At 57.4% G+C, this 57,671-nt stretch carries 53 protein-coding genes (2 of these 53 cut by a window edge); 23 read left to right on the plus strand and 30 right to left on the minus strand.

The window, feature by feature from the left end; translation table 11 throughout:
• Both ACQUTI_RS16045 and ACQUTI_RS16050 read left to right on the plus strand, forming a co-directional pair.
• Window positions 1-142: the 3' portion of a glycoside-pentoside-hexuronide (GPH):cation symporter gene (locus ACQUTI_RS16045; protein ID WP_017901173.1), read on the plus strand. It extends 1,265 nt beyond the left edge of the window; the window shows 142 of its 1,407 coding nt (coding positions 1,266-1,407); the start codon falls outside the window, past its left edge; it ends in the stop codon at window positions 140-142.
• Window positions 142-1,092: a glycoside hydrolase family 43 protein gene (locus tag ACQUTI_RS16050; protein ID WP_004204362.1), complete on the plus strand. Its 951-nt coding sequence runs from the start codon at window positions 142-144 to the stop codon at window positions 1,090-1,092. The genes ACQUTI_RS16045 and ACQUTI_RS16050 overlap by 1 nt, the downstream gene beginning before the upstream one ends.
• A gap of 223 nt (window positions 1,093-1,315) precedes the next feature.
• Here the strand turns inward: ACQUTI_RS16050 and ampE are convergent, their stop codons facing one another.
• The gene (gene ampE / locus ACQUTI_RS16055) at window positions 1,316-2,170 is read right to left on the minus strand and encodes a beta-lactamase regulator AmpE (protein ID WP_004204361.1); all 855 of its coding nucleotides are present in this window, start codon (window positions 2,168-2,170) and stop codon (window positions 1,316-1,318) included.
• The gene (ampD, locus tag ACQUTI_RS16060) at window positions 2,167-2,730 is read right to left on the minus strand and encodes a 1,6-anhydro-N-acetylmuramyl-L-alanine amidase AmpD (RefSeq protein WP_069734364.1); all 564 of its coding nucleotides are present in this window, start codon (window positions 2,728-2,730) and stop codon (window positions 2,167-2,169) included. Before ampD ends, ampE begins: the two co-directional genes overlap by 4 nt.
• A gap of 133 nt (window positions 2,731-2,863) precedes the next feature.
• Between ampD and nadC the strand changes: the two genes are divergently transcribed.
• From nadC to hofC, 4 genes are all read left to right on the plus strand, one after another.
• A complete protein-coding gene (gene nadC / locus ACQUTI_RS16065) occupies window positions 2,864-3,757 on the plus strand; it encodes a carboxylating nicotinate-nucleotide diphosphorylase (RefSeq protein WP_017901176.1) in 894 nt (297 codons plus the stop codon).
• A 180-nt stretch (window positions 3,758-3,937) separates the two neighbouring features.
• The gene (ppdD, locus tag ACQUTI_RS16070; RefSeq protein WP_004204358.1) at window positions 3,938-4,369 is read left to right on the plus strand and encodes a prepilin peptidase-dependent pilin; all 432 of its coding nucleotides are present in this window, start codon (window positions 3,938-3,940) and stop codon (window positions 4,367-4,369) included.
• Between the two features lie 10 nt (window positions 4,370-4,379).
• Window positions 4,380-5,765, plus strand: coding sequence for a type II secretion system protein GspE (gene gspE, locus ACQUTI_RS16075; RefSeq protein ID WP_017901178.1), 1,386 nt, complete (start codon window positions 4,380-4,382; stop codon window positions 5,763-5,765).
• The gene (gene hofC, locus ACQUTI_RS16080) at window positions 5,755-6,960 is read left to right on the plus strand and encodes a protein transport protein HofC (RefSeq protein ID WP_043522211.1); all 1,206 of its coding nucleotides are present in this window, start codon (window positions 5,755-5,757) and stop codon (window positions 6,958-6,960) included. Before gspE ends, hofC begins: the two co-directional genes overlap by 11 nt.
• Window positions 6,961-6,996: 36 nt before the next feature.
• Here the strand turns inward: hofC and ACQUTI_RS16085 are convergent, their stop codons facing one another.
• Window positions 6,997-8,040, minus strand: a complete 1,044-nt coding sequence (locus ACQUTI_RS16085) for a GMP reductase (protein WP_004204353.1) — start codon at window positions 8,038-8,040, stop codon at window positions 6,997-6,999.
• A 343-nt stretch (window positions 8,041-8,383) separates the two neighbouring features.
• Here ACQUTI_RS16085 and coaE point away from each other — a divergent pair, with 343 nt between their 5' ends.
• Genes coaE through yacG form a run of 3 tightly spaced genes read left to right on the plus strand, consistent with a single transcriptional unit; the run spans window position 8,384 to window position 9,951 of the window.
• The gene (gene coaE / locus ACQUTI_RS16090; RefSeq protein ID WP_023319728.1) at window positions 8,384-9,004 is read left to right on the plus strand and encodes a dephospho-CoA kinase; all 621 of its coding nucleotides are present in this window, start codon (window positions 8,384-8,386) and stop codon (window positions 9,002-9,004) included.
• On the plus strand, window positions 9,004-9,747 hold the full coding sequence (gene zapD, locus ACQUTI_RS16095) for a cell division protein ZapD (protein ID WP_017901182.1): 744 nt from the start codon (window positions 9,004-9,006) through the stop codon (window positions 9,745-9,747). Before coaE ends, zapD begins: the two co-directional genes overlap by 1 nt.
• Before the next feature lie 9 nt (window positions 9,748-9,756).
• Entirely contained in the window at window positions 9,757-9,951 is a 195-nt protein-coding gene (gene yacG / locus ACQUTI_RS16100; protein ID WP_004204348.1) for a DNA gyrase inhibitor YacG, read from the plus strand.
• Window positions 9,952-10,003: 52 nt separating this feature from the next.
• On the opposite strand, the gene mutT is transcribed toward yacG, so the two are convergent.
• From mutT to leuO, 23 genes are all read right to left on the minus strand, one after another.
• Window positions 10,004-10,396 carry an 8-oxo-dGTP diphosphatase MutT gene (gene mutT, locus ACQUTI_RS16105; protein WP_064151067.1) on the minus strand — a complete coding sequence of 131 codons (393 nt, stop codon included), beginning with the start codon at window positions 10,394-10,396 and terminating at the stop codon, window positions 10,004-10,006.
• Window positions 10,397-10,453: 57 nt separating this feature from the next.
• Window positions 10,454-13,159: a preprotein translocase subunit SecA gene (gene secA, locus ACQUTI_RS16110; protein ID WP_004204346.1), complete on the minus strand. Its 2,706-nt coding sequence runs from the start codon at window positions 13,157-13,159 to the stop codon at window positions 10,454-10,456.
• 62 nt (window positions 13,160-13,221) lie between these two features.
• Window positions 13,222-13,719: a secA translation cis-regulator SecM gene (secM, locus tag ACQUTI_RS16115; RefSeq protein WP_219713974.1), complete on the minus strand. Its 498-nt coding sequence runs from the start codon at window positions 13,717-13,719 to the stop codon at window positions 13,222-13,224.
• Between the two features lie 323 nt (window positions 13,720-14,042).
• Window positions 14,043-14,960, minus strand: a complete 918-nt coding sequence (lpxC, locus tag ACQUTI_RS16120) for a UDP-3-O-acyl-N-acetylglucosamine deacetylase (RefSeq protein WP_002888632.1) — start codon at window positions 14,958-14,960, stop codon at window positions 14,043-14,045.
• Window positions 14,961-15,060: 100 nt separating this feature from the next.
• The gene (ftsZ, locus tag ACQUTI_RS16125; RefSeq protein WP_002888628.1) at window positions 15,061-16,212 is read right to left on the minus strand and encodes a cell division protein FtsZ; all 1,152 of its coding nucleotides are present in this window, start codon (window positions 16,210-16,212) and stop codon (window positions 15,061-15,063) included.
• Window positions 16,213-16,274: 62 nt separating this feature from the next.
• Window positions 16,275-17,537, minus strand: coding sequence for a cell division protein FtsA (ftsA, locus tag ACQUTI_RS16130; RefSeq protein WP_004204343.1), 1,263 nt, complete (start codon window positions 17,535-17,537; stop codon window positions 16,275-16,277).
• Window positions 17,534-18,364 carry a cell division protein FtsQ gene (ftsQ, locus tag ACQUTI_RS16135; RefSeq protein WP_004204342.1) on the minus strand — a complete coding sequence of 277 codons (831 nt, stop codon included), beginning with the start codon at window positions 18,362-18,364 and terminating at the stop codon, window positions 17,534-17,536. Before ftsQ ends, ftsA begins: the two co-directional genes overlap by 4 nt.
• A 1-nt stretch (window position 18,365) precedes the next feature.
• Window positions 18,366-19,286, minus strand: a complete 921-nt coding sequence (locus ACQUTI_RS16140; RefSeq protein ID WP_049092072.1) for a D-alanine--D-alanine ligase — start codon at window positions 19,284-19,286, stop codon at window positions 18,366-18,368.
• Window positions 19,279-20,754 carry a UDP-N-acetylmuramate--L-alanine ligase gene (gene murC, locus ACQUTI_RS16145; protein ID WP_065697316.1) on the minus strand — a complete coding sequence of 492 codons (1,476 nt, stop codon included), beginning with the start codon at window positions 20,752-20,754 and terminating at the stop codon, window positions 19,279-19,281. The genes ACQUTI_RS16140 and murC overlap by 8 nt, the downstream gene beginning before the upstream one ends.
• A 47-nt stretch (window positions 20,755-20,801) precedes the next feature.
• Entirely contained in the window at window positions 20,802-21,872 is a 1,071-nt protein-coding gene (gene murG, locus ACQUTI_RS16150) for an undecaprenyldiphospho-muramoylpentapeptide beta-N-acetylglucosaminyltransferase (protein WP_004204339.1), read from the minus strand.
• Window positions 21,869-23,143, minus strand: a complete 1,275-nt coding sequence (gene ftsW / locus ACQUTI_RS16155) for a cell division protein FtsW (RefSeq protein ID WP_004204337.1) — start codon at window positions 23,141-23,143, stop codon at window positions 21,869-21,871. The genes murG and ftsW overlap by 4 nt, the downstream gene beginning before the upstream one ends.
• Window positions 23,143-24,459 carry a UDP-N-acetylmuramoyl-L-alanine--D-glutamate ligase gene (gene murD / locus ACQUTI_RS16160; protein ID WP_057213408.1) on the minus strand — a complete coding sequence of 439 codons (1,317 nt, stop codon included), beginning with the start codon at window positions 24,457-24,459 and terminating at the stop codon, window positions 23,143-23,145. Before murD ends, ftsW begins: the two co-directional genes overlap by 1 nt.
• Window positions 24,460-24,461: 2 nt before the next feature.
• Entirely contained in the window at window positions 24,462-25,544 is a 1,083-nt protein-coding gene (gene mraY / locus ACQUTI_RS16165) for a phospho-N-acetylmuramoyl-pentapeptide-transferase (RefSeq protein ID WP_004204335.1), read from the minus strand.
• Complete coding sequence (murF, locus tag ACQUTI_RS16170) at window positions 25,538-26,896, minus strand: UDP-N-acetylmuramoyl-tripeptide--D-alanyl-D-alanine ligase (RefSeq protein ID WP_017901187.1); 1,359 nt, start codon at window positions 26,894-26,896, stop codon at window positions 25,538-25,540. The genes mraY and murF overlap by 7 nt, the downstream gene beginning before the upstream one ends.
• Entirely contained in the window at window positions 26,893-28,380 is a 1,488-nt protein-coding gene (murE, locus tag ACQUTI_RS16175; protein ID WP_017901188.1) for a UDP-N-acetylmuramoyl-L-alanyl-D-glutamate--2,6-diaminopimelate ligase, read from the minus strand. The genes murF and murE overlap by 4 nt, the downstream gene beginning before the upstream one ends.
• Window positions 28,367-30,133, minus strand: coding sequence for a peptidoglycan glycosyltransferase FtsI (locus ACQUTI_RS16180; RefSeq protein WP_004204330.1), 1,767 nt, complete (start codon window positions 30,131-30,133; stop codon window positions 28,367-28,369). Before ACQUTI_RS16180 ends, murE begins: the two co-directional genes overlap by 14 nt.
• 15 nt (window positions 30,134-30,148) lie before the next feature.
• On the minus strand, window positions 30,149-30,514 hold the full coding sequence (ftsL, locus tag ACQUTI_RS16185) for a cell division protein FtsL (protein WP_002888550.1): 366 nt from the start codon (window positions 30,512-30,514) through the stop codon (window positions 30,149-30,151).
• A complete protein-coding gene (gene rsmH, locus ACQUTI_RS16190) occupies window positions 30,511-31,452 on the minus strand; it encodes a 16S rRNA (cytosine(1402)-N(4))-methyltransferase RsmH (protein ID WP_017901189.1) in 942 nt (313 codons plus the stop codon). Before rsmH ends, ftsL begins: the two co-directional genes overlap by 4 nt.
• A gap of 2 nt (window positions 31,453-31,454) precedes the next feature.
• Complete coding sequence (mraZ, locus tag ACQUTI_RS16195) at window positions 31,455-31,913, minus strand: division/cell wall cluster transcriptional repressor MraZ (protein ID WP_004204327.1); 459 nt, start codon at window positions 31,911-31,913, stop codon at window positions 31,455-31,457.
• Window positions 31,914-32,553: 640 nt separating this feature from the next.
• The gene (cra, locus tag ACQUTI_RS16200) at window positions 32,554-33,558 is read right to left on the minus strand and encodes a catabolite repressor/activator (RefSeq protein ID WP_004145952.1); all 1,005 of its coding nucleotides are present in this window, start codon (window positions 33,556-33,558) and stop codon (window positions 32,554-32,556) included.
• 180 nt (window positions 33,559-33,738) lie between these two features.
• Window positions 33,739-34,230, minus strand: a complete 492-nt coding sequence (gene ilvN, locus ACQUTI_RS16205) for an acetolactate synthase small subunit (RefSeq protein ID WP_002888536.1) — start codon at window positions 34,228-34,230, stop codon at window positions 33,739-33,741.
• A gap of 2 nt (window positions 34,231-34,232) precedes the next feature.
• Window positions 34,233-35,957, minus strand: a complete 1,725-nt coding sequence (ilvI, locus tag ACQUTI_RS16210) for an acetolactate synthase 3 large subunit (RefSeq protein ID WP_428923319.1) — start codon at window positions 35,955-35,957, stop codon at window positions 34,233-34,235.
• A gap of 394 nt (window positions 35,958-36,351) precedes the next feature.
• Window positions 36,352-37,320 (minus strand): transcriptional regulator LeuO, encoded by a 969-nt coding sequence (leuO, locus tag ACQUTI_RS16215; protein WP_072140386.1) that lies wholly within the window; start codon window positions 37,318-37,320, stop codon window positions 36,352-36,354.
• A 614-nt stretch (window positions 37,321-37,934) separates the two neighbouring features.
• Between leuO and leuL the strand changes: the two genes are divergently transcribed.
• From leuL to aroD, 9 genes are all read left to right on the plus strand, one after another.
• Entirely contained in the window at window positions 37,935-38,021 is an 87-nt protein-coding gene (gene leuL, locus ACQUTI_RS16220) for a leu operon leader peptide (RefSeq protein WP_017901192.1), read from the plus strand.
• A 95-nt stretch (window positions 38,022-38,116) separates the two neighbouring features.
• Window positions 38,117-39,688 carry a 2-isopropylmalate synthase gene (gene leuA / locus ACQUTI_RS16225; RefSeq protein ID WP_004204323.1) on the plus strand — a complete coding sequence of 524 codons (1,572 nt, stop codon included), beginning with the start codon at window positions 38,117-38,119 and terminating at the stop codon, window positions 39,686-39,688.
• Window positions 39,688-40,779 carry a 3-isopropylmalate dehydrogenase gene (gene leuB, locus ACQUTI_RS16230; protein ID WP_017901193.1) on the plus strand — a complete coding sequence of 364 codons (1,092 nt, stop codon included), beginning with the start codon at window positions 39,688-39,690 and terminating at the stop codon, window positions 40,777-40,779. The genes leuA and leuB overlap by 1 nt, the downstream gene beginning before the upstream one ends.
• A 2-nt stretch (window positions 40,780-40,781) precedes the next feature.
• Window positions 40,782-42,182, plus strand: coding sequence for a 3-isopropylmalate dehydratase large subunit (gene leuC, locus ACQUTI_RS16235; protein WP_004177417.1), 1,401 nt, complete (start codon window positions 40,782-40,784; stop codon window positions 42,180-42,182).
• Window positions 42,183-42,192: 10 nt separating this feature from the next.
• A complete protein-coding gene (leuD, locus tag ACQUTI_RS16240) occupies window positions 42,193-42,798 on the plus strand; it encodes a 3-isopropylmalate dehydratase small subunit (RefSeq protein ID WP_004204321.1) in 606 nt (201 codons plus the stop codon).
• Between the two features lie 397 nt (window positions 42,799-43,195).
• Window positions 43,196-45,229 carry an FAD-dependent oxidoreductase gene (locus ACQUTI_RS16245; protein WP_004204320.1) on the plus strand — a complete coding sequence of 678 codons (2,034 nt, stop codon included), beginning with the start codon at window positions 43,196-43,198 and terminating at the stop codon, window positions 45,227-45,229.
• 11 nt (window positions 45,230-45,240) lie between these two features.
• The gene (locus ACQUTI_RS16250; RefSeq protein WP_017901194.1) at window positions 45,241-46,104 is read left to right on the plus strand and encodes a shikimate dehydrogenase; all 864 of its coding nucleotides are present in this window, start codon (window positions 45,241-45,243) and stop codon (window positions 46,102-46,104) included.
• 10 nt (window positions 46,105-46,114) lie between these two features.
• The gene (locus ACQUTI_RS16255; protein ID WP_043522250.1) at window positions 46,115-47,329 is read left to right on the plus strand and encodes an MFS transporter; all 1,215 of its coding nucleotides are present in this window, start codon (window positions 46,115-46,117) and stop codon (window positions 47,327-47,329) included.
• Between the two features lie 30 nt (window positions 47,330-47,359).
• Entirely contained in the window at window positions 47,360-48,115 is a 756-nt protein-coding gene (gene aroD / locus ACQUTI_RS16260; protein ID WP_004204316.1) for a type I 3-dehydroquinate dehydratase, read from the plus strand.
• A 37-nt stretch (window positions 48,116-48,152) separates the two neighbouring features.
• On the opposite strand, the gene ACQUTI_RS16265 is transcribed toward aroD, so the two are convergent.
• Window positions 48,153-49,049, minus strand: coding sequence for a LysR family transcriptional regulator (locus ACQUTI_RS16265; protein WP_428923320.1), 897 nt, complete (start codon window positions 49,047-49,049; stop codon window positions 48,153-48,155).
• A gap of 231 nt (window positions 49,050-49,280) precedes the next feature.
• On the opposite strand from ACQUTI_RS16265, the gene ACQUTI_RS16270 reads away from it, so the two are divergent.
• Window positions 49,281-50,591: an MFS transporter gene (locus tag ACQUTI_RS16270; RefSeq protein ID WP_004204313.1), complete on the plus strand. Its 1,311-nt coding sequence runs from the start codon at window positions 49,281-49,283 to the stop codon at window positions 50,589-50,591.
• A 44-nt stretch (window positions 50,592-50,635) separates the two neighbouring features.
• Here ACQUTI_RS16270 and ACQUTI_RS16275 read toward each other — a convergent pair whose 3' ends face one another.
• Window positions 50,636-51,820, minus strand: a complete 1,185-nt coding sequence (locus tag ACQUTI_RS16275) for a sugar efflux transporter (protein WP_004204311.1) — start codon at window positions 51,818-51,820, stop codon at window positions 50,636-50,638.
• Window positions 51,821-52,107: 287 nt separating this feature from the next.
• Window positions 52,108-52,260 carry a glucose uptake inhibitor SgrT gene (sgrT, locus tag ACQUTI_RS16280; protein ID WP_004204309.1) on the minus strand — a complete coding sequence of 51 codons (153 nt, stop codon included), beginning with the start codon at window positions 52,258-52,260 and terminating at the stop codon, window positions 52,108-52,110.
• Window positions 52,261-52,347: 87 nt separating this feature from the next.
• On the opposite strand from sgrT, the gene sgrR reads away from it, so the two are divergent.
• The 4 genes from sgrR to thiQ all read left to right on the plus strand — a co-directional run bounded on the left by sgrR (window position 52,348) and on the right by thiQ (window position 57,546).
• On the plus strand, window positions 52,348-54,003 hold the full coding sequence (gene sgrR / locus ACQUTI_RS16285) for an HTH-type transcriptional regulator SgrR (RefSeq protein WP_004204307.1): 1,656 nt from the start codon (window positions 52,348-52,350) through the stop codon (window positions 54,001-54,003).
• Between the two features lie 288 nt (window positions 54,004-54,291).
• On the plus strand, window positions 54,292-55,275 hold the full coding sequence (gene thiB / locus ACQUTI_RS16290) for a thiamine ABC transporter substrate binding subunit (RefSeq protein WP_004204306.1): 984 nt from the start codon (window positions 54,292-54,294) through the stop codon (window positions 55,273-55,275).
• The gene (gene thiP, locus ACQUTI_RS16295) at window positions 55,251-56,861 is read left to right on the plus strand and encodes a thiamine/thiamine pyrophosphate ABC transporter permease ThiP (protein ID WP_004204304.1); all 1,611 of its coding nucleotides are present in this window, start codon (window positions 55,251-55,253) and stop codon (window positions 56,859-56,861) included. The genes thiB and thiP overlap by 25 nt, the downstream gene beginning before the upstream one ends.
• Complete coding sequence (thiQ, locus tag ACQUTI_RS16300; protein WP_017901198.1) at window positions 56,845-57,546, plus strand: thiamine ABC transporter ATP-binding protein ThiQ; 702 nt, start codon at window positions 56,845-56,847, stop codon at window positions 57,544-57,546. The genes thiP and thiQ overlap by 17 nt, the downstream gene beginning before the upstream one ends.
• Here thiQ and ACQUTI_RS16305 read toward each other — a convergent pair.
• Window positions 57,533-57,671 carry the 3' end of a DedA family protein gene (locus ACQUTI_RS16305; RefSeq protein WP_087833114.1) on the minus strand. The gene runs 629 nt beyond the window's last position, so only the last 139 of its 768 coding nucleotides appear in the window; the start codon falls outside the window, past its right edge; the stop codon is at window positions 57,533-57,535. The genes thiQ and ACQUTI_RS16305 overlap by 14 nt on opposite strands.

The following is a 57,671-nucleotide window of genomic DNA, read 5'->3' on the forward strand; positions in this document are numbered from 1 at the left end:
CGCCGGCGTGGTGCGCCTGCTGAAAGTTGACCGCACCCTGATGCGCCAGATCCAGAGCGATTTAGAGAAGCGCCGCAGCAACTACAGCGAGCTGAATGAATACCAGGAACTGAAAACCAGTGAACACGTAAGGAAAGCCTGATGAATAACTGGCCCAACCCCTTTATTGAACAGCGCGCAGATCCCTTTATTCTGCGCCACCTTAATCACTACTACTTTATTGCCTCGGTGCCGGAATACGACCGGCTGGAGATCCGGCGCGCGGCGACCCTTGAAGGATTACGCGATGCGGAGCCGGTAGTGGTCTGGCGCGCACCGCAAAGCGGGCCGATGAGCCAGCTGATTTGGGCGCCGGAGCTACATGAGATAGACGGGAAGTGGTATATCTATTTTGCCGCCACCCATACCCACGATCTGGATGCGCTGGGCATGTTCCAGCATCGTATGTTCGTGATCGAGTGCGCCGACAACGATCCGCTGACCGGCCGCTGGCAGGAAAAAGGCCAGGTGATCACGCCTTTCGATACCTTCGCCCTCGATGCCACCACCTTTATCCATCAGGGCAAACGCTGGTACCTGTGGGCGCAAAAATCGCCGCATATCGAGGGCAACTCAAACCTGTATCTCGCTGAAATGGCCAACCCGTGGACGCTAAAAGGCGAGCCGGTCATGCTGAGCAAGCCGGAGTTCGACTGGGAGTGTCGGGGATTTAAGGTCAATGAAGGACCCGCGGTGCTGGTGCATGGCGATAAGCTGTTCATCAGCTATTCCGCCAGCGCCACCGACGAAAACTACTGCATGGGGTTGCTCTGGATTGACCGGCAGGCCGATCCGCTGCAGCCGGCAAACTGGCATAAAGCCCCGCAGCCGGTGTTCCGGACCAGCTATGAAAACCGCCAGTATGGCCCGGGCCATAATAGTTTTACCCAAACGCCGGCGGGGGAAGATGTGCTGGTCTACCACGCGCGGAATTACACCGAGATTGAAGGCGACCCGCTGTATGACCCCAATCGTCATACCCGGCTAAAACTCGTCAGCTGGAGAGAGGACGGCATGCCCGACTTCGGCATCCCGCCGGCGGATACGCTGTAGCGGTTCGGTATGCGGCCCGCTGGCGCGGGTTCTCCAGGCCGGGTCAGGCGAAACCGCCGCCCGGCAACATGCCAGGTACGGCGTCTGATATAGAACCCGGCGCCGCTGTTGCTTGCCGGGCCTGCGCAGTGTGGGTCTCCAGGCCGGATAAGCACAACGCCATCCGGCAAATAACGCCCCAGATGTGAGAGTATCGTGGCAGGTAGAGTACGAGCGCAGGCCGTTACACCAGGGTGCCGTAAATCGTCAGCAGCGCCATGATCACCACCACCACCAGCGAGGTTTTCTTGGCCATCGACACCGCGGCCTTCGGGGTCGCCACTTTATCCACGTGCGGTTCACGAGCCAGGGAATACTGCGCCAGGCGGGTCAATACCTGATACTGCGACGAATGGCGGTCGCCTAACGATGCAAACCACGCCGGGAGCGCTTTCTCTCCATGCCCCACCAGAGCATAGACAACCCCCACCAGACGCACCGGCAGCCAGTCCACAATATGCAGGATACCATCGATTCCGGACTGCAAACGATGATGCGGCGTCTGGTAACGCGCCAGCCACGTCTGCCAGGCACGCAGGACGCTATAGGCGATAAGCGTCAGCGGCCCCCACGCCCCACCGACCACAAACCAGAAGAGTGGCGCCAGGTAGTAACGATAGTTAATCCATAGCAGCGCATTTTGCAGTTCGCTAAGGTACTCGCGCTCATCACAGCCCGGGGGGACGCCGTGTATCAACGTCAGCTCGCTAGCCATCGCATCGCAGGCGCGGCTGTCATTGCGCGACGCCGCTTTCAGATAGGCATGATAGTGCAGCCGAACCTTACCGGCGCCGATGCACAGCAGGCCTAGCAAAATCCAGAACACCAGCAGCGGTACGTTGAACAGCTGCCCCTGCAGCAAGCGCTGAATAATGTAGACCACCGCGACGGCGACCAGGGTCATCAGCAGCGTTCCCGGCAACGAGAAATGTTTTATCCGGCGGAACGCCACCTCCAGCCGATGATCAAGCTGCCAGTGTTCGCCCAGTTTAAACAGGCGTTCAGCGATAAGCACCAGCAGCGTAGTAAACAGCGTCATGAGGTCTCCTTTTCGGACGGCGCGCTGAGCAGCGCACGAAATTTTTTCCAGTCAAAGGCCGGTCCCGGGTCCGTCTTGCGAACGGGCGCGATATCGCTATGGCCCGTGATGTTTGCGGCGATGGCAGGATAAATCGTGATAAGCAGATCCGTCACCGCCGCCAGCTGCTGGTACTGCGCTTCGGTATACGCCAGGGTATCCGTGCCTTCCAGCTCTATGCCGATGGAAAAGTCATTGCAGCGTTCACGCCCTTGATAGCTGGAGACACCCGCATGCCATGCACGCTTATCGAAAGGCACATACTGCACGATTTCACCATCACGGCGAATCAGACAATGCGCCGAAACGCGCAGATGAGCGATCTCGGCAAAGAAAGGATGCGCGTGAGGATCCAGGGTGCCGGTGAACAGCGCGTCAATCCATGGACCACCAAATTCACCTGGCGGCAGGCTGATATTATGCACCACCAATAAGGAAGGGGCCTCTTCATCCGGACGGCAGTCATGGTGCGGCGAGGGAACCCGCCGCGCGCCGACCAGCCATCCCTCGTTCAACTGCATGCGGGATCTCCTTTCGCGAACTCATGCTTCCGGGCCACACGCCGGCCCAAAGAATGAAGTGTGTATGGTACTGAAACGTCGTTCAGGTTAGCATGTTTCCCACTTCTGAATCTTATCTATCTGGAGCTTTATCATGTCGCCTCGTCGTTACAACCCCGACCGCCGCCGTGACGTGCTGCTGGAACGTATTAATCTCGATATTACCGATGCTGTCGCACACTCCCTGCGGGAAGATTTGGGCGGCGAAGTCGACGCCAGCAACGATATTAGCGCACAATTATTGCCGCAGGATGCACGCTCCCATGCGGTGGTCATTACCCGCGAAGATGGCGTCTTCTGTGGTAAACGCTGGGTGGAAGAGGTCTTCATTCAGCTCGCCGGTGACGACGTGAATATCACCTGGCACGTCGCCGATGGCGATGCGGTCAAAGCCGATCAACCCCTGTTCGAGCTGGAAGGCCCATCGCGCATTCTGCTCACTGGCGAACGTACGGCGCTGAACTTTGTGCAAACCCTCTCCGGCGTCGCCAGCGTTGTCCGCCGCTATGTCGACCTGCTGGCGGGCACCAAAACCCAACTCCTGGATACGCGCAAAACGCTGCCAGGGCTGCGAACCGCTTTGAAATACGCGGTTCTCTGCGGCGGCGGCGCCAACCACCGCCTGGGGCTGTTCGACGCTTTCCTGATTAAAGAAAACCACATCATCGCCTCCGGCTCGATCCGTCAGGCGGTGGAAAAGGCGTTCTGGCTGCATCCTGATGTGCCGGTGGAAGTGGAAGTGGAAACGCTGGATGAGCTGGAGCAGGCGTTAAAAGCCGGGGCCGATATCATTATGCTCGATAACTTCACCACCGACCTGATGCGCGAGGCGGTGAAAATCACCGCTGGCCAGGCGGCGCTCGAGGTCTCCGGCAACGTCACCTTTGACACCATCCGCGAATTTGCCGACACCGGGGTCGACTATATCTCCGTCGGGGCCCTGACCAAACATGTGCAGGCGCTCGACCTGTCGATGCGTTTTCGCTGAAGATTGGGCCTTCACGTTTCCGGCGTGAAGGCCTGAATTTGCGACCCGACTCGCAGCCGCTCTTGCTCACCATGCAATCCCGCTAAAAACCCTGGAACCCGGTTTCCCGGATCGTTTTCGTCTCCTCGCCTGTCCCCCTGAATCCCGTCACAGTGCTTCTGTCACAACAAGGAGCGACTTATGGATAAACAACGAGGTTTTACCCTGATTGAACTGATGGTGGTCATCGGCATCATCGCCATTCTCAGCGCCATCGGCATCCCGGCCTACCAGAACTACCTGCGTAAAGCCGCCCTCACCGATCTGCTGCAGACCTTTGTCCCCTACCGGACGGCAATTGAACTTTGCGCGCTCGATCATGGCGGCCTGACGACATGCGACGGCGGCAGCAATGGCATCCCCTCGCCAACCACCACGCGCTACCTCTCCGCCATGAGCGTGGCAAAAGGGGTCGTTACCCTCACCGGCCAGGAAAGTCTCAACGGACTGGGCGTCACCCTAACCCCGACCTGGGATAACGCCGAGGGCGTCACCGGCTGGCAGCGGGTCTGCACTATCACCGACAACAGCGCGCTTCAGCAGGCCTGCGAAGACGTCTTCCGCGTGAAGTGAGGGCGACAACATGAAAACAGAACAGCTGATCCCTCTCTGTCGTCGCCATCACGCCCTGCTGCTGCACAGCGATGAGCAGACGATATCCATTGCGGTGGTCGATACCCCGCCGACGGAGCTAATGGAGGCGCTACGTTTCGCGACGCAAAAACGGATCGATATTGAATGCTGGAGCCAGGAGCAGATGGATAAGCGCCTGCAAGTCCAGGAAAAGCAGGCGCTGCTGGCGCAAAATGCAGGCCCGGAAAACATCGCCGAACGGGTCAATCAGATCCTCGAGCAGGCCCTGCGTCAGCGGGCCTCCGATATTCATATCGAACCCACGGAAACGCACTTACGGATCCGCCTGCGTGTCGATGGCGTGCTACACGCCCTGCCGCTGCTGGCGCCCGAGCTGGCCGCGCCGGTTATCGCACGACTCAAAGTGATGGCCAGTCTCGATATCGCCGAGCATCGTTTGCCGCAGGATGGTCAGTTCGCGCTGAACCTCGCCGGACGGCAGCTCTCCTTTCGCATCGCCACTCTGCCCTGCCGCTATGGCGAGAAAATTGTCCTGCGCCTTCTGCATCAGGTTGACCAGGCGCTGGATCTGGAGGCGCTCGGCCTCTCATCCTCTCAGCTGGCGGCCTTCCGCCAGGCGCTGAATCAGCCGCAGGGGCTGCTGCTGGTCACTGGCCCAACCGGAAGCGGGAAAACGGTAACCCTCTACAGCGCCCTGCAGGCGCGAAACCGGGAGCAAGTGAACATCTGTAGCGTCGAGGATCCTCTGGAGATCCCCATCGCCGGGATGAACCAGACGCAAATCAACCCGCGCGCCGGGCTGACCTTTCACAGCGTACTGCGCGCCCTGTTACGTCAGGACCCGGATATTGTGATGGTGGGTGAAATCCGCGATGCCGAAACCGCTGAAATCGCGCTGAAAGCCGCCCAAACGGGTCATCTGGTGCTCTCTACTCTGCACACCAATTCCACCAGCGAAACCCTTACCCGCCTGCAGCAAATGGGCATCGCCCGCTGGATGATCTCCTCTGCGCTCTCGCTGGTTATCGCCCAGCGTCTGGTTCGCAAGCTGTGCCCCCACTGCCGGCGCAATGCCGGCAGTGCCGCCGACCTGCCGCACAGTCTGTGGCCCCGCTCGCTGCCGCGCTGGCAGGCCGCGGGCTGCGAACACTGTTATCACGGGTATCACGGCAGGCTGGCGCTGTTCGAGGTCTTGCCTGTCACTCCGGGGCTACGTCAGGGGATAGTCCAGGGGCTCAACGCCATTGAGATCGAATCTCTGGCGCGAGCCGCGGGCATGATGACGCTCTTCGAAAGCGGATGTCAGGCTATCGAACAGGGCTTGACCAGCCTCGAAGAGGTGGTGCGGGTGCTGGGGATCCCCCATGGCGACTAAGCGTCTCTGGCGCTGGCGAGGCGTCGATGCGCAAGGCGCTCCTTGTCAGGGGATGCTATGGCAAGCCAGTCGTCCGGAGGTGCTGCATCACCTCCAGCAGCAGCGCATCCTGCCGCTGGCTATACGCCGCTGTACGGTGAAGCAAAGCCTGTGGCACCCGCGCTACAGCAGCGAAACAATCCGCCAGTTGGCAACCCTGCTGCAGGCCGGGCTACCGTTGGCGGAAGGGTTATCGCTTCTGGCGCAGCAGCAACCGCATGGGCAGTGGCAGGCGCTGCTTGAGGCGCTGGGCCGCGAACTGGCCCAGGGCGTGACTTTCTCTGCCGCACTGGCGCAGTGGCCGCAGGCTTTTCCGCCACTGTATCTGGCGATGATTAGCACTGGCGAACTGACGGGCAAGCTCGATATTTGCTGCCAGCAGCTGGCCAACCAGCAGCAGGAGCAGCAGCGGCTCGCCGGCAAGGTCAAGAAGGCGCTGCGCTACCCGCTGATCGTGCTCACACTGGCGCTGCTGGTGGTGCTGGGGATGCTCTATTTTGTCCTTCCTGAATTCACTGCCATCTACCAGACGTTCAATACGCCGCTGCCGTTATTAACGCGAATGGTTATTGCGGCAGGGGACATGCTGAACCGCGGCTGGCCGTTACTGCTGGCCTTTCTGCTGAGCCCGCTGCTGCTCAACCAGCTGGTCCGGCAGCGCGCCGACTGGCTGCTGCGTCGCCAGCAACTGCTTAACGCGCTCCCTCTCATCGGCCCCCTGATCGGCGGCCAACAGCTGAGCCTGATATTCACCGTTCTGGCGTTAACCCAAAGTGCCGGTATCAGCTTTCTACAGGGGCTGCAAAGCGTTGAAGAGACCCTGTCGTGCCCGCTGTGGCGCCAGCGCCTGGCGCAGGCCCGCGCGCTGATCGTTCAGGGGGATCCGATCTGGCAGGCGTTAAGCCGCTGCGGCGGTTTTACACCGCTGTGTCTGCAGCTCATCCGCACGGGGGAAAGCGCGGGGGCACTGGATCAGATGCTGGAAAACCTGGCGCATCATCATCGTGAGCAGACCCATCAGCGAGCCGACAGTCTGGCTGCGCATCTGGAACCCCTGATGCTGGTGATAACCGGCTCGCTGGTCGGGCTCCTGGTGGTGGCGATGTATTTGCCCGTTTTTCATCTGGGCGATGCCATTGGCGGGGCGGGAGGATAAGCAACGCTGGCACCGCGCAGGCGCCAGCGCAGCCGGTTACAGGCTATTGAATACCCGGTTCTCTTGTTCCTGAACGCGGATAAAGGTGGTGCGTTTGGTCAGCTCTTTCAGTCGCGAGGCGCCAACGTAGGTGCAGGCAGAGCGCAGGCCGCCGAGAATGTCGCGCGCGGTATTGTCCACCGGGCCACGCAGCGGCAGCTTAACGGTTTTCCCTTCCGCCGCGCGGTATTTCGCGACACCGCCCACATGGCGGGTCATCGCCGATTCGGAGCTCATACCGTAAAACAGCATGAATTTTTCACCGTTCTCTTCAACCACAGTACCGCCGCTCTCTTCGTGGCCCGCCAGCATACCGCCGAGCATCACGAAATCAGCGCCGCCGCCGAAGGCTTTCGCCACATCGCCCGGCATGGTGCAACCGCCGTCGCTGATGATCTGGCCGCCAAGGCCATGTGCGGCATCAGCACACTCGATCACGGCGGAGAGCTGCGGGTAGCCGACACCGGTTTTGACGCGGGTGGTGCAGACGGAGCCCGGGCCAATGCCAACTTTGACAATATCGGCGCCGGAGAGGATTAGCTCTTCACACATTTCACCGGTGACCACGTTCCCGGCAATAATGGTTTTTTGCGGCCAGGCTTCGCGCGCCTTCGCCACAAACTGGACGAAGTGTTCAGAGTAGCCATTGGCGACGTCAATGCACACAAAGTTCAATTGTGGGTTCTGAGAGAGGATCTGTTGCGTTTTATCAAAATCCGCATCGGAAGTACCGGTGGAAACCATCACATGCTTGAGAACGTCTGCGGATACGCTCTGGACAAACGCCTGCCATTCTTCCGCGGTGTAGTGCTTGTGTACTGCCGTCAGAATGCCAAAAGTGGCCAGCGCTTTCGCCATGCTGAAGGTGCCGACGGTGTCCATGTTAGCCGCAATAATCGGCACACCGGACCAGGTCAGGCCTGAATGTTTAAAGGTGAATTCACGTTCCAGCTCAACATCAGAACGGCTTTTGAGGGTAGAGCGTTTCGGGCGGATAAGAACGTCTTTGAAACCAAGCTTCAGATCTTCTTCAATACGCATGTGCGAATTCCTGGGGTTAATGGCATTAATGTGAGAGCACAACTCCAGTGACGTTATCATACGCACGAATCAGGCCCGCGCAAGACTGCGATTTTCACTTTTTTTACGCTACAATCGTATAAATTTACCTGGTGAATGGAGAAAAAAGCGCTTATATCTCCACCCGCCAGCGCATTATTTTTAACCATTTGATTTGCTTGATTAAAAGAAACAGAATAGCGGACGGCGCTCCCGGCTGGCACGGTGCCATCACGACAAGATCGCTGTCGCCTCTCCGGCATACTGCCCGTCCTCGCTGTCTGAATACCAAAAATACGAGCAATCCGTTTCAGGGTCAGAAGATATGGGGTACACAGTCGCGTTAACAGGCGGGATTGGCAGCGGTAAAAGTACGGTCGCCGACGCCTTCGCGCAGCTCGGGATTAAGGTTATCGATGCCGATGTTATCGCCCGCCAGGTGGTCGAACCTGGCACCCCGGCGCTCCAGGCCATTGCTGACCACTTCGGGCCACAGATGATTGCCCCCGACGGCACGCTAAACCGCCGTCTGCTGCGGGAAAAAATTTTTGCTCAGGTGGAGGAAAAAGCCTGGCTCAACGCGCTGTTGCATCCGCTGATTCAGCAGGAAACGCGCCGCCAGATGCAGGCCGCCACCTCCCCTTATCTCCTCTGGGTCGTACCTTTGCTGGTCGAAAACCGCCTGTCCAGCCAGGCCGATCGCGTACTGGTCGTCGATGTGCCAAAAGAGACGCAAATCGAACGCACCATGCTGCGCGATAAGGTCAGCCGCGAACATGCTGAACATATTCTTGCCGCCCAGGCCACGCGCGAGCAGCGCCTGGCCATCGCGGACGATGTTATTGAAAACACTGGCACTCCGGATGCAGTGGCATCGGATGTTGCCCGCCTGCACGAAAAGTACTTAACGCTGGCATTGCAGGCCGCCTCACAGGAAAACTCGTAATGCATACCCCCGTTCTGTTTGAACATCCTCTTAATGAGAAAATGCGCACCTGGCTGCGCATCGAATTTCTGATCCAGCAAATGGCTTTCCATCCGATGATTGCCAGCCATGCCGATGCGCTCCATTTTTTCCGTAACGCCGGCGATCTGCTGGATGTCCTGGAGCGCGGCGAGGTGCGTACCGATCTGGTCAAAGAGCTGGAGCGCCAGCAGCGTAAGCTCCAGTCCTGGGCAGAAGTGCCGGGAGTCGATCAGGAGCGCATTAACGCGCTGCGCCAGCAGCTCAAGCAGTCTTCCAGCACCCTGATGGCCGCGCCGCGCATTGGTCAGTTTCTGCGTGAAGATCGCCTGATTGCGCTAGTGCGCCAGCGCCTGAGTATCCCTGGCGGCTGCTGCAGCTTCGATTTACCGACCCTGCATATCTGGCTCCATATGCCGCAGGCGCATCGTGACGAGCAGGTGGCCAGCTGGCTTGCCAGCCTCGATCCATTGGTCCAGTCCCTGAGCCTGATCCTCGATCTGATTCGTAACTCCGGACAGTTTCGCAAACAGACCAGCCTCAATGGCTTTTATCAGGATAATGGCGAAGATGCCGATCTGCTGCGCCTGCGTCTCGATCTGGCCCACCAGCTTTATCCGCAGATCTCTGGCCATAAGAGCCGTTTCGCCATCCGCTTCCTGCCGCTGGACAGTGAGTATGGGATCGTGCCGGAGCGCTTTGATTTTGAACTGGCCTGCTGTTAAGGAGATAACATGTCAGAAGAGACTATCGTCAATTGTCCGACCTGCGGCAAAAACGTGGTATGGGGCGAACAAAGCCCCTATCGTCCGTTTTGTAGCAAACGCTGCCAGCTGATCGATTTGGGAGAATGGGCAGCAGAGGAGAAGCGCATCCCCAGCGCGGGCGATCTCTCCGACAGCGATGACTGGAGCGAACAGCAGCCCTGATTTGACGGCACGCTAACCCAACGCCAGTTGGGTTAGCCTCCCAACCTGGGGTTCAGCCCTGGGCGATAAGTTTGCGGATAACCGGTTCATTCGCCGGGGGAAACGCTTCCGGATCCAGCGCCTGCCACGTCATCCACTGTCCCGGCTGCCCCTCTTTACCCCAGGGCTCGCCTTCCCAGCTTTCCACGAGGAAAAACCACAGCGTAATGTGGCGATCGGGGAACTGATACTCCAGCTTATCAAATAGTGAAAAGGTAGTGGCCGTAATTCCCACCTCTTCCTGCAGCTCGCGGATCAACGCCTGCTCCGGCGTTTCATCAGATTCAATCTTACCGCCCGGGAACTCCAGCTTATTCGCCATATGGGCATCCGCGGCGCGCTGGGTAATAAAGATGTCGCCTTCTGGATTGCGAATTATCCCTACGGCGATTTGCAGTTTTTTCATTGAATCAGCTCCATAAAAAAGGCGCAGAACTCTGCGCCTTTGTTTTTTTATCAGCCCTTAGCTCAGACGGCCATGGCACTGTTTGTATTTTTTACCGGAACCGCACGGGCAAGGATCGTTACGCCCCACTTTACGTTCGCCGGTTTGTGCCGCCAGATCCTGTGCAGCGGCTTCATCATCGCTCTGATGGCTGAGCTGCTGCATCTGCGCCAGGCGCTCGGCCTCTTCACGACGTTGCTGCTCCATCGCCTCGACTTCTTCCGGCATCCGCACCTGCACTTTGCTCAGGGTGCTGATCACTTCATACTTCAGTGACTCCAGCATCGCGGCAAACATAGAGAACGATTCGCGCTTGTACTCCTGCTTCGGATCTTTCTGCGCATAGCCGCGCAGGTGGATACCCTGGCGCAGGTAGTCCATCGCCGCCAGATGTTCTTTCCACAGCGAATCCAGGGTCTGCAGCATCACGCCTTTCTCGAAGTGGCGCATCATTTCGGCGCCGACCACTTCTTCTTTACGCTGGTAGGTCTCGACCGCGCTCTGCAGAATACGTTCGCGCAGGGTCTCTTCATGCAGCTCCGGCTCTTTATCCAGCCACTCTTTGATTGGCAGGTCGAGGTCGAAGTCGTTTTTCAGACGCTCCTGCAGGCCTTCGATATCCCACATCTCCTCCAGCGACTGCGGCGGAATATGGGCATCGATAGTCGCCTTAAACACGTCTTCGCGGATGCTGTTGATGGTTTCGCTGACGTCAGACACGTCCAGCAGTTCGTTACGCTGGGTGTAAATTGCCCGGCGCTGGTCGTTGGCCACATCATCGTATTCCAGCAACTGCTTACGAATATCGAAGTTACGGCTCTCGACTTTACGCTGCGCGTTGGCGATAGCCTTGGTGACCCACGGGTGCTCAATGGCTTCGCCGGGTTTCATCCCCAGTTTACGCATCATGCCGGAAACGCGATCGGAGGCGAAGATACGCATCAGGGCGTCTTCCATCGACAGGTAGAAGCGGGAAGAACCGGCATCCCCCTGACGACCGGCACGGCCGCGCAGCTGGTTATCGATACGGCGTGATTCATGACGCTCGGTACCGATAATGTGCAGGCCGCCTGCGGCCAGTACCGCATCGTGGCGCACCTGCCAGTCGGCTTTGATTTTTTCAATCTGCTCAGGCGTTGGATTTTCCAGCGCCGCGACTTCCGCCTGCCAGCTACCGCCGAGCATAATATCGGTACCACGGCCCGCCATGTTGGTAGCGATGGTCACCGCGGAAGGATAGCCTGCCTGAGCGACGATATCCGCTTCGCTGGCATGGAACTTGGCGTTCAGAACGTTGTGCTTAATGCCGGCTTTGGTCAGCTCACGGGAAACCACTTCCGATTTTTCGATCGAGATTGTCCCCACCAACACCGGCTGACCGGCTGCGGTACGGGTTTTGATATCTTCGATAATCGCCTGAATTTTTTCCGCTTCGGTCATATAGACCAGATCCGCCATGTCTTTACGGATCATCGGACGGTTGGTCGGCACGACCACGGTATCCAGCTTATAGATAGAGCTGAATTCAAAGGCTTCAGTATCGGCGGTACCGGTCATCCCCGCCAGTTTCTCATACAGACGGAAATAGTTCTGGAAGGTGATAGAGGCCAGGGTCTGGTTCTCGTTCTGGATCTCCACGCCCTCTTTGGCCTCAACGGCCTGGTGCAGACCATCGGACCAGCGGCGGCCCTGCATTGTACGACCAGTGTGCTCATCGACGATGATAACTTCGCCATCTTTAACAATGTAGTCAACGTCGCGGGTGAACAGCGCATGGGCGCGCAGCGCGGCGGTGACGTGGTGCATCAGCATAATGTTGGTCGGGGAGTACAGGGACTCACCTTCATCCATAATGCCTTCCTGTACCAGCAGCTCTTCAATCAGCACCAGACCACGTTCGGTCAGGTTAACCTGACGCGCTTTTTCATCCACCGAGAAGTGGCCTTCGCCGGTGAAGGTGTCCGAATCTTCTTTTTCCTGACGGATCAGGTGCGGAATGATCTTGTTGACCTTACGGTACATTTCAGAGCTGTCTTCCGCCGGGCCGGAAATGATCAGCGGCGTACGCGCCTCATCGATCAGGATGGAGTCCACCTCATCCACCAGCGCATAGTGCAGTTTACGCTGAACGCGCTCTTCCGGGCTGAAGGCCATGTTGTCGCGCAGGTAGTCGAAGCCGTATTCGTTGTTGGTGCCATAGGTGATATCGGCAGCGTAGGCTTCACGCTTCGCCGGCGCCGGCAGGCCGGACATGTTGATGCCAACCGTCATGCCGAGGAATTCAAACAGCGGGCGGTTATTTTCGGCGTCACGCTGCGCCAGATAGTCGTTGACGGTCACCACGTGAACGCCTTTGCCGGTCAGCGCATTGAGGTAGGCCGGCAGGGTCGCGGTCAGGGTTTTACCTTCACCGGTACGCATCTCGGCGATGCAGCGATCGTTAAGCACCATACCGCCCAGCAGCTGGACGTCGAAGTGGCGCATGCCGAACACACGCTTACTGGCTTCGCGAACGACGGCGAACGCTTCAGGGATCAGGTTTTCCAGCACTTCGCCTTTTTCCAGGCGCGCGCGGAATTCAGCGGTTTTCGCTTTCAGCTCGTCATCAGAGAGTTTTTCCATCGCCGGTTCCATACCGTTGATGATATTGACGACTTTGCGCATACGACGCAGCGTACGGTCGTTACGGCTGCCGAAAACCTTAGTTAACATTTTAATAAGCATAATAAAATCTCAAACGCCCCGCGGTGCGGAGTCACAAAAAATAGGATGGTCCGTGGTTATTTTCAGCTGAGACGTTGAGGCCCTGCACGGATCCCCGCCACCTGGCTTATCCAGGCGCTGACGCGGAAGGCAGAATATGAGGAAGGGATATACACCGCCTGGCGGATCACTACCGGCGGCGTACTGTCCTGCGTCAACAGCGCGCTGAGCGTGTCGAGCAGCGCCAGATGCTGCGCCTGCAGCGGAGACGCTTCTTCCGCCACTGGCAACGCCTGCGGCACCATGGCGAAGGAGAGATGACGAATAACGGTGCGAATGGCATGCTGATGCCAGTAGTCGACGGTAAAGTTGGGCCGGCGATTCGTCTCCAGCAGCGCCAGCTGGGAGAAATTAACTTTGCTCGGATTGTGGTTGCTGGCGGTCGCCTTTGCTGGCGTCGCGGTCTCATGGCCGTTGCTTAGCGCAGGCAGGCCGAGGCTTGCCGCGACCATCCCCAACAGGAGATGCGGCCAAAAATACCGTCTACCAAACTGTCGCCAGCGCGTCAGCAATCCACTCACGTTCATTACCTTTCTTTGGTATACCCGTCGTCGTTCAGGCTGTCTCTTTATTGACGTTTTTCGCAGGACAACCTGATGTCCACGGGGTAAAGCAACCCGGAGAAATAATTTTGCGCTCAAATACTAACATTAATAGCGCGCTGAGGCAGCATGAATGAAGGCCGTTGCCGGGGGAAAACGCTTAATAAAACAGCGAACGCGCGCTAATTATTACCCAGCGATCGCAGCGAAAAATAACGGGAAGAGGCTATAAAAGAAAAACGACTGGTTCCCTGGTCGGAGAGAGTACCAGGTTACCAGTCGAATTTACTGAATGGTCAGGCTTACGCCAGAACCATCGACGGTGCGCGGAACGCCATTGGCAATTTTGCGTCGTCTTCGAAGGTCACATACTCCCAGGCTTCCTGTTTTGCCAGAACAGCCTGCAGCAGTTTGTTGTTCAACGCGTGACCCGATTTGTACGCCGTGAATGCGCCGATAATGTTGTGACCACACATAAACAGGTCACCGATCGCATCCAGCATTTTGTGGCGAACAAATTCGTCTTCAAAGCGCAGACCGTCTTCGTTCAGTACGCGATAATCGTCAACAACGATGGCACAATCGAAGCTGCCGCCCAGGCACAGGCCACGGGACTGCAGATATTCGATATCGCGCATGAAACCGAAGGTACGCGCACGGCTAATCTGACGCATGAACGCATCGGCCGAGAAGTTCAGCGTATAGCGCTGGGTGCTGGCATCAATCGCCGGATGGTTAAAATCGATGGTGAAGTCCAGCGAAAAACCATTGTACGGTTTGAATTCAGCCCATTTGTCGCCATCTTCGACGCGAACCGTCTCTTTGATACGTACAAATTTCTTGGCGCAGTTCAGTTCATCGATGCCGGCGTCCAGCAACAGATAAACGAACGGAGCCGCACTGCCGTCCATAATCGGGATTTCCGGTGCATCGACTTCAACAATAATGTTGTCGATACCCAGGCCAGCCAATGCGGCGTTCAGGTGTTCAACCGTAGAAATCCGCACGTCATGCTCATTAACCAGGCAAGTACAGAGCATGGTATCACGCACAGATTTGGCATCAGCCGGAAAATCTACCGGTGGATTCAAGTCGGTGCGACGATAGATGACCCCGGTATTTGCCGGCGCAGGGCGTAACGTCAGTGTGACTTTCTTGCCGGTATGCAAACCGACACCAGTCGCCTGAACGATACGTTTAAGAGTCCTTTGTTTGATCATCGTATAATCTCGCCAATTTACCTATCCAACCGAAGTGTACACCACTATCGGGAGGCCAGTTTAGCACAAAGAGCGCAGATGCCCAACTTCCAGTCGATTCTTAATCGGCTTGCTTACGCAGGAAGGCTGGGATATCCAGATAATCCGGCTCTTTCGCGGTTTGCGGCGTATTGTCGTTCACCACTTTTGCCGCCGGCTTCTGCTCTTGCGTCAGCGGGGACATACCGTGCTGCTGGTAGCGATCCATCACCGGCTGCTGAACCTGTTTGTTGGTCACCAGGGTAATTTCCGGACGCTTGTCCATGCCGATACCGGTCGCCACTACGGTGACGCGCAGTTCGTCGTTCATATCCGGGTCCAGAGAGGTACCGATAACCACGGTGGCGTTATCCGAGGCAAATGCGCGGATAGTGTTACCCACGGTTTCGAACTCATCCAGACGCAGGTCGAAGCCCGCGGTGATGTTAACCAGCACGCCGCGCGCACCGGACAGGTCGATATCTTCCAGCAGCGGAGAAGAGATGGCCATTTCAGCCGCTTCTTCCGCACGGTCTTCACCGCTCGCCACGCCGGAGCCCATCATCGCGTAGCCCATTTCAGACATCACGGTACGGACGTCCGCGAAGTCAACATTCATCAGACCCGGACGGGTGATCAGTTCAGCGATACCCTGCACCGCGCCTTTGAGGACGTCGTTTGCCGCGCCGAACGCGTCAAGCAGAGAAATACCGCGGCCAAGTACTTTCAGCAGCTTGTCGTTTGGGATGGTGATCAGTGAGTCAACGTGCTTGGACAGCTCGGTGATCCCCTGCTCAGCAAACGCCATGCGCTTCTTACCTTCAAAATTAAACGGCTTAGTGACCACCGCAACGGTGAGGATCCCCAGATCCTTAGCCACTTCGGCAACAACAGGCGCCGCGCCGGTACCGGTACCGCCGCCCATGCCTGCCGCGATGAACACCATGTCTGCGCCATCAAGGGCCGCACGCAGCGCTTCACGGTCTTCGTCCGCCGCATTACGGCCGACTTCCGGGTTCGCGCCAGCGCCCAGACCTTTGGTAATACCGCTACCGATCTGGATAGTCTGGCCAACAGCCGTTTTACGCAGCGCCTGCGCATCGGTGTTCACCGCGAAGAATTCAACACCCTCAATGCGCTCGCGCACCATGTGTTCAACGGCATTACCGCCGCCGCCACCGACGCCGATGACTTTAATCACCGCGTCGTTGGTCAGTTCCATAGGTTCAAACATAGTTTCTCTCCGTCTTGTGCCTGTCGCCTGAGAACGCTAATTGTCTGCGTTCTCTTAAAAAATTAAAACTCTTTTCGCAGCCAGCTGTTGAGTCGCTTAATCCACGAGCCCACCGACGCCGTCACGCGTTTTTCGACTTCCGCTTCACCACTCAGATGTGACTCTTTTCCGTAGTGCAGCAGCCCCACCGCCGTCGAATAATACGGCTCCTGGGCATAGTCCGTTAAACCGGTGATGTTCAGCGGCGCGCCAATGCGCACCTGGGTATGGAACACGCGCTGCGCACAGGCCGCCAGACCTTCAATTTGCGCCGCGCCGCCGGTTAACACAATCCCCGCCGCCAGATGGTGTTTCACCCCCTGCTGGCGGAGCTGTTCCTGCAGCTGCAGGATCTCTTCATTGACCAGATTAAGCAGTTCGGTATAGCGCGGTTCAATCACCTCAGCCAGTGTCTGACGCTGCAGGCTACGCGGCGGCCGTCCGCCTACGCTCGGTACTTCGACGTTTTCGTCTTTACCGACGATGGAACCCAATGCGCAACCGTGACGAACCTTGATGGCTTCGGCGTCGCTCGGCGGCGTCCCGAAGGCATAGGCGATATCGCTGGTCACCACGTTGCCCGCGTACGGGATCACTTTGGTGTGACGCAGCGCGCCGCCGGTATAGACGGCGATATCCATTGTACCACCACCAATATCCACCACGCAGACGCCCAGCTCACGTTCGTCTTCTGTTAATACGGAATAACTGGCCGCTAAACCGGCGAAAATAAGTTGGTCAACTTTCAGACCACAACGTTCCACCGCTTTAACAATGTTTTTCGCCATATCGTTATGGCAGGTAATCAGATGCACCTTCGCCTGCATGCGCACGCCGGACAGCCCAACCGGGTTTTTAATCCCTTCCTGGTAGTCAATGGCGTATTCCTGCGGAATCACGTGCAGGACGCGATGCTCATCGCGGACGCGAACCGACTTCGCGGTATGGACCACGTTTTCGACGTCGTCCAGCGTCACTTCTTCTTCCGAAATCGGTACCATCCCGATTTCATTCTGACAGCTTATATGTTTACCCGAAAGAGCCAAATAAACTGATGAAATCTGGCAATCCGCCATCAGTTCGGCCTGGTCGATGGCGCGCTGTACGCATTTCACCACCGACTCGAGGTCGTTCACACCGCCTTTATCCATACCACGCGATGGGCAACTGCCCACGCCGATGATATTAATCATGCCGTCGGGCAGAACTTCCCCTACTAAAGCGGCCACCTTGGCGGTGCCAATCTCCAGTCCAACTACCAGTTTTCTGTCCGTCGCCTTGATCATTGTTGTTCTGCCTGTGCCTGATTCTGTTGTTGATTAGTTTCCTCTGCGGGAGCAGGTACCCAGCCCACTGCCGCACCCGAGTCATAACGCAAATCAACGTAGCTAATCCGTTTGCCGTCGGTCTGCGCCTGCTGCTGAAGAACCGGGTAGAGTTCCATAAAGCGCTGAAGCCGTTTCATGGTGTCGCCACGACCAAGGTTGAGCTTAATGTCATTATTAAGCGTCAACTGCCAGGAGCGACGGGCGGTCATCGCCGCCACTTTCAACGTGAATTTATCCTTTGCCAGCACCTGCCCCATGTCACGATACCCTTGCAGCACTTCGTTCTCGCTGCCTTCCGGGCCGTATAACATCGGTAAATTCTGTTTGCTGGTGCGATCCGCCGGCACGCTGAAGGCATTTCCCTCTGCATCCACCATATGTTGATCATTCCAGCGCGCAATCGGCACATATTCAACCAGATGAATCTTCAATTCATCGGGCCACTGCTTTCGGACGCTCGCCTGCTTAATCCACGGCAGACGTTCAATCTGACTCTGAATGATGTTCACGTCCTGAGTCATAAAGGTGCCCGGCGAACCCAGCGCCAGGATCGCCTGGCGGATGTCATCATTGCGCGTATAGTGACGCTCGCCGGTCACCACCATCTTCGACAGCGGTAAACGCTGCGCGTCCTCCATCCAGCCAAGAACCATCCACCCGCTGACCAGCACGGTAAACAGCACCGCCAGCAGGAAAACGATCCCTGCCAGCCGCGTTCCATTACTCCGACGCGAAGAAGAAACGTCCTCTTCATGGTTCCGCGTATTCAGCGCAGCCTGCGACATATCACCCCGCCAGGTCCAGAATTCGTACAACAAGCTGGGAGAAGCTCATTCCTGCCTGACGCGCCGCCATCGGTACAAGGCTATGGCTGGTCATGCCCGGAGAAGTATTCGCTTCCAGCAGATAAAACTGGCCATCGCTGTCCAGCATGACGTCAATACGGCCCCAACCTTTGCAACCCAGAACATTCCAGGCTTTAAGCACCAGGCTTTGAATGGCTGACTCACGCGCTGGATCCTCCAATCCTGGGCAGAAATATTGCGTCTCATCAGAGAGATACTTCGCCTCATAATCATAGAAGGTTCCAGCCGTCTGGATACGTATTGACGGTAAAATTTCTTCACCGACGATGGCGACGGTAAATTCCGGCCCACTGAGCCATTTTTCGACTAAAACTTCATCATCATGCTGAAAAGCCAACGCCAGTGCACTCGCTAAATCACAGCTTTCGCTGACTTTCGACATCCCAACGCTGGAGCCTTCGCGGCTGGGCTTGATGATGAGCGGCAGACCCAGCGCCGCAATCTGCTGTTCGACATCAGCAGACAATCCGGCGCTAAACTGGGCGCGGGTCAGCGCCACCCACGGCGCGACCGGTAATCCGGCCCCCTGCCACAGCCATTTGCTGCGCAGTTTATCCATTGAAATCGCCGAAGCCATCACGCCGCTGCCGGTATAAGGCAGCTGGATCAGATCCAGCACCCCCTGCAGCGTGCCATCTTCCCCGCCGCGACCGTGGAGGGCAATAAACGCTTTCTTAAAGCCCAGCTTTTTCAACTGGGTAATATCGACATCGCGCGGGTCAACCGGATGGGCATCCACCCCGGCTTCACGCAGCCCGGCCAGCACCGCGGCGCCTGAATTCAGCGACACTTCACGTTCAGCGGAGGTTCCACCGAAAAGCACCGCGATTTTATCAGCCATGGCGCTCCTCCTCCGTTTTTTGCGGGATCAGTTTGATTTCAGCCAGGTGACGGGCGATTTTTCCAATGTTTCCGGCCCCCTGCACCAGCACTAAATCGTTGCCGGTCAGCACCGACGCCAGCATCGCCGCGGCCTGCGTCGGGTCGGACACCAGAATCGGGTCAACTTTACCGCGACCACGGATTGTACGGCACAGCGAGCGGCTGTCGGCACCCGGGATCGGCGCTTCGCCTGCCGGGTAGACATCGAGCATCAGCAGCGCATCGACCTGGGTCAGCACGTTGGCGAAATCATCGTACAGATCGCGAGTACGGGTATAACGGTGCGGCTGGAATACCATGACCAGATTTTTATCCGGCCAGCCGGCACGCGCCGCTTTGATAGTGGCGTCGACTTCCGTCGGGTGGTGGCCATAGTCATCGATCAGCATCGCGCTGCCCGCTTTGCCGTTGACTTCCGTCAGCGAATATTCGCCAAGGAAGTCGAAACGACGGCCGGTACCCTGGAAGCTTTCCAGCGCGCGCAGGATAGCCTGATCGTCAATCCCCTCTTCCGTCGCCACGGCGACCGCCGCCGCCGCGTTCAGCGCGTTATGGCGTCCCGGGGCATTGAGCGTCACCTGCAGCAGTTCTTTATCCTGACGCACCAGGCGGAAATGCCCCTGCGCTCCAACCTGACGGTAGTCTTCTACGCGGACGTCGGCGTCGTCGCTAAAACCGTAGGTGGTGATCTGCCGGCCGACGCGCGGCAGCAGTTCCCGGATCACCGGGTCATCCACACACATCACCGCGCGTCCATAGAACGGCAGGTTGTGCAGGAAGTTAATAAAGGTCTGCTTCAGATTCTCGAAATCGCCATGGTAGGTGTCCATGTGGTCGGCTTCGATGTTGGTAACAATGGCCACCATCGGCTGCAGGTGCAGGAACGATGCATCGCTCTCATCCGCTTCCGCAATCAGGTAACGGCTATGGCCGAGGCGCGCATGGACGCCCGCCGCTTTCACCAACCCGCCGTTGACGAAAGTCGGGTCCAGCCCGGCTTCGGCGTAAATACTGGATACCATCGCGGTGGTGGTGGTTTTGCCATGGGTCCCGGCAATGGCGATCCCGTGACGGAAGCGCATCAGCTCCGCCAGCATTTCCGCACGACGGATCACCGGGATACGCGCCTCGTGCGCGGCGACGATTTCCGGGTTATCGGCGGAAATCGCGCTGGAAACTACGACCACGCTGGCATCGCGCACGTTTTCCGGGCGATGGTTGAAATAAATAGTGGCGCCAAGCTGCGACAGCTGCTGGGTCACCGGATTCGGCGCCAGGTCGGAGCCGCTGATCTGATAACCTTCGTTAGCCAACACTTCGGCAATACCGCCCATACCGGCACCGCCGATGCCGACAAAGTGAATGTGCCGGACGCGACGCATCTCGGGCACTATGGAACGCAGTTTTGCCAAATCTTGTGTATTCATTCTTTACGCCATCAACTTCTGTATTCGGGCGGTGAAAATCACCGCAATTAGCGCGCCAAAGCTACGGCGCTGACCTCTTCTGCTACCCGCTCGGTAGCGTCCGGAATCGAAGCGCCACGCGCTCGTTCCGCCATATCCAGCAAGGTTTCCCGATCCCAGCTCGCCAGAGTAGAGGCTACCGCCTCAACCGTGAACGCCGGCTGTTCGAGAATTTTCGCCGCGCCGGCTTTTTCCAGCGGCAGCGCATTCCAGTACTGCTGACGATCTTTGTGCTGGAACGGTACAAACAGCGCCGGTAAGCCCGCAGCCGCGATTTCGCTAACCGTCAGGGCGCCGGAACGGCATACCACAACATCTGCCCAGGCATACGCCGCGGCCATATCATCAATAAATTCCGTCACTTTATGCTGCGACTGCCCCGCGGCGGCATAGGCCTGCTGTACGGTTTGCTGGCCGCCTTTACCGCTCTGATGCCAGATGGTCACCGTATCGCCGAGCTTCGCCGCCACCTGCGGCATGGTCTGGTTCAGGACGCGCGCGCCCTGAGAGCCACCGACTACCAGCACGCGAATCGGCCCCTGACGGCCTACCAGACGTTGCCCCGGCAGCGGCAGCGCCAGCACATCGGTGCGCACCGGATTCCCGACGACGTCCGCATGCGGAAAGGCGCCGGGAAACGCCTGCATCACTTTCTTCGCAATCTTCGCCAGCCATTTGTTGGTCAGGCCGGCAATGCCGTTTTGTTCGTGGAGGACCACCGGGATCCCCAGCGACCACGCCGCCAGGCCGCCAGGCCCGGACACATAGCCGCCCATACCCAGCACCACGTCCGGCTGGAAACGCTTCATGATCGCCCGCGCCTGACGCCAGGCGTTGAAGATCCGCACCGGCGCCAGCAGCTGTGCTTTAATCCCTTTGCCACGCAGGCCGGAGATACGGATAAAATCAATCTCGATGCCGTTTTTCGGCACTAAATCCGCTTCCATACGATCGGCGGTACCCAGCCAGCGAACCTGCCAGCCCTGGTCCATTAGATAGTGTGCGACCGCCAGTCCCGGGAACACATGCCCGCCGGTACCGCCCGCCATCACCATCAACCGCTTTTCCTGACCGCTCATCGAACACCCCGTGTAAACGCCTGGGCTTTTTCCAGACGCGTTTCATAATCAATTCGCAACAACAACATGATGGCCGTCGACATAATCAGCAGACTGGAACCACCATAACTGATCAGCGGCAGCGTCAAACCTTTCGTCGGCAGCATCCCCGCCGCCGCCCCGACGTTAACTAACGCCTGGAAGCTAAACCAGATACCAATCGCACAGGCGAGGAAGCCGGAGAAGCGATGATCGATCTCCAGCGCTTTTCGGCCAATCGACATGGCGCGGAAAGCGACGAAGAATACCATTAAAAGCGCCAGTACCACACCGATATAACCGAGTTCTTCGCCGATGATGGCGAAGATAAAGTCAGTGTGCGCTTCCGGCAAATACTCCAGTTTTTGCACCGAGTTGCCGAGTCCCTGCCCCCACATCTCGCCGCGGCCAAAGGCCATCAGCGACTGGGTCAGCTGATAGCCGCTGCCGAACGGGTCTTCCCACGGGTTCCAGAAGGAGGTCACGCGGCGAATACGGTACGGTTCGGCGAGGATCAACAGGACCACCGCCGAGATGCCCATGCCGATAATAGCGATGAACTGCCACAGCTTGGCGCCGGCGAGGAACAGCATCGCCAGCGTGGTGACGAACAGCACCACCACCGTACCGAGGTCAGGCTGCGCCAGCAGCAGGATCGCCAGCACGAAAATCACGCCCATCGGTTTTAAGAAGCCGCGCAGATTGTTGCGCACTTCGTCGGCTTTGCGCACCAGATAGTTGGCGATGTAGCAGAACAGCGACAGCTTGGTGAACTCCGCCGGCTGGATGCGCAGCGGACCGAGGGCGATCCAGCGCGATGCGCCGTTTACCGAGCTACCCACCACCAGCACGATCAGCAGCATGACGATCGAGGCGATCAGCATCGCGGTACTGTGGCGCTGCCAGAAATCCATCGGCAGGCGCAGCGTCACCAGCGCGAGGACAAAGGCCAGCACAATGTACAGGCCGTCACGCTTGGCGAAGAGGAAAGGATCGTTCGCCAGGCGCTGTCCCACCGGCATTGACGCCGAGGTCACCATAATAAAGCCGATCGCCGCCAGGCCGAAGGTCAGCCACAGCAGCATCCGGTCATACATCACCAGACTGTCGTTATCTTTTGGGCGCGAGCCCATCACCCAGCCTTTCAGCGCGGCGAACAGCCAGGCGAAGATAAACATCCCCGGCAGTCGCGGCAGTCTCAACCGAGGCAAGCTCAGCTGCGGCATTCTCAGGCGTGGGAGAGAGAAACGCATCAACCTAACTCCTTCGCCAGGCGGGCAAACATCTCGCCCCGTTGTTCAAAGTTCTTAAACTGATCCAGGCTGGCGCAGGCTGGCGACAGGAGAACCATATCGCCCGCCTTCACCAGGGGCGCTATCTGACGCATCGCCTGCTCCATGGTTTCAGTTTGTACCGCCACCTCAGGACGCAGCTCGGCGAGCTCGGCGCCGTCGCGACCAAAGCAGTACAGACGGATACGATCGCCGCCAAGGTAGCGCTTCAGCGGAGTGAAATCAGCGGACTTGCCGTCGCCGCCCAGCAGCAGATACAGCGTGCCATCAAGCTGCAGGCCGTTCAGCGCCGCCTCGGTACTGCCGACGTTGGTTGCCTTCGAGTCGTTAATCCAGCGCACGCCGTTGTGATCCAACACCAGCTGGAAGCGATGCGCCAGGCCAGTAAAGGTGGTCAGCGCCTTCAGGCTGCTCGCACGCGGCAGACCCGCGGCATCGGCCAGCGCCAGCGCCGCCAGGGCGTTGCTGTAGTTATGCTGACCCGTGATAGACATCTCTTTCACATTGAGGACTTTCTCACCTTTTACGCGCAGCCAGGTCTCGCCCTGCTGACGGTTAAGGTGATAGTCACCGACGTCGATACCAAAGCTGATGCAGCGATCGTCCGCGCCGCGTACCGGCATGGTGAGCGCATCGTCCGCGTTGACCACGCAGGTCTTCGCATTCTCGTAAATCCGCAGCTTCGCCGCGCGATACTGCTGCAGCCCCAGCGGGTAGCGGTCCATATGGTCCTCAGTCACGTTGAGGATGGTTGCCGCCACCGCCTGCAGGCTGGAGGTGGTTTCCAGCTGGAAGCTGGAGAGCTCCAGTACATACAGCTCACGATCGGTATCCAGCAGCATCAGCGCCGGCAGGCCGATATTGCCGCCCACGCCGACGTTAACCCCGGCCGCTTTCGCCATCTCGCCCACCAGGGTGGTGACGGTGCTTTTGCCGTTCGAGCCGGTAATGGCGATGATCGGCGCCTGCGCTTCGCGGCAGAACAGTTCGATATCGCCAACGATCTCTACGCCAGCGTCTGCCGCCGCGCTCAACGAAGGATGGGCCAGCGCGATGCCAGGACTGGCGACAATCAGATCCGCCGCCAGCAGCCAGGTATCATTGAGGCCACCGACATGGCATTCGACCGATTCAGGCAATTTATCCAGCCCAGGAGGCGCGACGCGGGTGTCCATCACGCGCGGGGTTACGCCGCGCGCCATGAAAAAGTCCACGCATGACAGGCCGGTCATGCCCAGCCCAATAATGACGACTTTTTTACCCTGATAATCTGCCATGATTAACGTACCTTCAGCGTCGCCAGGCCAATCAGCACCAGCATCAGCGAAATAATCCAGAAGCGCACGATAACGCGCGGCTCCGGCCAGCCTTTCAGTTCATAGTGGTGGTGGATCGGCGCCATGCGGAAGATACGCTGACCGCGCAGCTTAAAGGAGCCAACCTGCAGAATCACCGACAGGGTCTCCACCACGAAAACGCCGCCCATAATCACCAGCAGGAATTCCTGACGCAGCAGCACGGCGATAATACCCAGCGCGCCACCGAGCGCCAGCGAACCGACGTCGCCCATAAAGACCTGCGCCGGGTAGGTGTTAAACCACAGAAAGCCTAGCCCCGCGCCGACGATCGCCGTACAGACGATCACAAGTTCGCCGGCGTGGCGCAGATAAGGAATGTGCAGGTAGTTGGCGAAATTCATGTTACCGGTCGCCCACGCCACCAGCGCAAAACCCGCCGCGACGAAGACGGTGGGCATGATCGCCAGGCCGTCGAGACCGTCGGTCAGGTTAACCGCGTTGCCAGTGCCGACGATCACGAAGTAGGCCAGCAGGATATAGAACAGCCCCAGCTGCGGCATGACGTCTTTAAAGAACGGCACCACCAGCTCGGTCGCCGGGGTGTCTTTCCCCGCCAGATACAGGGCAAAGGCGACCCCAAGGGCAATCACCGACATCCAGAAGTACTTCCAGCGGGCGATCAGGCCTTTGGTGTCTTTGCGCACCACTTTACGGTAGTCATCAACGAAGCCGATGATGCCGTAGCCGATCAGCACCGTCAGCACACACCAGACGTACGGGTTGGACGGGTAAGCCCACAGCAGCACCGACACGGTGATCGCGGTGAGGATCATGATCCCCCCCATGGTCGGGGTACCGCGCTTACTGAAATGAGACTCCGGACCGTCGTTACGAACCACCTGGCCGAAGGAGAGTTTTTGCAGACGGGCGATCATGCGCGGGCCCATCCACAGAGAGATGAACAGCGCGGTCAGCAGGCTGACGATGGCGCGAAACGTCAGATACGAAAAGACGTTAAAGCCGGAATAATATTTGACCAAATGTTCGGCCAGCCATACTAACATGTCCCAGTCTCCTGTAATGCGCGTACTACCTCTTCCATGGCGGCACTACGTGAACCCTTCACTAAAATGGTCATTATCTTATGCTCAGCCAGCAGCTCGCGCAGGCGAGCCACCACGGCGGCTTTATCGTTAAAATGTTCGCCCACGCCGCTGGCGTGGCTGATATCCGCGCTCAAGGCGCCGACGCTGAGAACGCGATCCAGGCCTGCCGCTTTCGCCGCTTCGCCGACTTCACGGTGGCAAGCCGCGCTTTCCGCGCCAAGTTCGGCCATATCGCCGACCACCATCGTCCGGAAGCCCGGCATCTCTGACAGGACCTGCACCGCTGCGGTCATCGAACCGACGTTAGCGTTATAGGAGTCATCCAGCAGCAGCTGGCTCTCGGTCAGGCGGATCGGGAACAGACGTCCCGGAACGGCCTGCAGCTGCGCCAGACCGGCTTTCACCGCCGCCAGATCGGCGCCTACCGCCATCGCCAGCGAGGTCGCCGCCAGCGCGTTAGCGATGTTGTGGCGTCCCGGCAGCGGCAGCAGTACATCAACGTTACCGGTTGGAGTCTGCAGCGTAAATTCGGTGCCGTGGCTGGTGATCTGCACGTTAGTCGCAGTGAAATCGCTGTTGGCCGCATTCGGTGAGAAGCGCCACACTTTGCGATCGCCAATCACTGCCTGCCAGTTCAGCCAGTCGTTGTTGTCGGCATTGAGAATGGCGATGCCGTTTTCCGGCAGACCGGTATAGATTTCGCCCTTCGCCTTCGCCACGCCCGCCAGCGAGCCGAAACCTTCAAGGTGCGCGGCGGCAAGGTTGTTGACCAGCGCCGCTTCAGGACGCGTCAGGCTGACGGTCCAGGCGATTTCGCCCTGGTGGTTGGCGCCGAGCTCAATCACCGCGTACTGATGTTCTTTGGTCAGACGCAGCAGAGTCATCGGTACGCCGATATCGTTGTTCAGGTTGCCGGCGGTATACAGCGTGTTGCCGCACTGGCTGAGGATCGCCGCGGTCATCTCTTTGACCGAGGTTTTACCTGACGAGCCGGTTAGGGCGACGACGCGGGTCGGCACCTGCTGACGGACCCAGGCGGCTAACTCGCCGAAAGCCTGCCGGGTATCTTTCACGATCACCTGCGGGAGATCGCAGGCCAGCGGACGGCTCACCAGCAGCGCGCCGGCGCCTGCCGCTTTTGCCTGTTCGGCAAAATCATGGGCGTCGAAACGCTCGCCTTTTAGCGCCACAAACAGGCAGCCCGCTGTGACTTTACGGGTGTCGGTGGTCACCTCGTCGATAGCGATATCGCTACCCTGCCGTTCGCCATGGGCGATCGCGGCGAGCTGGCTTAACGTAAAGCGAATCATGCTACCGCTCCCAGCAGACGCGCGACGGTGACGCGGTCGGAATAATCCAGACGACGGTTACCGACGATCTGGTAATCTTCATGGCCTTTACCCGCCACCAGCACCACGTCGTTCTCCTGCGCCTGCATCACGGCGTTGGTCACCGCTTCCGCACGGCCTTCCATCACTTTTGCATGACCTGCATCGAGCATGCCGGCCAGAATATCGTTGATAATCGCCCGCGGTTCTTCGGTACGCGGGTTGTCGTCAGTGACGACCACAATATCGGCGAACTCTTCTGCAATCGCCCCCATCAGCGGACGCTTGCCTTTGTCACGGTCGCCGCCGCAGCCGAAGACGCACCACAGCTTGCCGCTGCAGTGCAGGCGCGCGGCCTGCAGCGCTTTTTCCAGCGCGTCAGGGGTATGGGCATAATCCACCACCACCGCCGGTTTACCGGGCGCGCTGAACACTTCCATACGGCCGCATACCGGCTGTAAACGCGCCGCAGTTTTCAGCAGATCGGCCAGCGGATAGCCCAGCGCCAGCAGCGTGGCCAGCGCCAACAGGAGGTTGCTAACGTTAAAGGCGCCCATCAGGCGGCTTTCGATTTCACCGTTGCCCCAGCTGGAGTCAAACTGGATGGTGGCGCCGCTGTCGTGATAGTTAACCGCGGTGGCCTTCAGCCAGCGGCCGTGGCAGTTCGGATTGATATGATCTTCCATCGACACCGCCACCGCGTCCGGCAGCTTCGCCAGCCAGCGACGACCGACTTCATCGTCAGCGTTGACGATGGCCTGACCGCAATGGTGGGTGGAGTACAGTAGCCATTTTGCCGCTTCGTAGTGCGCCATGTCGCCATGGTAGTCGAGGTGGTCGCGGCTCAGGTTGGTAAATACCGAGGCGGCAAACTGCAGAGCCGCCACGCGGTGCTGTACCAGCCCGTGGGAAGAGACTTCCATCGCGCCGAAGGTTGCCCCCTGCTCGACCAGGCCGGAAAGCACGTGCTGAACATCGACCGCAGAACCGGTGGTGTTTTCGCTCGGCACCACTTTATCCAGCAGGCCGTTGCCGACGGTCCCCATCACCGCGCTGGTTTCGCCGAGTAGTTTCGCCCATTGCGCCAGAAGCTGGGTGGTGGTGGTTTTGCCGTTGGTACCGGTCACGCCCACCAGACGCAGTTGCTGCGACGGCTGATGATAAAAACGCCCGGCCAGCGCCGATAAGCGTTCGTTAAGCTGGCTCAGGTAGATAACCGGCACGCCGTGCATTTCACGGATCTCACCGTCTTTAGCTTCGCCCTGGGCTTCAGCAATAATGGCAGCCACACCTTGCGCTATCGCCTGCGGGATATAACGACGCCCGTCCGCCTGATGACCCTGTACCGCGATAAAGAGATCGCCGGAAGCAGCCACCCGGCTGTCCAGCGTCATCTCTCGCAGAATGCGCTCCGGTGCGTTTGGCACCCATGGAGCGAGAAGGTCGCGCAAATTACGATCTGCCACCTGTTCCCTCGCCTTGATTAATTACAAATTCACTTTTTTCGCCCGTTGCCAGCGCATCCGGCTCGATGTTCATGGTGCGCAATACGCCGCCCATGATGGCACCGAACACCGGCGCGGAAACGGCGCCACCGTAGTATTTACCTGCCTGCGGGTCGTTGATCACCACCACCAGCGCAAAGCGCGGATGGCTGGCGGGCGCAACGCCTGCGGTGTAAGCAATATATTTGTTGATGTAGCGGCCATCCGGCCCCACTTTTTTCGCCGTACCGGTTTTAATCGCGATGCGATAGCCTTTGATCGCCGCTTTCACGCCGCCGCCGCCAGGCAGCGCCACGCTTTCCATCATATGAACGACGGTACGAACGAGTGATTCCGGGAAGACACGTTCGCCCGGAACCGGTGGATCAACTTTGGTAATCGACAGCGGGCGATAGATGCCGTAGCTGCCAATCGTTGCGTAGACTCGCGCTAACTGTAACGGGGTTACCATTAGCCCGTAGCCGAAAGAAAAGGTGGCCCTCTCTATGTCAGACCACCGTTGTTTTTGAGGATATAAGCCACTGCGTTCTCCGACCAACCCCAAATTGGTCGCCTTTCCAAGCCCAAAACGTGAGTAAGTATCTACTAACGCTGAGGACGGCATCGCTAACGCCAGCTTAGAAACACCGACGTTACTCGACTTCTGTAGTACCCCGGTCAGGGTCAATTCGCTGTAGCGCGCCACGTCTTTAATTTCGTGGCCGTTAATTCGATAAGGCACGGTATTGAGCACGGTATTTTCGTTGACGATACCGCGCTGCAGCGCCGTCATCACCACCATCGGCTTCACCGTCGAACCCGGTTCGAACACGTCGGTGATGGCGCGGTTACGCATGGTGTCTTTCGCCGTGCCGGCAAAGTTGTTTGGGTTGTAGGACGGGCTGTTGGCCATCGCCAGCACTTCGCCGGTGTTCACGTCCACTAACACCGCGCTGCCGGACTCGGCTTTGTTAAAGGCCACGGCGTTGTTCAGCTCACGATAGACCAGCGCCTGCAGACGCTCGTCGATGCTCAGCGCCAGGTTGTGCGCCGCCTGGCTGTCGGTGGAAGAGATGTCTTCAATTACCCGGCCATAGCGGTCTTTACGCACGATACGCTCGCCCGGCTGGCCGGTAAGCCATTTATCAAAGCTCTTTTCGACCCCTTCAATCCCCTGGCTGTCGACGTTGGTAAAGCCGATGAGGTGAGCGGTCACTTCCCCGGAAGGGTAGTAACGACGGGATTCTTCACGCAGATGAATGCCCGGCAGCTTCAGTTTTTTGATGTAGTCGGCCATGTCAGGGTTAACCTGACGCGCCAGATAGATGAAACGCATCCGCGGATTGGTATTGATGCGCGTCGCCAGCTGATCCAGCGGCATATTGAGGGCATCCGCCAGCGCCTTCCAGCGCGTATCCAGGGTTACCCCGCCGGCATCATGAAGTTCTTTTGGATCGGCCCAGATAGCCTTCACCGGCACGCTGACCGCAAGCGGACGACCGGAGCGGTCGGTAATCATCCCGCGCGCGGTGGATACTTCCTGTACGCGCAGAGAACGCATATCGCCCTGGCGCACCAGCATGTCCGGGCTGACTACCTGTAGCCAGGCAACCCGCCCCAGCAGAAAAGCCAGCGCCAGTAGAATACAGCCGCACAGCAACGCAAAACGCCAACTGATAAAGTTGGCCTGTTCTTCCTGACGTTTTGCTTTAGGCGTTTTTGGCGCTGCTTTCATCCGTCGCAATAATCCTTATTTCTGTACAACGATATTTTCTTGGGATGGATCGACGTGCTGCATCTGCAACTTCTCGGTCGCGATCCGCTCAACCCGACTGTGATCGCCGAGCGCGTTCTCTTCGAGGATCAGGTTGCGCCATTCAATGTCCAGGGCGTCGCGTTCCAGAACCAGTTGTTCACGCTGCGCGGTCAGCAGGCGCGTGTGGTGCGCGGTGGTGACCACGGTAATCGCCGTAATAATGATGCAAATGAACAGGCAGAGTGGCAGTTTCCCAAACCGCAGAAGGTCGTCCCCGATCACGCCAGGCAAAGCATGGCGCTCGTTGCTTCCAATCGACCCTTTAACCTTGCTTAAGGCCTCTGTCACTCTGCCGATCATGCGTTCGTCCTCTCTGCAATACGCAGCACTGAACTACGGGCGCGTGGATTCTCTGCCACCTCTTCTTCGCCCGGCATCAACTTGCCTAGTGCTCGTAACTCACGGCCGCCCAGTTTTTTGAGCTGCGATTCGGTCATCGGTATTCCCGCCGGAACCTGCGGACCGCGGCTTTGCTCGCGCATAAAGCGCTTTACAATGCGATCTTCCAGCGAATGAAAACTAATGATCGACAGCCGCCCACCCGGGGCCAGCACGCTGAGCGAGCTTTTTAGCGCCTGCTCTATCTCCTCCAGTTCACTGTTTACCCAAATGCGCACCGCCTGGAAGGTACGGGTCGCGGGATGTTTGTGCTTATCTTTTACCGGCATAGCCGCGGCGATGACCTCCGCCAGCTCTTTGGTGCGAGTCATCGGTGCAATGCGATTACGTTCAACGATCGCGCGGGCAATCCGTTTGCCGAAACGCTCTTCGCCGAAGGTTTTAATCACCCAGGCGATATCCGCTTCTTCAGCGGTCTGCAACCATTCGGCCGCAGACTGACCGCGCGTCGGATCCATGCGCATATCCAGCGGTCCGTCGCGCATAAAGGAAAAACCGCGTTCCGCATCGTCAAGCTGTGGGGAAGAGACGCCGAGATCGAGCAGAATGCCGTCGATCTTACCGGTAAGATTGCGCTCGCCGACATAATCAGCAAGCTGTGAAAATGGACCATGTACGATGGAAAAGCGGGGATCATCGATGGTTTGCGCGACGGCAATCGCCTGTGGATCGCGATCGATTGCCAGCAAGCGTCCTTCCGCTCCCAGCCGGGAGAGGATCAGGCGCGAGTGACCGCCGCGACCAAAGGTACCATCAATATAGATACCGTCTGGACGAATATTGAGGCCGTTGACGGCTTCATCCAGAAGTACCGTAGTGTGTTTAAAATTTTCCATCATTTTTATAAAGACAAATCCTGCAGGCGCTCCGACAGTTCACCGGTCGCGGACTGCTCAGCGTCGATATCTTCCTTGACCCGTTGATACCAGGTCGTTTCGTCCCACAGTTCAAATTTATTAAACTGCCCGACCAGCATCACTTCTTTTGTCAGCCCGGCATGCTGCCGTAACACCGGCGCAATCAGCAAGCGACCAGCATTATCCATCTGACATTCGCTGGCATGACCCAGAAGCAAACGCTGTACGCGCCGCTCAACGGGATTCATGCTCGATAAACGCGACAATTTCTGCTCGATGACTTCCCATTCAGGCAATGGATAAAGCAGCAGGCACGGGTGATGAATGTCAATGGTGCATACCAATTGACCGGCAGCGTCCTCGATCAGCCCATCGCGATAGCGCGTTGGCACGGCCAGGCGGCCTTTGCTGTCGAGATTGACTAACGTTGCTCCACGGAACATGCCAGCCTCACCCCTTTTCGCCACTTTATCCCACAAATTCCCACCAGAAGGAGTTTACGGAGCGGAGGAAAAGCTTGTCAAGCCAGCACGAATGCCAACGGAGCTCAAAAACCCATTATTTACAGCCGACATTAGCCCTGATGAAAAATTCATCAACAGGCGAGGCAAATTAACGTTATGAATACGTGTAAGAAAATAACCAACAAACTCGTAACAGTTATAAACAACAAAATATCTTCGGCGGGAAAATATAAAGTGTCAGTTTGCGACGCGAGCGGCATTTTAGGCCATTATGCCGGCCGTTAACAGTACCTGTTGCTGCCTGAGGGGTGGACCAGGCGCGGGATAAGGCAGGGGAGAACGGTAGTGGCGAACAAAATGGGTGTTAATTCAGCAATTAACCTGGTGAATGTAACAAAATAATACAATTAAAGCCTGCACCATCATTTTTTGTGTCCTGTTTTGAGTCACAAAACGATTGCCAGGGAATAAAACAAAATAACGCGTAAAGAAGTTTAGGGATTTGTCTGAAATATATTCAGTTTTGCATTCTGGACGTCAGTTGCCTGATTTATCGCCAGCGGCCTGCTCTCTGGCAGGCCTGCCAGGAATAATCCTGGATGCTGACGATATTGCGCCCTTAACGGCGATTCAGGCTGCCGCGGCGATAAAGATTACGACGAATACGGCTGAGGCCCGGCTTCGGCTTGCGCGGTTCATCGAGGCTGGCGAGGACGATCTCGAGCACCCGCTCAGCGACATCGCGATGGCGCTGGGCCACGGCCAGTACCGGACACTGCAGGAAATCGAGCAGCTCATTATCGCCGAAGGTGGCGATCGCCAGCTCGGAAGGCAGTTTACCCTCACGGCGCAGCGTCACATCCATGACGCCCTGCAGCAACGGGAAAGAGGTGGTGAACAGCGCCTGCGGCATCGGATGGGTTTCAAGCCATTTCTCAAACAGCTGGGCCGCCGCTTCTCGCTCGTAGCTGTTGGCATAGAGATAATGCACCTCACGCGGATCGTCCTGCCAGGCTTTACGGAAGCCTTGCTCGCGCAGGAAGCTCACCGACAGTTCCGGCAGCGCGCCCAGATAAAGCACCGTTTCGCCGGGAAAAGTCCGCAACTCGGCGGCGAGCATCTCGGCATCATCCTGGTCAGCGCCGACGACGCTGGTGAAGTGCTCGCGGTCAAGGGCGCGGTCGAGGGCGACAATCGGAAACGGATCGTTAGCCCAGCGCTGATAAAAAGGGTGCTCCGGCGGCAGCGAGGTGGAAACAATGATGGCGTCCACCTGGCGCTGTAGCAGATGCTCGATACAGCGCATTTCGTTATCGGGCTGATCCTCCGAGCAGGCAATCAGCAGCTGATAGCCGCGCTGGCGCGCCTGCCGCTCCAGATAATTTGCAATGCGGGTATAGCTGGTGTTTTCCAGATCCGGGATCACCAGACCGATAGAGCGTGTGCGTCCTGCACGCAGGCCAGCAGCGACCGCATTCGGATGATAGTTGTGCTCTCGCACGACAGCCATCACCTTTTCGACCGTCTTGTCGCTTACGCGGTACTGCTTCGCTTTGCCATTAATCACATAGCTCGCGGTGGTTCTTGAAACACCGGCCAGCCGGGCGATTTCATCCAGTTTCACAATTGCCCCTTGGGTAAGAAGTGCCAAACATAACCATTATTCAGGTATGGAACCCTTTTTATAACATCTAAACGCAGAATAGTTAGCGCAGCAACCGCTTTCGCTTACAGTTCCTACTGATTTCGCAAAAAAAAAGCCCGACAGTCGCTGCCGGGCTATTTTTGCATCAATTCCCGATCCTCAGCGCATGATTTTATCACCGCGAGACAGGCCGACCACGCCGGAGCGAGCCACTTCCACGATCCGAGCGACATCGCGCAGCGAGGCCAGGAAGGCGTCGAGCTTATCGCTGGTGCCGGCGAGCTGGACGGTATAGATAGAAGGCGTCACGTCGATAATCTGTCCACGAAAGATTTCGGTGTTGCGCTTCACTTCTTCACGGCCGTAACCGCTGGCCTGGACCTTCACCAGCATGATTTCACGTTCGACATGAGCCCCCTGCCCCAGTTCGCTGACCCGCAGGACATCCACCAGCTTGTGCAGTTGCTTTTCAATCTGCTCGATCGCTTTTTCATCGCCCACGGTCTGGATGGTCATCCTGGAGAGGGTCGGATCGTCTGTCGGCGCGACAGTCAGGCTTTCTATATTATAGCCGCGCTGGGAAAAGAGGCCGATAACGCGGGACAATGCGCCCGATTCGTTTTCCAGTAATACCGATAATATCCGGCGCATAATCAGGTCCTCTCCGTTTTGCTCAACCACATTTCATCCATGCCGCCGCCGCGGATCTGCATGGGGTACACATGCTCACTGCCGTCGACGGTGACATCGACAAACACCAGCCGGCGCTGTTGCACCTGCTCCAGGGCTTCAGCAAGCTTCGTCTCCAGTTCCTGTGGCTCACTGATGCGGATGCCAACGTGGCCATAGGCTTCCGCCAGACGCACAAAGTCCGGCAGCGACTCCATATAGGACTGCGAGTGGCGCCCGGAATAGAGCATATCCTGCCACTGCTTCACCATCCCCAGATAGCGGTTGTTGAGGTTAAGCACCAGGACCGGCAGTTCATATTGCAGCGCGGTAGAAAGTTCCTGAATATTCATCTGGATACTGCCGTCACCGGTCACGCAGACGACCATTTCGTCCGGCAGAGCCATTTTGACCCCCAGCGCTGCCGGTAGGCCAAAGCCCATGGTGCCGAGACCACCGGAGTTAATCCAGCGCCGCGGTTTGTCGAAGGGGTAATAAAGGGCGGCGAACATCTGGTGCTGACCCACATCGGAAGTGACATAGGCATCGCCCTGGGTCAGTCGCCAGATCGTTTCAATCACCGCCTGCGGTTTGATCTTATCGCTCTGGTCGTCGTAGCGCAGACAATGGCGGGCGCGCCACTGCTCAATCTGTAGCCACCAGTCGCGAATATCGTCCAGCGGCTGCTGCGCCTCTTCCTGTTCCAGCAGCTCCAGCATCTGTTCCAGCACCAGCCGGGCATCGCCGACGATCGGCACATCTGCCGGCACGGTTTTCGAGATTGAGGTCGGATCGATATCAATATGCAGCACAGTCGCGTTCGGACAGTATTTGGCCAGGTTATTGGTGGTCCGATCGTCAAAGCGAACGCCGACGGCAAAAATCACGTCTGAATGGTGCATGGTCATGTTGGCTTCATAGGTGCCGTGCATGCCCAGCATCCCCAACGCCTGCGAGTGCGTCGCCGGGAAAGCGCCCAGCCCCATCAGGGAGGAGGCCACCGGCAGCTTCAGCTTTTCCACCAGTTCGCGCAGCTGTGGTTCGCATTGCGCATTGATCGCCCCGCCGCCGACGTAGACGACCGGCTTGCTCGCCGCCACCAGGGTCTGCAGGGCGCGTTTAATCTGGCCTTTATGGCCGCTGGTCGTCGGGTTATACGAGCGCATACTGACCGCGTCTGGCCAGACGTACGGCAGTTTCTTCGCCGGATTGAGTATATCCTTCGGCAGATCGACCACCACCGGCCCGGGGCGACCGCTGGCCGCTAACCAGAAGGCTTTCTTCAGCACGCCGGGAATATCTTCGGTCTGCTTCACCAGGAAACTGTGCTTCACCACCGGTCGGGAAATCCCCACCATGTCGCACTCCTGGAAGGCATCGTAGCCGATAAGCGATGTCGCCACTTGCCCTGAGAGGATCACCAGCGGGATAGAGTCCATATAGGCCGTCGCGATACCGGTGATGGCGTTCGTCGCCCCAGGCCCTGAGGTCACCAGCACCACACCGACCTCCCCGGTCGCTCGCGCCAGACCATCCGCCATATGCACCGCCGCCTGCTCGTGGCGAACCAGCACATGATCGATACCGCCAAGGGTATGTAACGCATCATAGATATCGAGGACTGCGCCTCCGGGATAGCCGAATACTTGCTTGACGCCCTGATCGACAAGCGATTGGACGACCATCTCGGCTCCTGACAACATCTCCATGGTTTGCCTCCAGGCTTATTGTTTTACGACAGCGGAACTCAATTTCCGCGCGCTCGCACGATGCGAAGGGGTACCCCTCCGCACTGAGGTGAATGGACTGCATGCCACTACCATAACTGCTCGCCAGCAGGCAGGCAATTCGCCACGACAGGGGCTTTCTAAGTGGAATAAGAAGAAAAACAAGCGGAGAGAGGAAAATATGGTGGAATGCTTCAGAGATAAGAAAAGAGAATAGTAAATACTCGGAGAAAAGGCGCGATAGCAGGAATTGATCCATTTTTTGTTAACGGGAGGAGAGCAACTGAAAGAGTAAACAGCATAAAATTCTGCATTCTTGTAATTCAATCATATAAAAAAAGGAGCCGAAGCCCCTTTCATGATCATTGCCATCGGCTCAGCGCTGACAAATATCCACCAGCAGCTCTTCCATCCACTGATGGCCTTTATCGCGACCCGCCGCTTCGTGCCAGGAGAGATAGCAGGTCCGGCTATTCACCTTCAGCGGTAGAGGTAATATTTGCAGCGCTAACTTATCGGCAAACTCATTTGCCAACCAGCGCGGCGCAATGGCCACCATCTGTGTTTGTGACACCACGTTTAATACGCTGACCATCGCATTACCTTGATATGCGATGCGCGCTTGTTTATCGGCCGTGTCATACCACGGCAGACTGAATGAGGCATACCGATCGAGAGCCACCGCGGCATGCTCCTCGCGATAAATATCAGCCTCCATCACCGGTCCGGAGATACGCGGATGGTTGCGACTGGCCACCAGAACCATTTCATCTTTGAATAGCGGCACACAGGCAAACTCAGGGCGACGGAACTCTTCATAACCGATCACAAATTCCGTTTCCTGATAACGTAGCTGATGTTCCGTATTTTGATTAAGCGCTGATTTAAAGACTAAATGAATATTGGGCGCGATTTCAGCGACTTTATTAAAAATCACCGACGTCAGGATGTTATCCAGCGGGCTACAGACGCACAGATTGAAAACACGCTCACTGCTCAGTGGTTCAAAACCGGAGCCTGGCAATTCGTTTTGCACCAGCTGCAGCGCCTGGCGCACTGAGCCAAAGAGCTGATAGGCCCGCGCCGTCGGCTGAATACCGCGGCCATAGCGCACAAACAGTTCATCATTAAACATCACTTTCAGACGTGAAACCGCGTTGCTCACCGCCGGTTGAGACATGCCTAGCGTATGGGCGGCACGGGTAATATTCTGTTCCTGCATAACCGCATCAAAAACGGTAAGCAGATTGAGATCAACCATCCGTAGTTGAGGTTTTACGACTTCCTGTCCGGGGGCTGATTTATATTCTGGACTTTCAATTAACATATCTAGTTCCGCCGTCACGATGAATTCCCTTTACTAAACCGCTATGATTAGCGGCGAAAATATCATTTATCATGCTAATGACATTTGCAAAATAGCAAAGGTGTATTTTAGGAATATATCAAGGCTATGAGTGGCAGTGTAAATCCGGTACCGCCGGAATAGGTGAACTGCTCAAACCATACTAGTTACTTAATGATGATGAGTTTAACCATAATTCAGAAAAATAAAAACAACACCAATGATTAACTGTAACTTAAGCAATAATAAAGCATTTTATTTTCCACCCCATAAAATTAACAACCATTTATCATTGAAAAAAGAGCCGTTAAGGGGTGAAGATATTCACACGAAAAATAAATATAATCTTTTCATTTAGATAGCGATTTTTTGCCGCCTCGCTCGCGGCGCATCGTGAGCGAAGTCTTTAATGCAAAGTACATTGTCAAATGAAACATATCCCAGTGCGCTCCCGCAGGGCCAAAAAAGGATCTTCGGCAAAAAAGGGCAAACATCAGCACAATTAGCTAATTCACGCCGTGGACCAAAAACGCTTTTTCCATGCCAGGGGTTGACTTTGAAACGGCTATCCAGTAACTCTAAAAGCATAACGATTTCATCTGGAGTTTGACGCAATGATTCGCACCACTCGCATCACCAGCCTACTACTACTAAACGCATGCCATTTGCGCGGTAGGCTGTTGGGTGACGTTCAGCGTTAAGTCATCTTCCAGCAAGACTATAAAACCCGCGCCTTGGCGCGGGTTTTTTTATGCTCGTCAACAAGGCGCCAGGACACAGACTAAGGATCCAAACCATGAGCCAGCAAGTCATTATTTTCGATACGACCTTACGTGATGGCGAACAAGCGTTACAGGCAAGCCTGAGTGTCAAAGAGAAGCTGCAGATCGCTCTGGCCCTCGAGCGCATGGGTGTTGACGTGATGGAAGTCGGTTTCCCGGTTTCTTCTCCGGGCGATTTTGAATCCGTGCAGACCATCGCGCGCACCATCAAAAACAGCCGCGTATGCGCTCTGGCGCGTTGCGTTGAGAAAGATATCGACGTGGCGGCGGAATCCTTAAAGGTGGCCGAAGCGTTCCGTATCCACACCTTCATCGCCACCTCGCCGATGCATATCGCCACCAAACTGCGCAGCACCCTGGATGAAGTCATTGAGCGAGCGGTTTATATGGTGAAGCGGGCGCGCAATTACACTAACGATGTCGAATTCTCCTGTGAAGACGCCGGCCGTACGCCAATAGCTGACCTGGCTCGCGTCGTGGAAGCAGCGATTAACGCTGGCGCCACCACCATAAATATTCCGGATACCGTCGGCTACACCATGCCGTTCGAGTACGCCAACATTATTAGCGGCCTGTATGAGCGCGTACCGAATATCGACAAAGCCATTATCTCCGTTCACACCCATGATGACCTGGGCATTGCCGTCGGCAACGCCCTCGCCGCGGTCCACGCCGGAGCTCGCCAGGTAGAAGGCGCGATGAACGGTATCGGCGAGCGCGCCGGCAACTGCGCGCTGGAAGAGGTCATCATGGCGATTAAAGTGCGCAAAGACATCATGAACGTGCACACCAATATCAACCACCATGAAATCTGGCGCACCAGCCAGACCGTCAGCCAGATCTGCAACATGCCGATCCCGGCGAACAAAGCCATCGTCGGCACCGGCGCCTTCGCCCACTCCTCCGGTATCCACCAGGACGGCGTGCTGAAGAACCGCGAAAACTACGAGATCATGACCCCGGAATCCATCGGTCTGAACCAGGTGCAGTTGAACCTGACCTCCCGTTCCGGCCGCGCGGCGGTGAAACACCGGATGGAAGAGATGGGCTACCAGGAGAGCGATTACAACCTGGATCATCTGTATGACGCGTTCCTGAAGCTGGCGGACAAAAAAGGACAGGTCTTCGATTACGATCTGGAAGCGCTGGCCTTTATCAACAAGCAGCAGGAAGAGCCAGAGCATTTCCGCCTGGATTACTTCAACGTTCAGTCCGGCTCCAGCGATATCGCCACCGCCTCGATCAAACTGGTCTGCGGGGATGAGATCAAAACTGAAGCCGCCAACGGCAACGGTCCGGTCGATGCTATCTACCAGGCGATTAACCGCGTCACCAATTACAACATTGAATTAGTGAAATATGGCTTAAGCGCGAAAGGCCACGGCAAAGACGCCCTGGGCCAGGTGGATATCGTCGTTGACTACAACGGCCGCCGTTTCCACGGCGTTGGTCTGGCAACGGATATCGTAGAGTCGTCAGCCAAAGCGATGGTTCATGTGCTGAACAACATCTGGCGCGCCGCCGAAGTCGAAAAAGAATTGCAACGCAAAGCTCAGAATAAAGAGAACAATAAGGAAACCGTGTAATGTCGAAGAATTACCATATTGCCGTTTTGCCAGGTGATGGCATTGGCCCGGAAGTGATGAACCAGGCGATGAAAGTACTGGAAGCCGTGCGCCAACGTTTTGCCATGCACATTACCACCAGCCAGTACGACGTCGGCGGCGCGGCCATCGACCGCCAGGGAACTCCCCTGCCGCAGGCGACGGTCGCCGGATGCGAGCAGGCGGACGCGATCTTGTTCGGCTCCGTCGGCGGCCCGAAGTGGGAACACCTGCCGCCCGCAGAACAGCCAGAGCGCGGCGCCCTGCTGCCGCTGCGTAAACACTTCAAACTGTTCAGCAACCTGCGCCCGGCCAAACTGTATCAGGGGCTGGAAGAGTTCTGCCCGCTGCGCGCCGACATCGCCGCCAACGGCTTCGACATTCTCTGCGTTCGCGAACTGACCGGCGGCATCTACTTCGGCCAGCCGAAAGGCCGCGAAGGCAGCGGCCAGCATGAGAAAGCTTTTGATACCGAGGTGTATCACCGCTTTGAAATCGAACGTATCGCGCGCATCGCTTTTGAATCTGCCCGTAAACGTCGTCACAAAGTGACCTCCATCGATAAAGCCAACGTTCTGCAGTCCTCTATTCTGTGGCGCGAAATCGTCAGTGAGATCGGCAAAGAGTATCCGGACGTTGAGCTGGCGCATATGTATATCGATAACGCCACCATGCAGCTGATTAAAGATCCGTCTCAGTTCGACGTGCTGCTGTGCTCCAACCTGTTCGGCGACATCCTCTCCGACGAGTGCGCAATGATCACCGGCTCGATGGGTATGCTGCCGTCCGCCAGCCTTAACGAACAAGGTTTCGGCCTGTACGAGCCTGCAGGCGGCTCGGCGCCGGATATCGCTGGCAAAAATATCGCTAACCCGATTGCGCAGATCCTCTCCCTGGCGCTGCTGCTGCGCTATAGCCTTGACGCTAACGAGGCGGCGAGCGCAATTGAAAGCGCGATTAACCGCGCTCTGGAGGAAGGGGTTCGTACCGGCGACTTAGCGCGCGGCACGGCGGCGGTCAGCACTGATGAAATGGGCGATATCATTGCCCGCTATGTCGCAGAAGGGGTGTAATCATGGCGAAGACGTTATACGAAAAATTGTTTGATGCGCACGTGGTGTATGAGGCGCAAAACGAAACCCCGCTGTTGTATATCGACCGCCATCTGGTGCATGAAGTTACCTCCCCGCAGGCCTTTGACGGCCTGCGCGCCCACGGCCGCCAGGTGCGCCAGCCGGGTAAAACCTTCGCCACCATGGATCACAACGTCTCGACGCAGACCAAAGACATTAACGCGTCCGGCGAGATGGCCCGCATTCAGATGCAGGAGCTGATTAAGAACTGTAAAGAGTTCGGCGTTGAGCTGTACGACCTGAATCACCCGTACCAGGGCATCGTTCACGTAATGGGCCCGGAACAAGGGGTGACCTTGCCGGGGATGACCATTGTATGCGGCGACTCCCATACCGCCACCCACGGCGCGTTCGGCGCGCTGGCCTTCGGCATCGGCACTTCCGAAGTGGAACATGTGCTGGCGACCCAGACCCTGAAACAGGGTCGTGCGAAAACCATGAAAATCGAAGTGCAAGGCAAAGCGGCGCCGGGCATCACCGCCAAAGATATCGTGTTGGCGATCATTGGTAAAACCGGCAGCGCCGGCGGCACCGGCCACGTGGTGGAATTCTGCGGCGAAGCGATCCGCGATCTGAGCATGGAAGGTCGCATGACCCTGTGCAACATGGCGATCGAGATGGGCGCCAAAGCGGGCCTGGTCGCGCCGGATGAAACCACCTTCAATTACGTACGCGGCCGTCTGCACGCGCCGAAAGGCAAAGATTTTGACGATGCGGTGGCGTACTGGAAAACCCTGAAAACCGACGACGGCGCCACATTTGACACCGTGGTGACGCTGCAGGCGGCTGAGATTGCTCCGCAGGTGACCTGGGGCACCAACCCAGGCCAGGTGATTTCGGTCACCGATAATATCCCCGATCCTGCGTCATTCAGCGACCCGGTGGAACGCGCCAGCGCTGAGAAAGCGCTGGCCTATATGGGACTGAAATCCGGCATCCCGCTGACGGAAGTGGCTATCGATAAAGTGTTCATCGGCTCCTGTACCAACTCGCGTATCGAAGATTTGCGCGCCGCGGCGGAAATCGCCAAAGGGCGTAAAGTGGCGCCGGGCGTCCAGGCGTTGGTGGTACCAGGTTCCGGTCCGGTGAAAGCGCAAGCGGAAGCGGAAGGCCTGGATAAGATCTTTATCGAAGCCGGCTTTGAGTGGCGCTTACCGGGCTGCTCGATGTGTCTGGCGATGAACAACGACCGCCTGAACCCGGGCGAGCGCTGCGCCTCCACCAGCAACCGTAATTTTGAAGGCCGTCAGGGCCGCGGCGGACGCACGCACCTGGTGAGCCCGGCAATGGCCGCGGCGGCGGCTGTGACCGGCCATTTCGCCGATATCCGTAATCTGAAGTAAGGAGACCATCATGGCAGAGAAATTTACCCAACATACCGGCCTGGTGGTTCCGCTGGATGCTGCAAACGTCGATACCGACGCGATTATTCCCAAGCAGTTTCTGCAGAAAGTGACCCGCACCGGCTTTGGCGCGCACCTGTTCAACGACTGGCGCTTCCTCGATGATAAAGGTCAACAGCCGAACCCGGAGTTCGTGCTGAACTTTCCTGAGTACAAAGGCGCCTCTATCCTGCTGGCGCGGGAAAACTTCGGCTGCGGCTCCTCCCGCGAGCATGCGCCGTGGGCGCTGACCGATTACGGTTTTAAAGTCGTTATCGCCCCAAGCTTTGCCGATATTTTCTACGGCAACAGCTTCAACAACCAGCTGCTGCCGGTGACGCTGAGCGATGAGCAGGTCGACGAGCTGTTCAGACTGGTGCAGGCCAACCCGGGCATTACGTTTGAAGTGGACCTGGAAGCGCAGGTGGTGAAAGCGGGGGATAAAACCTACAGCTTTAAGATCGACGATTTCCGTCGCCACTGCATGCTTAATGGCCTGGATAGCATCGGCCTGACGCTGCAACATGAAGCGGCGATTTCCGACTATGAGCACAAGCTGCCGGCGTTTATGAATTAAGCTTCGCGCCCGGTCATTTGACCGGGCTTTTTAATTTATTGCGGCAGAAAATTGAGATCTCACGCACAAAAAACAATATTAATTCTTCGAACGTCAGCCCATGACGTTGGCCTGCCCCACGCGATAAAGACGAATGATTTCGCTTTCTTACCCCTGACCTGCGCGGTTTATGTATTAACCCTTCACTGCAAGTAAAAATAAGGTATGAGTGTTTAATATAAAAATATAACAATGTGAAAGAAGCGTTAATCTCATAGAGAACCCCTATAGCTCACAGCAAAAAAAAGCATTATTTTTCAATTTTTCCCCTCGCTATCTTTTCCCACAGAGAAATATTAACTAAGGACACGCCCGGGCCCCCGCATAGCGGCCTCCCGGCCTCCTGTGGAGAGAAGAGATGAGCCACTATCCGCACCTTTTCAGTCCGTTGACCATCAACGGCATGACGCTAAAAAACCGCATTATTATGCCCCCGATGGGCACCAATATGGCTACGCTCAATGGCGAGGTCTCGCAGGAACAGCTGGAATACTACGAACTGCGGGCCAAAGGCGGCACCGGTCTTATCACCATCGAAAATATCTGTATTGATTTCCCTTTCGCTTCCAACGGCACCACCCAGCTGCGCATCGATAACGATCAATATATTCCACGGCTGTTTAAATTAACCGAGACCCTGCATAAACACGGCGCCTGCGTATCCATTCAGTTAAATCACGCTGGCGCTTCCGCTTATGCCTACCGCCTCGAGGGTCAGACACCGCTCTCCTCCTCGACGACGCCCTCGAAAAAGCACGGTAATATTCCGCGGCCAATGACCCATGAGGAAATTTATCACGCGGTGGAAAAATTCGGGGACGCCGCAGAGCGCGTTCGTCGCGCGGGTTTTGACTGCGTCGAAATTCATGCCGGCCACTCCTATTTAATTAGCCAGTTTTTATCGCCGTTATTTAACAAACGCACCGATGAATTTGGCGGCAGCGTCGAAAACCGCACTCGAATATTAGGTCTGATTGTCGATAAAGTTCGCGCCTGCGTCGGGCCACGTTTTCCGGTCAGCCTGCGCATCAGCGCCGACGACTTCCTCAAAGGCGGCAATACCCTCGAAGATTCCTTGCGCATCCTTGAGCTCTGTCAGGAGAAGGTCGATATCATCAACGTCTCGGCGGCGCAGAACGACAACCTGAATCTGCAAATCGACCAGATGTCGCTGGAGGATGGCTGGAAGCGTTACCTCTCCCGCGCGGTGCGCGATAAATTCCATAAGCCCACGGTCATCGCTGGCAATATCCGTACCCCGCAGGTAGCCGAGGATATCCTCGCCAGCGGCGATGCCGATCTCATTGCCATTGGTCGCGGTCTGATTGCCGAGCCGGAGTGGGTGCAGAAGGTGCAAAGCGGTAAAGAGCGCGTGATGCGCAAATGCATCTCCTGCAACATCGGCTGCGCCGACCATCGCATCGCCCGCTCGCGCCCGCTGCGCTGTTCAATTAACCCGGACATCATTCACGGCGATGCCTACAAAACGCGGCGCGTTAATCGCGAAACGAACGTGGTCGTCATCGGCGCCGGCACTGCCGGGATGGAGGCCGCCTGCACCGCGGCGGAAGTCGGCTGCCACACCTGGCTGCTGGAGGCGAAAAATCACGTCGGCGGTCTCGCCAGCGATATCGCCCGTCTGCCGGAGAAAAAACGCATCGCGGATTTCCCGCAGTTTATGAAAAACCGCATCGCCGCGCTGGACAACCTGATGCTGCAGGTCGGCAAACGGGCAGACGTGGCCTCGGTTTCCGCCCTGCGTCCACATCTGATCGTCAATGCCACCGGCTCAACCCCCCTGCTGCCGCCCATTGCTGGACTGCGGGAGAATATTGACGCCGCGGAAGGCAAAGTCTTCTCCATTACCGGCATGATCGACAATCTGGCGAAATTTACCCATGTCGAGGGCAAACGCATCGCCGTTGTCGGCGCGGGCGCCGTTGGCCTCGACGTCATCGAATACTTTACCGCTCGCGGCGCGCAGGCGGTCTTAATCGAAATGCAGGACGCCGCCGGTCGCGATCTCGACATCATTACCAAGAATGCCATGTTGACCATGCTCGACGAGCACCAGGTCGAACAGCACATGAATACGCAACTGATGGCGGTGGCTGCCGACCATTTCCAGGTGAAAAATACACAGCACACCTTCGATATCCCCTTCGACTACGGCTTTGTCTGTCTGGGGATGCGCGCCAACCGGACGGGTCTCGACGAGATCGAACGCTGGGCCAATGCCAATAACGTCAAAATCATGAATATCGGCGACAGCGTGATGGCGCGACGCATTATCGACGGCATCCGCGAAGGCCGCAACGTGCTGGACACCCTCGAAGACATGGGTGCACTGGGTAGCCGCGAAGCACAACGAATTCCCTTTCTAACTTATTGAGGATTTTTGTCATGGCAGAACGTATTACTGGACACACTGAGCTGATTGGTCTGATCGCCACCCCGATTCGCCACAGCATGTCGCCCACCATGCACAACGAGGCTTTCGCCCATCTCGGGCTGGACTACGTCTACCTGGCTTTTGAAGTCGGTAATCAGGAGCTGAAAGACGTTGTGCAGGGCTTCCGGGCTTTGAAGCTGCGCGGCTTTAACGTCTCTATGCCGAACAAAACCGAGATTTGCCAGTATCTCGATAAGCTGTCTCCGGCGGCGCAGCTGGTCGGGGCGGTGAATACCGTGGTCAATGACGACGGCGTCCTGACCGGGCATATCACCGACGGCACCGGCTATATGCGCGCCCTTAGCGAAGCGGGTATCGATATCATTGGCAAGAAGATGACCGTGCTCGGCGCCGGCGGCGCGGCGACCGCACTCTGCGTCCAGGCGGCACTGGATGGCGTGAAGGCGATCTCCATCTTCAACCGTCGCGATAAATTCTTCGCCAACGCCGAAGAAACGGTCGCCAAGATCCGCAACAACACGCGCTGTGAGATCCATCTGTTCGATCTTGACGATCATGACAAACTGCGTGCCGAAATCGACAGCAGCGTGATCCTGACCAATGCCACCGGGGTCGGCATGAAGCCGTTCGAAGGCCAGATGCTGCTGCCGGACGACAGCTTCCTGCGTCCGGACCTGATCGTCTCCGACGTCGTATATAACCCGCGCAAAACCCACCTGCTGGAAGTGGCTGAGAAAAAAGGCTGCCGCACGCTAAACGGCCTCGGGATGATGCTGTGGCAAGGCGCGCGCGCGTTCGAAATCTGGACGGGTAAACAGATGCCGGTTGATTACATCAAAAGCATCCTGTTCTAAGGGGCAAGCGATGAAAAATAAATACGTCCCTACCGCGGCAGGGCTGTACCTCAACTACCTGATCCACGGCATGGGGGTGCTGTTAATCACCCTCAACATGGCCCATCTTCAGGAACAGTGGGGAACAGATAAAGCCGGCGTATCGATCGTTATCTCCTCGTTAGGTATTGGTAAGTTAGCGACCATCGTGACCGGATTTCTCTCGGATCGCTTCGGTCGCAAGCCCTTTATCTATCTTGGGATCCTGAGCTACCTGATCTTTTTCGTCGGCATTCTGCTGACCAAAAATATCTATCTGGCCTATGTCTTCGGCATTATGGCGGGCCTGGCGAACAGCTTCCTCGACTCCGGCACCTATCCGGCGCTGATGGAATCTTTCCCGCACTCCGCCAGCCGGGCCAACGTGCTGATCAAAGCCTTCGTTTCCGCCGGGCAGTTCCTGCTGCCGTTCATTATCAGCTTCCTGATCTGGGCGAATCTATGGTTCGGCTGGTCGTTCGTGATTGCGGCGGCGCTCTTTGTACTGAGCGGGATTTACCTGCTTAAAATGCCATTCCCTGACAGCCAGGCAGCGAAAAAAGAGGAATCTCCTGAGCCACAGGCGGAAACGTTCGCCCGTCCGCAGGCCAACAAACTGGATATGATGATCTTCACGCTGTACGGCTATATCGGCATGGCGACGTTCTATCTGGTCAGCCAGTGGCTGGCGCAGTACGGCCAGTTCGTGGTCGGGCTGCCCTATGCCTCGGCGATTAAGCTGCTCAGCATCTATACCGTTGGGTCGTTGGTCTGCGTCTTCGTGACTGCTGCCTTCGTCAAAGAGGTGTTCAGCTCTGCCGTCGCCATGATCATCTATACTGGCCTGTCGATGGTCTCGCTGCTGCTGGTGTGCCTGTTCCCGACGCCGATGATGGTTACCGGCTTCGCCTTTGTCATCGGCTTTGCCGCCGCGGGCGGAGTGCTACAGCTGGGAGCGACGATCATGGCGATGAGCTTCCCGAACGGGAAAGGCAAGGCAACCGGGATCTTCTACACCGCCGGCAGTATCGCCAGCTTCACGATCCCGCTGATCACCGCCAAACTTTCGCAGATCAGTATTGCCAGCATTATGTGGTTTGATTTTGCGATCGCCGTGATCGGCTTTGTGATCGCCCTGTACATCGGCTATCGTCAACTGCAGGCTCGGGCGGCGCAAAAAGTATCACGCACCGCAGTCACCGCCTGAGGTTCAACGCGAATAATAATGGATGCCTACATGACAAATGCAGTTACCGTAAAGAACATCACCTTCCAGGAAGGGGAAACCTTAATTTGTGTACCGCTGATCGGCAAAACGCTGGATGAAATACTGGGTAACGCCCACGGCCTGGTCGACGCCGGCGCCGATATCATCGAATGGCGCGTTGATCACTTTACGCAGGTCAGAGAGATGGCCCAGGTGATGGCCGCGCTGGCGGAAATCCGTGGTGCGCTGAAAGCCCTGCCGTTGCTGTTCACCTTCCGCAGCAAGAAAGAAGGCGGCGAGACCGAGCTCAGCGACGATGCCTACTTCGCGCTCAACCGCGAAGCGGCGCGCAGTGGACTGGTTGATGTCATCGATGTCGAGCTGTTCAATGATGAAGCGCAGATCCGCGCGCTGGTTGACGATGCGCATGCCGCGGGCGTCAAAGTGATCATGAGTAACCATGATTTTCATAAAACCCCCGCCCAGGAAGATATCATCTATCGCCTGCGCCGCATGCAGGATCTGGGTGCCGATCTGCCGAAGATCGCGGTGATGCCGCAATCGCCGCAGGACGTTCTGACCCTGCTCGCCGCCACGCTGACCATGAAAGAGAAGTATGCCACCCGCCCGCTGATCACCATGTCGATGGGAAAATCAGGCGGCGTCAGCCGGGTGACCGGGCGTCTTTTTGGCTCAGCCATGACCTTCGGTACAGTGGGTCAAGCTTCCGCGCCGGGACAGATAGCCATCAATAAGCTGCGTGAAGTGATGGATATTCTCTCCTGATAACCCCTTAGCCCGGAGGACCACTCCGGGCTATTCGCTAACAGATCTTCTGGCTGTCGTGGATGACCACATTTTTAAACGACTGCAGCGCCGGGGAAAGTCCCCGGTCTTTCATGGTCGCCAGATAGATATAGCGCGGAGGGAGGGTGTTTTTAATCTTCAGGATATGGACGTTGTAATGGGAGAGCGCCGAGATCCGCGGCATGATCGCGATCCCGTAGTCAATGCTGACCAGCCCGGCCATCGCGGTATCCTCTTCCACGTAGCAGGCAATCTCCGGCACCAGCTTTTGCTGCATAAATACATTATCGATAAACGGACGTAAGCCGCTATTTTCTGAAAAATAGATATAGGGATAATGAATCGTCTCCACGAGGTCGACTTCATGTTCATACAGACGGGCCAGCGGATGATCCCTGGCGGTCACCACCACCAGCTCCTGCTGAATAACCGGAATAAAATCGATATCGGGCTCATCGGCAATATAAGAGCAGATCGCCAGATCGACTTTTCCCGCTTTCAGCTCCTGCAACAGCGTCAGCGAGGTCCATTGAGTAAAAGAAAAAGTCACATTGTGAAACTCAGGTGAAAGAGAATATTTATTAATTAACTGCGGAACAACATATTCGCCCATCGTGTAAATAAAGGCGATACGAATGTTTTCTTTATTTTCAGCGCCGTTTTTTTGCAAAACTGTGCGGCCATTTTCCAGTGAGGCCAGGGCATCTTCGACATACGGCAGAAAACGCTTGCCGTTTTGCGTAATTTTAACGTTCCGTCCCTGTCTGGCGAACAGTGCGACCCCTAACTCCTTCTCCAGCTCTGATATCGCATGGCTTAGCGAAGGCTGGGTGATGCACAGACTGGAGGCCGCTTCGGTATAATGTTCAGTTTCAGACAGACGTTTAAAATAATAAAGTTGCTTTAGGTTCATTATTTTTGCCCGTATAATATAAGAATAAATCCACTGATGCTAATATACCATGCAAGCCACCAATAATGTGCATGAGCGGGTAAATATCGGCGGTGTATCAAATATTATTTTCTGAAGCGTATGAATGTGCCACAAAGCGTTGCCATTCATAGATACTACCTATAGTTCCCGGAGATATTTTTGCATATACAAATATATGCAAAAATATTTTAAACTTTAAAGGAACTCGCTATGAGTATGTCAAACTCTCAGGAAGTCCTCACTTCCTCATCAGGGACGAAAAAAAGAAGCCGCGTTCGGATAGTTATTTTACTGCTGTTGTCCGTCGGAACGATGATCAATTATCTCGACCGCACCATCCTCGGTATCGTTGCCCCACAGTTAACCCAGGAAATTCATATCGATCCGGCGATGATGGGCATCATTTTCTCCGCCTTTGCCTGGACCTATGCCCTGGCGCAGATCCCCGGCGGCATGTTTTTAGACCGCTTCGGCAACAAACTGACCTATGCCCTGTCAATTTTCTTCTGGTCGCTGTTTACCCTGCTGCAAAGTTTCACCCTCGGGCTTAAATCTCTGCTGCTTCTGCGCCTGGGACTTGGCGTCAGTGAAGCGCCCTGCTTCCCGGCCAACAGCCGCATCGTCAGCACCTGGTTCCCGCAGCATGAGCGCGCACGGGCGACGGCAACATATACGGTTGGTGAATATATAGGACTGGCGGCCTTCTCACCGCTGTTATTTTTAATCCTCGAACATCACGGCTGGAGAACGCTTTTTTTCCTCACCGGAGGATTAGGTATTTTATTTACTTTGGTGTGGTGGCGTTTTTATCACGAACCCCATGAATCGCGCACGGCTAATCAAGCGGAGCTGGATTATATCGGCGCAAACGGTATTAACAATAAAATCCAGAACGTTCCATTTAACTGGCGTGACGCCAGGCGCCTGCTGGGCTGTCGCCAGATCCTCGGCGCCAGTCTGGGTCAGTTTGCGGGCAACACCACGCTGGTGTTTTTCCTGACGTGGTTTCCCAGCTATCTGGCCAACGAGCGCCATCTTCCCTGGCTGCACGTTGGCTTCTTCGCCACCTGGCCGTTTCTCGCCGCCGCCATCGGCATCCTCTTCGGCGGCTGGATCTCGGACCGACTGCTGAAGCGAACCGGCTCCGTCAATATCAGTCGGAAGTTACCAATAATTTCCGGATTATTACTCTCCAGCTGTATTATTGCGGCGAACTGGGTGAGCGCCAACAGCACCGTTATTATTATTATGTCAGTGGCATTTTTTGGTCAGGGAATGGTTGGTCTGGGCTGGACGTTAATTTCTGATATTGCCCCGGAAAATATGGCAGGCCTGACCGGCGGGATATTTAATTTCTGCGCTAATATGGCGTCGATTATAGCCCCACTGATAATTGGCGTGATTATCTCCGCAACGGGTAACTTCTTTTACGCACTGATCTACGTCGGCCTGACGGCGCTGATCGGCGTGATTGCCTACATTTTTATCATCGGCGACATCAAGCGAATCGAACTGAAGTAAAGACGGCGGCCCCGGCGAATTGCACGCCGGGGCGAAGAGGACGGTCAGATATCTTTCACCTTGCTGGTTAAAAACAGCGTCACCAGCGAAATCGCGGCGATCGTCCAGTAGACGCTGGCGTGGCCATAGCTCTGCGACAGCGCCCCCTGCATCACGCCGGCGAGGATCACGCCAGTGGAAATACTGTTGGTAAACAGGGTGGTCGCCGCCCCCGCGCGTCCCGGCATTAAATCCTGGAACCACAGCATGCCGATCCCGGCGATTATGCCGATAAAAATGGCGTTGAACAGCTGCAGGGCCAGCAGCGCCGTTCGGGCATGAAACAGGATCAGCCCCAGATAAAACAGCACACCGGCCGCCACCGCCGCTACCATCATTTTACGTTTACCAAAGCGCTTCACGTAGTAGCCGGCGAGGATCATCGCCGGAATCTCCAGGCCGGCGGCGGTGCCCATCAGGATCCCGGCCAGACTGTCGGGAAGCCCGAGATCGCTGCTGATCCACAGCGGCATATCAATGATATACATGGTGTTGCAGGTCCACATCAGGGTGGAGGCGATAAACAGCATCCGCACATTCTTGTCCTGCCAGCCGCCGGCCTGCGCCAGCGCCTCCGCCTCTTCCGAGGGCTGTTCCACGCGCGGAACCGAGGGCAGTTTGACCGCAATCAGCGCCAGGCTGATCGCAAAGATGCCCGCCGCAATAGAGAACATGGTGGTAAAGCCATAGTTGAGCGCCAGCATAAAGGCCAGCGGCGGGCCAATCACCCACGCCAGAGACAGCTGGGCACGCATGACCGAGCTGAACATCACCACTTCCCGCGCCGAGCTGTCGGCATATTCCCGCGCCAGGGCAAAGAGCTGAGGCATGGCGGCGTTAGCGATGGATGCCAGCATCACCCCACAGGTGATCAGCGTCAGATAGTGGCGGTTGAAGGCAAACAGCAGCGCATTGCCTACCGCCATCAGACAGCAGAACATAATTAACCGCCGCCGGTCGCCGCGGCTATCGGAGCGCTTGGCCAGCGCCAGGCTCACCAGGATCCCGGCTATCGCATTCACGGTGTAGAACAGGCCCACCCAGAACGGCTGCGCCCCCACTTCGCGGCTGAGAAACAAACTCAACGTCGGCGCCTGCAATGCGCCCGCCACGCCCATCATAAAAGCAACCAGCATAAAGGCGGCATAGACGCCGTTTAGCCGTCGTCCCATCGTCATCAACCACAGCATGAAATGTCCTTAACACACGCGAAGTAAACGAAAAAAGCCAGCAGAGGCTTTCTGCTGGCGGGTGATTCTATACTCTGTGGATTTCACGTTGCAGGACAAACGGTTAACCGTTTTGCGCAGCGCTTACGCTGGCTCCGAAAGGGTGAGTCCCGTAGGGGCGATTCACGCGGCCAGAACATAGGGCTCTGGGAGCATCGACAGCGATAGACCCGGGCAAGCGCGCGCACCTGCAGCTTGAAAAACGACGAGTATAACACCAATACTCAGTCACACATGATGTCTGCAAGTCAATGATCAGAGGTCTTTGACGTCACTCCCCACTGCATCAGTTCGCCCAGGATTTCCTGCTGTCGTCCTGCCATCAGGCGGGCCAGCCAGGACGCTTCCTGCGTCGCAGAAAAGTAGCGCTGGTAGAACGATTTTGCGGTAGACCTCATCATATTCACCTCCTCGCTTCATCGGGATTCATTATTGGCTTAATATGGGGAGTAATAAATTGCTGAGTTTTGCGCAGGAGTTCCCCTTTTATGTCTTCCGGCCGTCTGCAACAACAGTTCATCCGTCTATGGCAGTGCTGCGACGGCAAGTCGCAGGAGACCACCCTCAACGAGCTGGCGGAAATGCTGAGCTGCTCGCGCCGCCACATGCGCACCTTGCTCAATATGATGGAGTCCCGCGGCTGGCTGACCTGGAAGGCGGAGGCTGGCCGCGGAAAACGCTCGCGGCTGACCTTTCTCTATACCGGCCTCGCCCTGCAGCAGCAGCGTGCCGAAGATCTGCTTGAACAGGATCGCATCGATCAGCTGGTGCAGCTGGTCGGCGATAAAGCCGCCGTCCGTCAGATGCTGGTCTCGCATCTCGGGCGCAGCTTCCGCCAGGGGCGGCACATCCTGCGCGTGCTCTACTACCGGCCGATGAAGAATTTACTGCCCGGCAGCGCGCTGCGACGTTCGGAAACCCATATCGCCCGGCAAATATTCAGCGCGCTGACGCGGGTAAATGAGGAAAATGGGGAACTGGAAGCTGATATTGCCCACCACTGGCAGCAGTTGACGCCCACCCACTGGCGCTTTTTCCTCCGGCCAGGCATCCATTTTCACCATGGCCGTGAGCTGGAGATGAGCGATGTGATCGCTTCTCTGCAGCGCAGCAATGCCCTGCCGCTCTATTCGCATATCGAACGCATCGAGTCGCCCACCGCCTGGACCCTGGATATTCATCTGCGCCAGCCCGACCGCTGGCTGCCCTGGCTGCTGGGCCAGGTGCCAGCGATGGTGCTGCCGCAGGAGTGGCAGACCATGAACCACTTTTCTTCGATGCCGGTCGGCACCGGCCCGTATGCCGTGGTGCGTAACAATCAGAACCAGCTCAAGATCCACGCCTTTGAGGACTATTTTGGCTACCGGGCGCTGATCGATGAGGTGAACGTCTGGGTGCTACCGGAAATTAGCGAAGAGCCCAACGGCGGCCTGACGCTGCAGGGCAATACCGAAAGCGAAAAAGCGGTGGAGAGTCGTCTGGAAGAGGGGTGCTACTACCTGCTGTTTGACTCGCGAAGCCCGCTGGGCGCCAACGAGGCGGTGCGCCGCTGGTTAAGCTATTTGTTCCAGCCCGCGAACCTGCTCTACCACGCGGGCGAACACTACCAGGGCAACTGGTTTCCCGCCTACGGCCTGCTGCCGCGCTGGCATCACGCCAGCAATCACGCCAGCGACAAGCCGGCGGGGCTGGAGACGGTCACCCTCACCTATTACCGCGATCACGTCGAACACCGGGTGATCGGCGGGATCATGCGCGACCTGCTGGCCGCGCATCAGGTGAAGCTGGAGATCCAGGAGCTGGAGTACGATGCCTGGCATCGCGGCGAGGTAGTCAGCGATATCTGGCTCAACAGCGTTAACTTCACCTTGCCAATCGAATTCTCGCTATTCGCCTATCTGTACGAAGTCCCGCTGATTCAGCGCTGCATCCCCATCGACTGGCAGGAAGACGCCAGCCGCTGGCGCGCGGGAGAGTTTAATCCGGCCACCTGGAGTCAGCGTCTGCTGGCCAGCCAGCATATCGTGCCGCTGATCCATCACTGGCTGATGATTCAGGGCCAGCGCAGTATGCGCGGCGTGCGGATGAACACCCTCGGCTGGTTCGATTTTAAATCCGCATGGTTTGCGCCGCCGGAGCCGTAAGCCTTTCCGTCATCTGACAAAATCATTACACTAAGGCCGTTCTCAACGGGGTGCTAATAAACATACGCAATATCATTCAAGTTGCATCAAGGCAGCAAGCGGGTGAATCCCCTGGAGCATAGATAACTATGTGACTGGGGTGAACGCGCGAAGCTAACGCAGATGCGGCTTGAAGGATGAAGCGTATGGGCTGAGAAAATACCCGTCGAACCTGATCCGGATAACGCCGGCGAAGGGATTTGAGGCTCACTCAAAATCCTTTGCCCCCCCTTTTTTCTGAGGTGCAAAGTGTTGAAAAAATTACTCCCGCTGCTGGCGCTGGTCGCCATGCCCGCTCTGGCGAAGCCTGTCCTCACTGTCTATACCTATGACTCCTTCTCTGCCGACTGGGGCCCCGGCCCGGCGGTCAAAAAAGCGTTTGAAGCGGACTGCGGCTGCGAGCTGAAGTTCGTCGCGCTGGAAGATGGCGTTTCGCTACTGAATCGCCTGCGCATGGAAGGCAAAAACAGCAAGGCCGACGTCGTGCTTGGCCTTGATAACAACCTGCTGGAAGCCGCGGCGCAGAGTAAACTGTTTGCCAAAAGCAACGTACCCGCCAGCGCGGTCAGCGTGCCGGGCGGCTGGGATAACGACACCTTTGTCCCCTACGATTACGGCTATTTCGCCTTCGTCTATGACAAAAACAAACTGGCCAACCCGCCGAAGAGCCTGAAAGAGCTGGTCGAGAGCCCGCAAAAATGGCGGGTCATCTATGAAGATCCGCGCACCAGCACCCCGGGGCTGGGGCTGCTGCTGTGGATGCAAAAGGTCTATGGCGATAAAGCGCCCGAGGCCTGGCAGAAGCTGGCGGCGAAAACCGTTACCGTCACCAAGGGCTGGAGCGAAGCCTACGGTCTGTTCCTGAAAGGGGAAAGCGACCTGGTCTTGAGCTACACCACCTCGCCGGCCTACCACATGATTGAAGAGAAGAAAGACCACTATGCGGCGGCGAACTTCGCCGAAGGCCACTATCTGCAGGTCGAAGTTGCCGCCCGCACCGCCGCCAGCAAGCAGCCGGAACTGGCGGAAAAATTCCTCAAATTCATGGTCTCGCCTGGCTTCCAGAACGCCATCCCCACCGGCAACTGGATGTATCCGGTGACCCAGGTCGCGCTGCCGGCCGGTTTTGCAAGCCTGGTAAAACCGCAGACCACGCTGACGTTTACCCCGCAGCAGGTCGCCAGCGAGCGTCAGACCTGGATTAGCGCATGGCAACGCGCCGTCAGCCGCTAAACCTGAGCGGGCTGCTGCCGGGCCTGTTCGCCGCTACGCTGCTCTGCGCCGTCGCGCTGGCGGCGTTTCTGGCGCTGTGGTTCAGCGCCCCCGGCGCGGGCTGGCGGACGGTCTTCAGCGATAGCTACCTCTGGCATGTGGTGCGCTTCTCCTTCTGGCAGGCGTCGCTGTCAGCGCTGCTCTCGGTGGGGCCGGCTATCTTTCTCGCCCGCGCGCTTTATCGGCGTCGCTTCCCCGGCCGCACGTTGCTGCTGCGTCTGTGCGCGATGACCCTGATCCTGCCGGTGCTGGTGGCGGTGTTCGGCATCCTCAGCGTCTATGGCCGCCAGGGCTGGCTGGCCTCGCTGTTTCACACTTTCGGCTGGCAGTGGGATTTCTCACCTTACGGCCTGCAGGGCATCCTGTTGGCGCACGTCTTTTTCAATATGCCGATGGCCACCCGCCTGCTGCTGCAGGCGCTGGAGAACATTCCCGGCGAGCAGCGGCAAATTGCCGCCCAGCTTGGCATGCGCGGCTATGCCTTCTTCCGCCTCGTCGAATGGCCATGGATGCGCCGGCACATTCCCGCCGTCGCCGCGCTGATTTTTATGCTCTGCTTTGCCAGCTTCGCCACCGTGCTGTCGCTGGGCGGCGGCCCGAAGGCCACCACGATTGAGCTGGCTATCTACCAGGCGCTGAGCTTTGACTACGATCCGGCGCGAGCGGCAATGCTGGCGTTGATTCAGATGCTCTGCTGCCTCGGGCTGGTGCTGCTCAGCCAGCGCCTCAGTAAAGCGGTGGCTATCGGCGTCAGCCATGTCCGCGGCTGGCGTGACCCTGACGATCGCCTGCATAGCCGGCTGAGCGATGGGTTGCTGATCGGCGCCGCCCTGCTGCTGCTGCTGCCGCCGCTGCTGGCGGTCATCGTCGACGGGGTCAACCGCAATATGCTGGACGTGCTGGCGCAGCCCGCCCTCTGGCAGGCATTAACGACTTCCCTGCGCATCGCCATCGCCGCCGGGCTGTTGAGCGTGACCCTGACAATGATGCTGCTATGGAGCAGTCGCGAGCTGCGCGCCCGTCAGCGGCCGCTGGCTGGGCAGGCGATGGAGCTGAGCGGCATGCTGATCCTTGCCATGCCGGGCATCGTGCTGGCTACCGGCTTCTTTCTGCTGCTCAATAACAGCATCGGCCTGCCGGAGTCCGCCGACGGCATCGTCATCTTTACCAACGCTCTGATGGCGATCCCCTACGCGCTTAAAGTACTGGAAAACCCGATGCGCGACATTGCCGTCCGCTACAATATGCTGTGCCAGTCGCTGGGGATCGAAGGCCTGACGCGACTGCGGGTCATCGAACTTCGCGCGCTCCGGCGCCCCCTAGCCCAGGCGTTAGCCTTCGCCTGCGTGCTGTCGATTGGCGACTTCGGCGTGGTGGCGCTGTTCGGCAACGAGGCGTTCCGCACCCTGCCTTTCTATCTCTACCAGCAGATAGGCGCCTACCGCAGCCAGGACGGCGCCGTCACCGCTCTGCTTCTGCTGCTGCTCTGTTTCTTATTATTTACGCTGATTGAAAAACTTCCGGGGCGTGATGCTAAAACTCAATGATGTGACCTGGCTGTACCAGCATCTGCCGATGCGCTTTACTCTCGACGTCGCGCGCGGCGAGCGCATCGCGGTGCTCGGCCCCAGCGGCGCCGGAAAGAGCACCCTGCTGAATCTGATCGCCGGTTTTCTGCCGCCCGCCAGCGGCAGCCTGCAGATTAACGGCGAGACGCATCACGCGACGCCGCCGGCGCAGCGTCCGGTCTCGATGCTGTTCCAGGAGAATAACCTGTTTAACCATCTGACCATTCGGCAGAATATCAGCCTCGGGATCCACCCTGGCCTGAAACTGAGCCGCGAACAGCAGCATAAAGTCACGGCGATTGCCGCCCAGATGGGAATTGATGCCCTGCTTGACCGCCTGCCGGGAGCGCTCTCCGGCGGTCAACGGCAGCGCGCGGCGCTGGCCCGCTGTCTGGTGCGCCAGCAGCCGGTGCTGCTGCTGGATGAACCCTTCTCGGCGCTCGACCCGGCGCTGCGTCAGGAGATGCTGGCGCTGGTGGCGGATGTCTGTGAACAGCAGCAGCTCACCCTGCTGATGGTTTCGCACAGCGTGGAAGATGCCGCGCGCATCGCGCCGCGCTCGATTGTGGTCGCCGAAGGGCGCATTGTCTGGGATGGCGCTACCGCCGAGCTGTTAAGCGGCCGCAGCAGCGCCTCGCATCTGATGGGGATCAGCGCGCGATAACCTTGTGCAGGATCGCCAGATAGACCGGCATCAGCGGATGGCGGAAGACAAATGTTAACGCCGTTGCCGCCAGCGCGACCATACACGGCGCCAGCCACAGCAGACGCCCGCGCGGCAGCCAGCGG

Origin of the sequence: Klebsiella sp. 7-CIP_Kleb. (genome assembly GCF_050378655.1) — a bacterium.
Taxonomy (GTDB): Bacteria; Pseudomonadota; Gammaproteobacteria; order Enterobacterales; family Enterobacteriaceae; genus Klebsiella; species Klebsiella quasipneumoniae.

Bases quoted from the DNA above. Each gene is read 5' to 3' on its own strand.
- ftsQ (WP_004204342.1), bottom strand. From the start codon at position 18,364: ATGTCGCAGGCTGCGCTGAATACGCGGAACCATGAAGAGGACGTTTCT.
- ACQUTI_RS16255 (WP_043522250.1), top strand. From the start codon at position 46,115: ATGAAAAATAAATACGTCCCTACCGCGGCAGGGCTGTACCTCAACTAC.
- leuC (WP_004177417.1), top strand. From the start codon at position 40,782: ATGGCGAAGACGTTATACGAAAAATTGTTTGATGCGCACGTGGTGTAT.
- ftsA (WP_004204343.1), bottom strand. From the start codon at position 17,537: ATGATCAAGGCGACGGACAGAAAACTGGTAGTTGGACTGGAGATTGGC.
- zapD (WP_017901182.1), top strand. From the start codon at position 9,004: ATGCATACCCCCGTTCTGTTTGAACATCCTCTTAATGAGAAAATGCGC.
- murF (WP_017901187.1), bottom strand. From the start codon at position 26,896: ATGATTCGCTTTACGTTAAGCCAGCTCGCCGCGATCGCCCATGGCGAA.
- leuA (WP_004204323.1), top strand. From the start codon at position 38,117: ATGAGCCAGCAAGTCATTATTTTCGATACGACCTTACGTGATGGCGAA.
- thiP (WP_004204304.1), top strand. From the start codon at position 55,251: ATGGCAACGCGCCGTCAGCCGCTAAACCTGAGCGGGCTGCTGCCGGGC.
- leuB (WP_017901193.1), top strand. From the start codon at position 39,688: ATGTCGAAGAATTACCATATTGCCGTTTTGCCAGGTGATGGCATTGGC.
- thiQ (WP_017901198.1), top strand. From the start codon at position 56,845: ATGCTAAAACTCAATGATGTGACCTGGCTGTACCAGCATCTGCCGATG.
- mutT (WP_064151067.1), bottom strand. From the start codon at position 10,396: ATGAAAAAACTGCAAATCGCCGTAGGGATAATTCGCAATCCAGAAGGC.
- murG (WP_004204339.1), bottom strand. From the start codon at position 21,872: ATGAGCGGTCAGGAAAAGCGGTTGATGGTGATGGCGGGCGGTACCGGC.
- hofC (WP_043522211.1), top strand. From the start codon at position 5,755: ATGGCGACTAAGCGTCTCTGGCGCTGGCGAGGCGTCGATGCGCAAGGC.
- leuD (WP_004204321.1), top strand. From the start codon at position 42,193: ATGGCAGAGAAATTTACCCAACATACCGGCCTGGTGGTTCCGCTGGAT.
- gspE (WP_017901178.1), top strand. From the start codon at position 4,380: ATGAAAACAGAACAGCTGATCCCTCTCTGTCGTCGCCATCACGCCCTG.
- ftsL (WP_002888550.1), bottom strand. From the start codon at position 30,514: ATGATCGGCAGAGTGACAGAGGCCTTAAGCAAGGTTAAAGGGTCGATT.
- ACQUTI_RS16270 (WP_004204313.1), top strand. From the start codon at position 49,281: ATGAGTATGTCAAACTCTCAGGAAGTCCTCACTTCCTCATCAGGGACG.
- murD (WP_057213408.1), bottom strand. From the start codon at position 24,459: ATGGCAGATTATCAGGGTAAAAAAGTCGTCATTATTGGGCTGGGCATG.
- ACQUTI_RS16275 (WP_004204311.1), bottom strand. From the start codon at position 51,820: ATGCTGTGGTTGATGACGATGGGACGACGGCTAAACGGCGTCTATGCC.
- mraY (WP_004204335.1), bottom strand. From the start codon at position 25,544: ATGTTAGTATGGCTGGCCGAACATTTGGTCAAATATTATTCCGGCTTT.
- lpxC (WP_002888632.1), bottom strand. From the start codon at position 14,960: ATGATCAAACAAAGGACTCTTAAACGTATCGTTCAGGCGACTGGTGTC.
- yacG (WP_004204348.1), top strand. From the start codon at position 9,757: ATGTCAGAAGAGACTATCGTCAATTGTCCGACCTGCGGCAAAAACGTG.
- ACQUTI_RS16140 (WP_049092072.1), bottom strand. From the start codon at position 19,286: ATGGCTGATAAAATCGCGGTGCTTTTCGGTGGAACCTCCGCTGAACGT.
- ampD (WP_069734364.1), bottom strand. From the start codon at position 2,730: ATGCAGTTGAACGAGGGATGGCTGGTCGGCGCGCGGCGGGTTCCCTCG.
- coaE (WP_023319728.1), top strand. From the start codon at position 8,384: ATGGGGTACACAGTCGCGTTAACAGGCGGGATTGGCAGCGGTAAAAGT.
- mraZ (WP_004204327.1), bottom strand. From the start codon at position 31,913: ATGTTCCGTGGAGCAACGTTAGTCAATCTCGACAGCAAAGGCCGCCTG.
- rsmH (WP_017901189.1), bottom strand. From the start codon at position 31,452: ATGATGGAAAATTTTAAACACACTACGGTACTTCTGGATGAAGCCGTC.
- aroD (WP_004204316.1), top strand. From the start codon at position 47,360: ATGACAAATGCAGTTACCGTAAAGAACATCACCTTCCAGGAAGGGGAA.
- ACQUTI_RS16265 (WP_428923320.1), bottom strand. From the start codon at position 49,049: ATGAACCTAAAGCAACTTTATTATTTTAAACGTCTGTCTGAAACTGAA.
- ACQUTI_RS16180 (WP_004204330.1), bottom strand. From the start codon at position 30,133: ATGAAAGCAGCGCCAAAAACGCCTAAAGCAAAACGTCAGGAAGAACAG.
- ftsW (WP_004204337.1), bottom strand. From the start codon at position 23,143: ATGCGTTTCTCTCTCCCACGCCTGAGAATGCCGCAGCTGAGCTTGCCT.
- ACQUTI_RS16050 (WP_004204362.1), top strand. From the start codon at position 142: ATGAATAACTGGCCCAACCCCTTTATTGAACAGCGCGCAGATCCCTTT.
- ftsZ (WP_002888628.1), bottom strand. From the start codon at position 16,212: ATGTTTGAACCTATGGAACTGACCAACGACGCGGTGATTAAAGTCATC.
- leuL (WP_017901192.1), top strand. From the start codon at position 37,935: ATGATTCGCACCACTCGCATCACCAGCCTACTACTACTAAACGCATGC.
- ppdD (WP_004204358.1), top strand. From the start codon at position 3,938: ATGGATAAACAACGAGGTTTTACCCTGATTGAACTGATGGTGGTCATC.
- ilvN (WP_002888536.1), bottom strand. From the start codon at position 34,230: ATGCGCCGGATATTATCGGTATTACTGGAAAACGAATCGGGCGCATTG.
- sgrR (WP_004204307.1), top strand. From the start codon at position 52,348: ATGTCTTCCGGCCGTCTGCAACAACAGTTCATCCGTCTATGGCAGTGC.
- murC (WP_065697316.1), bottom strand. From the start codon at position 20,754: ATGAATACACAAGATTTGGCAAAACTGCGTTCCATAGTGCCCGAGATG.
- ACQUTI_RS16250 (WP_017901194.1), top strand. From the start codon at position 45,241: ATGGCAGAACGTATTACTGGACACACTGAGCTGATTGGTCTGATCGCC.
- ACQUTI_RS16245 (WP_004204320.1), top strand. From the start codon at position 43,196: ATGAGCCACTATCCGCACCTTTTCAGTCCGTTGACCATCAACGGCATG.
- sgrT (WP_004204309.1), bottom strand. From the start codon at position 52,260: ATGATGAGGTCTACCGCAAAATCGTTCTACCAGCGCTACTTTTCTGCG.
- nadC (WP_017901176.1), top strand. From the start codon at position 2,864: ATGTCGCCTCGTCGTTACAACCCCGACCGCCGCCGTGACGTGCTGCTG.
- ACQUTI_RS16085 (WP_004204353.1), bottom strand. From the start codon at position 8,040: ATGCGTATTGAAGAAGATCTGAAGCTTGGTTTCAAAGACGTTCTTATC.
- ilvI (WP_428923319.1), bottom strand. From the start codon at position 35,957: ATGGAGATGTTGTCAGGAGCCGAGATGGTCGTCCAATCGCTTGTCGAT.
- secA (WP_004204346.1), bottom strand. From the start codon at position 13,159: ATGCTTATTAAAATGTTAACTAAGGTTTTCGGCAGCCGTAACGACCGT.
- ampE (WP_004204361.1), bottom strand. From the start codon at position 2,170: ATGACGCTGTTTACTACGCTGCTGGTGCTTATCGCTGAACGCCTGTTT.